Raw genomic sequence first — 55,771 nt, 5'->3', positions numbered from 1 at the left:
ACGATCTTCGTCTCGCAGGATGACAAGGCGCTCGCCGCCTCTCGCTTCATTTCGGGTGATGTGCAGCGGCTTGGGGCGATCAATCCCGCCGAGGAGCCCTACCGCACCCAACTCGAAACGGCCGGCATCAATGTGATCGACCTGACCAAGGTCAAGAGCGGGGATCGTCTCAACCACGGCAAGTTCGCGGAGAGCCCGGAGGTCGTGCAGCTTATTGGCCAGCGCCTGGTCACCGGTCAAACACTGACCGATTCCAACGTATCGCTCGGTCAGGGCATCACTGCGGTTGTCGCCGGAACGGTCGGCACCGTCGGCAAGGTTGCGGCTACGACGGTGGCTGCCCCCTTGACTGTCCTGGAACAACAAGACCGGGCACCGAGGAAACCCAGCAAGCTTGACGCGACCTTGGGAAGCAAGAACACGTCAAGCGAATTGAGTTACTGAGCTGCCCCCGTGGCGAAGGCCCCCAGCGACAATCAGCCGTTTCTAATTGCTCGCGGGGGTCCATTCTATGATCTGCAACTGAAGGCGAAACTGGTCCACACCACGGGCCTCAACCCCCTCGTCCGAGCTGTGACCTTCGTCGCTGTCGCCTGGGGAATTCCTTTTGTCCTGAGCCTCGCCGCCGGGACCGCCTTCGGACCACTCGAGGCTCGCCCCTTTCTGCTTGATCCAGGTGCATGGGCACGATTCTTTCTGGCAATCGGACTGCTTGTCTTGGCTGAAACACAGATCGAGGAGCATTTGCGCGAAGGCGTGCGGCAGCTTTTTGATGGGCGGCTTCTCGCGGCAGGCTCGCTCGCTCCGGCCAGGGCAGCGGTAGCCAAAGCACTCAATCGGCGAAATTCCTCCCTCGCCGAACTGGTCTGTCTCCTGCTGGCGGTTTTTGCGTCATGGTACTTTGTTACGATCATGAGGAGCGATGCCTCGCCGTCTTGGACCGTATCGATCAACGATGCCGGAAATTCCCCGAGCCCCGCAGCGTGGTGGTCGATCATCGTCAGCAATACGCTTTTCTGGTTCCTTGTGGGGCGCGCTCTTTGGCGACACATCATCTGGTCACTTTTGCTGGGAACCCTGTCGAGACTCGAAACACGACTGGTCGCCACCCATCCCGACGGGCATGCTGGACTTGGCTTCGTCGGCAAATACCCGAATGCCTATGTCTTGTTCACGGTTGCGGTGAGCTGTGTCATCTCTGCCGCTGTGACGCACCAGGTCCTGCACGGGACCTTCACCGCATCTGCAATCGGTACGGTCATGGGAATTTGGCTGATACTGATATACGCCTATTTCGGCATTCCGCTGGCCGGCTTCATGCGACTGCTCACCGTTCTGAAAAGACGAACATTGCTCGCCGCTGCCGCGCGCGGGACAGAGTACCAAAGACAGGCGGAGCGAAACACACTCGGCGAGAACGTATTTGCCACTGAAGACAAGGCGTCCGACGATGACATCCCGGATCCCGGCAAATTCTATGAGGCAGCAAAGAAGCTGTCACCAATGCTGGTAACCCGTGCTACCCTCGTTCCGGTTTCGGCGGCCGCGCTATTGCCGTTCGTGGCTGTTGGATTGACCCAGCTTCCCCTCAAAGAGCTCACGCCGATCCTGAAACATCTCTTGGTGCTCTGAGGAGCCTATCCGCCTTTTGCTCCTGCATCGACCGCATCGGCGTGAACCCCAAGCCTCTCGACCAGCATCGTGTAGGCGACATAATATTTGTAGATGTTGCTGACGTACTGCACTGTTTCGCGGCCAACGATCGACGCTGCCGCATTTTCGACATTGCCGAACCAGACATTCGGGTTGAGACCCATGTCCTTGGCCTTCTGGCGAAACTTGTTCAGATTGCCAGGACCCGCATTATATGCCGCGAATGCCAGCAATTGCCTGTCGCGCTCGTTCAGATCCGGCTCGTCGATATACGTGTCCATCAGATAGCGCAAATATTTGGATCCCGCCTCGACATTGCGGTCCTCATCCTTGTCTATGCCATTGATATTGACTGCTTTGTCCTTCGCTGTTGCCGGCAGCAGCTGCATGACGCCGACAGCGCCGCGCGGGCTTCGCATTTTTTGATCGAGCTTGGATTCCTGATAACCCTGCGCCATCAGCATGAGATAATCGAAGGAATAGGTCTTCCCGTGCTTGCGGAAGATTTCCACGAGTTGCTTAAATTTTTCAACATCGTTATCCGAATAAGCGCGTTGCAGTATCTTGTCGCTTTTGAAATATTTGTTGCGCAGGATATTGCCGAATGCAGTTCCAACGCGATGGGCAGCAACGAACGTATTGAGTTCCTTCATCAGCAGGGGGCTGTTCTTGCGGATTGCCCATGCGATCTGGCCATCGGTAGCAATCGCGAACTCGTCATGCACCTTGATGTCGGTAAAGATGGTAGACCAGATCATCGCCTTGTACTTGTCGACGATCGTGTAAGGCAACAGGTCCGCATTGACCATTTCCAGGAGATCTTCATCCTCCAGATTCTCGTCCATGATCAGGAGCTTGATCCCTTCCATCCCGCGTTGCTTGAACTCCCCATTCAGCTCGATCAGATGCTCGTAATAGCTGCTGGTCTCGCGCACGGCGATTTCCTTGCCGGAAAGATCATCCAGATGGAGCACTTTCTCTGAAGAGGGGCCCGTGATGAGGACTTCGCTTGCCTTGTCATAGATGGGGTTGGTAAAATCAGCCTGTTCGAGGCGGGAAGGCGTCACAGTCAGATTTGCCATGACGATATCGCCAAGCCCTTCGTTCAACGCCGAAAGCAATCGATCCCGGGCGGTTGGAAAGAAGGCGACATGAATGTGGTCAATCTCCTTTTTGTTGCCGGCATTCAGGGCTTTCTCCAGCGCCGTTCCGAATTCAACCGCTGTCCCATATTGCCTGCCCTGATCGATGAAATAGATCGTCTTGCTGTAGGGGACCAGTACGCGGACCAGCCGCCGCTGTTTCATACCATCGAGGTCAAGGATATGCGGGGATGCAAATTGCTCTTCCTGAGCAAGCCCCACGCCGCCAGCCAGACGTGAGATTAATGCGAACCCGAGGATGAATGCGCGAAAAACAACGATCTTGTACGACATGATGCCGCCCCCATTCGATGCCTGTTTCAACCTTCCTCTTGCATGAGTGGGCGCAACGCGAACCTCGCAACCGTACTGGGCGTCGGGGGCCCGGGCGAGACCGGAATCATCCGACTTCGCGGTGGGTGCAAGGGAAGCGAATCCGTCAGTTTCAGGTCCCGCCCGGACAGGCAATCGAGGGGGAGGACGCTCCCGGTTGCCCAGCATAAGGCTGATACAAAACAATCGCCGCGTCAAAGATGTTACGGTAACAAATCCCGGTGGTTTACGCCCCTCACGCGGCCCAGCGCCACCTCTTCAATACCAGGCGGTTTCCACAACGTGTCGAAGCCGCGATTGTTACTTGGACGCTGCGGCCACCGGTTCAGGAAAATTGATACCCGCTTTCATGAGCCCGGCGCTGAGCTGGTCAATGAAAGCGGGCGAATAGTGCCGCGCTGCCATGCCTGCACGATATGTGACCCAGAACTGTTCATCGCGCGCATTGAGGCGTTTCATGACTTCGGTCGCAATCGCCCGGTTCCCGGTTTGGCCCGAAGCAGCCAGTTCCAGGATGTTGGCCATGTAGTTGTCTGGACGGCCCATTTGCTGCACGCGAAGCAGCGCCTCCGCGAATTCGCCACGCCGATAGGCGTCGAGAGCAAGGGTAAGACCCGCGTCACTATGAGGGATGTTTTCGATCATGCCCGCCTTGACCGCAAGACCCACTCCCTCCGCCCATCTGCCATTGGCGAAAAGCATTGCCCCCAACCGGGCAGGAATCATGCTGTTGTTCGGATTGAGCGTCATCGCATGGTAGCCGGTGGCGAAGGCCGCTTCTGTTTGTCCGTTGCGGAATTGCGCCAGCATTTGCGCATAACCGGCACGGTCCGATGTTGGTGCGAGCACCACAGCCTTGTTGGCCAGCGCCAGCGCGCGCGACGTCAATTCTGTTGACGCATCCTGTGCATCCAGCTCCAGCTGGATGATCGCGAGCTCGGCGTTGATGTCCGGATCGTTCGGCATCGCCAGCAGCGTTGCATCAAGGCAGGTTCTGACCTCCCACAGCCCGTCCGCATCGGGCCGTTCCGCGGCAACGGCGGAGCGTAGTATGCAGCCATTGCCAAAAGTCGGCGCAGCCAGCTCATGGGCCAGTTCCAAACCAGTGATCACCCCGCGCACTCCGGTAAAACGGGCAGCAAGACGCGTGATCAGTTCACGGCGGACCTCGATGTCGGATGCCTTGTCAACAAAGACGCGTTCCACCCCCGAATATAAGGCCTCGCCCGTTCCTAGGCCGACGATCTGCCACCAGACCGAACGGTCCGTTGCAGACGGGTGGTACTTCAGGACCACTTGGTATGAACGTGCAATCTTGCGCGCCGGCTTGAAGAAAAACAGACCTGCCGCAGACCCCGTAACAGCGGCTGTTGCGGCAACCTCGGATCTTTCTCCCGCCGCAAGTTTGAGTGTCTGGAATTCCGACAGGGCGATCATCAGGTAATCGCGGATCAGGCCGGCTTCGATGTCGGTCTCATCGCCCGCCATTCTCATTTCGACGGCAACGCTTGGCTTTTCAGAAAACACGGGGCCCTGATCCGCGATGAACCAGATGAAGCCGGACAAGGCGGCTGCAAGCAGAACTGCGCCAAGGACGAGCCATCGCTTGTAGATCGCATTTTGTCGTACCGGGGCATTCTCCTTGGTATCAGGGGACTCCGGCGCCTCCGCGTCCTCGACTGCGTCACCTTGCGGCGGCGCTTTCGTGAAAACCGGTATGTATCTTCCGCGCGGCAGCTCTATGCGAACACTTCCCTCTTCGGCGCGGGCCTCATAATATTGGGCGAGCGATGCACGAAGCCTCGTTGCCTCTATACGGACGATCGGATCGGTCGTGGGATCGAAACTGCAGGGACGCCCGAAAACGTCAACGGCAATAGTGTAAGCCTTCACCGCTGCCGCGCGTCCTTCGAACATTTCCCGTGCAACAAATCTCAGGAAATTTCTGTTCCGTTCCGTTGAGTGGAACTGCGGATCGGAAAGGAGCCTATCCAACTCCGTCCGCGCCTCCTCCTCGGTAACCCTCTCCGTTTCCGGTACGTCGACATTCACGTCAACTTCCATGGCAGAACCCCCGGTTTCCAAACCCGGGCTACAATTGAACGGAACGCGCCGGGACGCCATAGGGTAAATACCCTAGGTTGTGATGGAATTGTCCTGAGACAGGATTGTATGATCAAAAAATAGATACAAATCAACTGGTTATACGGCAGCAAATGTCAGGGCAATTTACCACGCGTCGAGATGCAAATATCGATAACCTCCCCCTCGATGTCGGAGCAAAGCATTTCGTATTCGGCAATGAGCTTGAGATCGCTCGTTCCGTTTCGCCGCAACCGGTCGAGAGTGGAACTGGCCTCGTCGAACGCATCGCATAAACTCAACAATGTGGTGTTCCGGGCACTCAGCATTTGCAGCTGCCCGCGCATCGCCGGCAACTTGAGCATCAATTTCCACAGCCCCCTTTGCGTTGACACCGTTGTCATTGAGAACCCGCACCTACCCTGTTGATCGTTAATGGGCATGGTCAGATGGTCGGCGAACCGTCGATCTCCGATACAGCTCAATAATATTGTATAGACGGGTAGCTGCGGGAGTACGTAACGGTAAAATTCATGATGATTTGTTTTCGGCGGCTACTCAAACTCGGGATGAGGATAACCCGCCGGCTTCTGTTACAGTTACGTGCTCATCAGCGGTACCGGGACGTGACCGCACCTATCCTGAATGGCACGTCTTCGCCGGTATCAGTTTCCGGCCCGCTCCCGGCGAATGATGCCGGCTACTTCGTGGTGATCTGGCTGAACGAGATGCCGTCTATCTGACCGTCATTCAATCGGTAGACAAGCGCCTGCAGTGTTGTGAGTCCATTGCTGTCCGGGGCCATCTGGTTCGAATAGCGAACGATGCCGTCATTGACAGATGCTCCGAAGGCATTCTGCAGCGCCCTTTCGTCGTCCTTCAGCCCAGGGACAGGCAGAACCCACTCGGTCAGCGTCTCCGGACCCTGCGAACAACCGGATCGGGCCGTATCGCTTTCTTCGGCAGAGACCATGTTCAGCAGCCGTTTTGAGCCAGCGGCTTGCCCGTTCGAAATGAACCAAAGGTTGGAGGCATGCCCGTCAAGCGCCACCTGATAACACAGCCAGCTCGCGACATCTGCTCCAGCGCCGCGTTTGCGAATTTCACCACCGAACTCTTTCTGTATCTCGTCGAGAGTTGTCTGGCCGAAAATGATGTCGAGCGTGTCGGCCTTGATGAGATTCTTGAACGGCTTCGGAATCGTATAGGATGTCGACTTGGCGGTCCCGCCCGACAGAATGAGCGACGGAAACCCGGAGAGTTTTACGTCGTCGCCGTGGGCCTGCTGGAGCGGCAACAGCGAACTTGCGATGAATGCGATGGCAGCCATGATGCGCATCGGCGAGGTCCCCATTCTAGTCTCCTGTGGACTGGCAATTTTAAATACCCTGCATCTTACCGCAATCGGGGCAACCACAAAGTACTTAACCGTTACAGAAGTCGCTTTGCACTGGGTGCGGGCAAAATCGCGCAGAATCAACATTTCTCTTCAACTTGCTGACAACGCCGGGTCAAACCAGTTCAAACCCGCTCGATTCTCGCATTCTTACCTTCGAAAACCCTCTGAACCGCTGTTTGTTACCGTTACGTACTTCAGTCTGTCGCCCTCCTTCCCGATGCTGGTGCAAAGCGCATACGGAGACGAGACACGATGAGAGCTGTAATACAGCGGGAGAACCTCGCCGGGCCGTCAAGATCAGAAGATGGTCTGGTCTGGATACCGGGAAAGACCTTCATCATGGGATCGGACCGGCATTATCCCGAGGAAGCCCCAGCCCATCCGGTGGAGATCGACGGATTCTGGATCGACGAAACGCCGGTAACAAATCGCCAGTTCGCGGAATTCGTCAAAGCAACCGGATATGTGACCTTCGCTGAAAAAGCGCCCGATGCGAAGGATTACCCCGGTGCGCTGCCGCACATGCTGAAGGCAGGGTCGTTGATGTTCGATCCGCCAATCCGTCCCGTCGCCAGCCCGGACATTTCGCAATGGTGGACATTCAAGTTCGGCGCGAACTGGAAACATCCCTATGGCCGCAGAAGCGACCTCAGAGGCAAACTCGACCACCCCGTCGTTCATGTCGCCTTGTGTGACGCCAGGGCCTATGCCGATTGGGCGGGCAAGGATCTGCCGACGGAGGCCGAGTGGGAACTGGCCGCGCGCGGCGGGCTGGACGAGGCAGAATTTGCATGGGGCGACGAGCTGACCCCCGGTGGCAGACAAATGGCCAACACCTGGCAGGGCATTTTTCCCCATCACAACCTTCGCTCCCAAGGCGATGACCGGACTTCGCCCGTCCGCAGTTTCCCTCCGAACGGTTATAGCGTTTACGACATGATCGGCAATGTGTGGGAGTGGACGGGCGATTTCTGGTCCACCCGCCACCCGGAACCTGCCGCGAAAGCCTGTTGTATCCCTGTCAATCCGCGGGGCCCAATCGAAGCCAGTTACGATCCGATGCAACCCGCCATCCGCATACCGCGGCGCGTCCTCAAGGGCGGATCGCACCTTTGCGCACCGAACTATTGCCGGCGCTACCGTCCAGCGGCCCGCCATGCCGAGCCGGAGGATACGTCCACGAGCCATGTTGGATTCCGCTGCGTCAAGCGGCCGTGATCGACACAATCGCCGATCGTCGACATGACGACAGGCTGGCAGAAAAAATCCCCTCGAAACCAACGCCGTTCGCAGAACGCCAATACACCAAACAACCTACGCACAGTTGCTGGAGGACTTGATGGGCTGGATCCAATACATCTTTCACCAATCCCCTGAAATCGCACTCTTTCTCTCACTGGCCGGCGGCTATGCGATCGGCAAGATCCAGTTCGGCAAGTTCCAGCTGGGTGGCGTCGCGGGCTCGCTTCTGGTCGCGGTCCTGATCAGTCAGGTCGGCGTGACCATAGACAACGGCGTGAAGGCGGTGCTTTTCGCACTGTTCATCTATGCCGTCGGCTTTGAGAGCGGTCCGCAGTTCTTCCGCTCGCTCGGCCGGCAATCGTTGCGCGAGATCGGCATGGCCGTTGTCCTGGCGGTGAGCGGCCTTCTTACGGTTGTTGTGCTGGTGCGGATGTTCGGCCTCGACAAGGGCCTTGCATCTGGTATCGCCGCAGGTGCGCTCACCCAGTCGGCCATCATCGGCACTGCAAGTGCGGCGATCGGCAAGCTTGGGTTGGCAGCCGACGAGGTCCAGAGGCTGCAGGGTAACGTCGCTGTCGGTTACGCTGTCACCTATATCTTCGGATCCTTCGGTGCGATCCTCGTTTGTGTCAACCTCCTCCCAAAATTCATGGGACGCAGCATCCGCGATGACGCAATGAAGGCCGAGGCCGAATTGCTCGCCGGTGCTCAGGTTTACGGGCCGGGTGAACACCCTGCAGCACCCGACCTCGTTGGCCGCATTTATCGCGTCGCAAAGGCAGCCGGCAAGACAGTCGCCGAGATCGAGAAGGCCGCGTCCGAAGCCGCTCCGATGACCATCGAGCGTATCAAACGGGCTGGCACGCTGATCGGCGTCCAGCCCAATCTCAGACTTGAGGCGAATGACGTGATCCTGGTCGTTGGCAGGCGTGCCGGCGTCGTCGCCGCCGCGGGTGGCATCGGACCGGAATTGCAATCCTCCGAAGGCATGGACCTGGTGGTCGTGACCCGTGATGTGACCATCAACAGCCCGGCCTTCACCGGAAAGACCGTTGCCGAAATCAGGGAAGCGACGGCGGAGGATCTGCGTCACGGGATTTACGTGACGGGCATCAAGCGGGCAGACAAACCGCTCCCCCTTCATCCTGACACGAGGATCGAGCCCGGCGACGTGGTCACCCTTTACGGTACCGACCAGGAGCTGCAACGGGTGGTCAAGTCGATCGGTACGGTCATCCTGCCAAGCGACAAGACGGATTTCGTGTTCCACGGCCTTGGTCTCGTCATCGGCTTGCTCATTGGCATCGCCGTGGTGCGCATCGGCTCGATCCCGCTGACGCTCGGGAGCGGCGGCGGCGCCCTCCTGTCCGGCCTGCTGTTCGGGTGGTATCGCAGCCGCAACCTTGCAATCGGCAATATGCCAACGGGCGCATCGACACTTCTGCGCGATCTCGGTCTTGCCGGGTTTGTCGCCGTAGTCGGACTTCAGTCCGGCCTCCAGGCAGTGCAGACCATCGCAACCAGCGGCCTTTCGATCTTTCTCATCGGCGTGGTGGTCACGATCGTGCCGCTACTCATCACGATGCTCTTCGGCCGCTACGTCTTGAAATACGACAACACCGCCATCTTTGCCGGAGCGCTTTCCGGCTCGCGCAGCGCCAATCCTGCCTTCGGCGAAGTCCTCGACAAGGCCGGCAATTCCATACCCACCACGCCGTTCGCGATCACCTATGCGCTCGCCAACGTGTTTTTGACCCTGCTCGGCCCCTTGGTCGTTGCATTCGCTTGAGGAGACAATCGTGCCCCGTACTGACTACAGCCAATATGCCAAGCTGAGCCCGTTCGAACTCAAGGATGCGCTGATACAAGTCGCGTCCAGCAGGGAAAACCGCCTGATCCTCAACGCGGGGCGTGGTAATCCCAATTTCCTTGCTACCCTGCCCCGCCGTGCGTTTTTCCGGCTCGGGCTCTTTGCCGCGGCCGAGGCCGAACTGTCGTTCTCCTACATGGAGAACGGCGTCGGTGGCCTGCCCAAGCTCGCCGGCATCGAAGGACGCTTCGAGCGTTTCGTCTCCGAGCACAGGGACCAGCCGGGCGGCGTTTTCCTCGGGCGGGCGCTCAGCTATGTCCGCGATCAGCTTGGACTGAGCGCATCGGATTTTCTGCACGAAGCGGTCGAGGGCATCCTTGGCAGCAACTATCCCGTGCCGCCGCGCATGCTCCGTGTCAGCGAGGAGATCGTCAAACACTATATCGTCAAGGAGATGATCGGCGGTTACCTGACCTCCAGCGAGATCGACCTTTTCGCGGTGGAGGGCGGGACCGCTGCTATGACCTATATCTTCAACTCGCTGAAGCAGAACAAGCTGATTGCGCCTGGCGACAAGGTTGCCATCGGCATGCCAGCCTTCACGCCCTATATCGAGATACCGGAACTCAACGATTACCGGCTCAAACAGGTTCACATCAATGCCGATCCCGCCGCTGGCTGGCAGTACCCGGATGCGGAACTCGACAAACTCCTCGACAAGGACATTAAGATTTTCTTCTGCATCAATCCGAGCAATCCACCCTCGGTCAAGATGGATGACCGCAGCCTTGAGCGGATCACGAAGATCGTCGCCGAGAAACGGCCGGACCTGATGATCCTCACGGACGATGTCTACGGAACATTCGCCGACGACTTCAAATCGCTGTTCGCGACCTGCCCCGCCAATACGCTTCTTGTCTATTCCTTCTCCAAATATTTTGGAGCGACCGGCTGGCGTCTCGGTGTGATTGCCGCTCAACGCGAAAACGTCTTCGACGCGAAGCTGAAGGATTTGTCCAAGTCCGACAGGAAGGAACTGGACGAACGCTATTCGACGCTTGTTCCCGATGTATCCAAACTCAAGTTTCTCGATCGGCTTGTGGCGGACAGCCGCACGGTTGCGCTGAATCACACGGCGGGTCTCTCCACGCCCCAGCAAGTGCAGATGGTGCTCTTCTCGCTCTTCGCGCTGATGGACGAGGCCGACGGCTACAAGGCAGAGCTGAAAAAGCTTATCCGCCGGCGCGAAGCTGCACTTTTCCGGGAACTCGGCCTGCCGCCGCAAAACGATACCAACGAAGTCGATTACTATACGTTGCTCGACCTCGAAGCTATTTCGCGCAGGCTTTACGGCGACGCCTTTGCCGATTGGGTCAAGAAGAACGTCGCGCCAACCGAGCTTTTGTTCCGGATAGCCAATGATACCGGGATCGTCATGCTTCCGGGCAGCGGCTTTGGCACATTGCAGCCGGCTGGCCGTGTATCACTGGCCAACCTCAACGAGTTTGAATACGCCAATATCGGCCGCTCATTGCGTACGATGGCCGACCAAGTCTATGCGGATTTCAAGAAGAAGAAGGGCTAGGGTCAGGACCCATTAATATGAGCGAAATGGCGCCTGAAGCAGCAAGAAGATGCGAAGGGCGGAGTCTTCCCCCGCCGAGCAGCTCAACACTGCAGCTTGCAGCCGTTTCGGCGTCCGGAGCATATCGTCTTTTCGCCCGGCTTCATTGTCGCAAAGGCTCGAAAACGGATGAACATTTCCATCGCCTCCACTCCTCGTATCCGAAGGAAAGCCTCACACCATTTCGACCAGATTGGTGGGTCCTGGCCCTAACTCCGAACCTTCACGGATATCGTCGTGCCGGTCTTGCCGGTGGAAATATGGAGCGTGCCGTCAAGCGGACGCAGGCGCGCCTCCATGCCAGAAAGGCCGACACCGACGCGCCGGCGCCGGCGCCATTCTATGCCGACGCCATCGTCCCTCACGGTCAGTGAAAGCACCGAGTTTGGCTCGTGTCCCTGTCGGACCAGCCTGATCGTTGCCTTGCGGGCATGGGAATGGCGATAAATATTGGTGAGAGCTTCCTGGACGATGCGGAAAATGGCGAGTTCAACGTCGGCGCGCGGTCTCTTCGTACCAAGATCCGGGTCTACCCTCAGTTCGATGTCGAAACCGCTCCGTTCCTCGAAACCAACCACAAGCAGCTCCAGCGCATTTGGCAGTCCCGATTCGTCCAACATTGGTGGATGCAGCAAATAGGAGAGCGTCCGCAGTTCCTCGTTGCTCCGGGAGATCAGATCCGCAGTACGCTTCAACGACAGCGATGTTTCCTTGTCGACGAGGGGCATCCGCGATTTCACGTTCTCCAGTTCCATCGCCGCACCAACCAGGTGCTGCGCGGTCGAATCATGCAAATCCCTGGCAATCGAGCGGCGCTGCTCGTCCTGCGAAACAAGAAGCCGCTCGCTCACTTCCCGCAGGGACTCGTTCGAGTGCGTTAGCGCAATGGAACGGCGGCGCGCCAGAAATGCGGCCGCGGTGCAGGCCGCCAGTGCAATGGCCAGGACGGTGCCGTAAACCCGCACAGATTGCCGCCAGCCTGTCAGCAGTATCCGCTCGTCTATTCCATATGCCACGTAGAACGGAAATTCTCCGACCTTCCGATAGGCGATCAGCCGGTCGACGCCTTCCGGCATCGACCGGTAGCTGACAACACCCGTTTTCGGATTCTCTGCAACCGCCGTGGCGAACCACTCAGGCAGCGGCGCACGGCCATCCCGGTAAGGCACATTCACGACGACCTTTCCATCCTCGCGCAAGAACTGCGCCACATCGGTCGGCGAGGCGGCCCCATTGAACAGATCCAGGAAATAGTCGATCGGCATGGTGATGAGGATCAAGCCGTCAAATCCACCATCTTGCCGGCGTAGGGCCTTGCTCATGGTCAGGGAAGGCTTGCCGTAAACGCGGCCGTTGATGGGTTCACCGATGAAGGTCACATCCGAGGGGTGGTCGCGATGGAAGCGAAAATAATCGCGGTCAGTCACGCCGAATGAATTGGCGGGAAACCCTTCGCTGTAAGAGACCAGCGAGCCTTCCGGGTTCACCAGGGCGATCACGCCCGAATGTTTCAGGTATTGCTTCTGGGTAGCCAGTAATTTCCACACGCCCTCCGAGGCGATTTCCGGCCACGACATCGGGTCAATCTCGGAAGCAATGTCCTTGAGCACCATGTCATTCGCCTCGAGGATCTTGCTGACATAGGCCTCCAGCAGAGCGGTTTTCTGGCGGAGTTGAATCTTTGATTGCGTGACCATGCGGTCGCGGCTTTCAAGAACGCCGACGACAAACACCGATACGATGGCGGCAAGACTGAGGGCCAGGAAGAAGCCGTACAGTACCGACGTCCATGCGCTGCCCTTCCCAGTCATGTCAGCGCGAACGGCCTTTCCGCCTGGAAATAGCAGCCCGATACGCCGGAGAAGCGCCGGGAACGCTGCAAAGTTCCAGAAGTCATTGTATCTGCGCAGAATTTTCAATGAACGCTCCCCGTACCGCGCATGATTGTTTCCATAAATTATTAATTGATCGCAACAACAATGATCGGCCAGGAATAGGCGCGGCGTGTCCCCCTCGATGACACACTCCTAGCATATCAGATTGTTCAGGAAAGGCTCTACAATCCTTGGTTACCTGCCAGCAGTAATCTCGATGATACGCCGGATAAAAATCTCGACTTATGGCTGCCCCGCGGCCGGCAATACGATGTGTTTCTAATAAAAACGATTGACAAGCCGAAGCAAAAATCCAAATCTATTACATTAAAAGGGGATATATTCCATAATATTGGAATTCGACTTGAGGAGAGTCGCTTGGCTGATCTGCTTGTTAGTCTGTACACCGACAGGCTGTCCGATCTGGAAGAACAGGCTCGCCGCGCCGAAGTGCTGATTCGGCCGGTTCTCCCCCCGGAAATGCACCTTGTCGCGGATTGGGTTCGCGAAAATTTCAGCACCAACTGGGCAAGTGAAGTCTCCGTCGCCATCTCGCGGCAGCCTTCCGCGTGTCTTATCGCCATCGATAGCGGAAATCTCGTCGGTTTCGCCTGCTACGATACAACCGCTCGCGGGTTTTTTGGACCAACGGGTGTTCATCCGGACAGCCGTGGCAAGGGTGTGGGCATCGCTCTCCTCTCTGCTTCGCTGCAAGCAATGAAATCGCTTGGCTATGCCTACGCGATTATCGGCGACGCCGGACCTGTCGATTTCTACGTCAACGCCGTCGGCGCCATGCCGATACCTGCCGATAACAAGGGAATTTATCAAGGCATGCTGCGCGTCAAGAGAACCTGAGCCCCTACCAAACACACAATCCTTATGGAGTGAAATCGTGCCCAGCCAGTCACCTCTCGCCCTGTTTGTCGGTATTCCGAACCCGACATTGTCACCGGATGAGATCGCGTTGCTCCGGGAAACTAATCCGCTTGGCCTTTTCGTCGGGCGGCGCAATCTGCGCACGCCAGACCAGGCGAAAGCATTGATCGCAAGCTTCCGCGAAGCGGTCGGCCGCGAGGATGCACCTGTCTTCACCGATCAGGAGGGCGGCCGCGTCCAGCATCTCGATGCAGGCCCCTGGCCCTTGTTCCGCAGCTTTGGCCAGTTCGCCGAACTGGCGCGTCATGACCTCGATCTTGCCAGGAAAGCACTACGTCTTTCATCGCAAGCCATGGGAACGATGATGAGCCAACTCGGCCTCACCAGCGGCTGCTCGCCGGTGCTGGATCTGGTCTTTCCCACGACGAGCGCCGTCATTGGTGCGCGGTCATTCGGTGCCGATCCCGAACTCATTGCCGTGCTTGGCCGCGAGGTTGTCGAAGGCCTGCTCGAGACCGGCAACATGGCGATCATGAAGCACATTCCGGGTCATGGCAGGGCAACACTCGACTCTCACAAGGAGCGCCCCGTCGTCGATGCGAGTCGGGAAACGCTGCTCGCCACGGATTTCAAGCCTTTCATCGACCTGAAGGACACGCCCTGGGCCATGGTCGCCCACGTGGTCTATTCGGCCTATGACAAGGAACTTCCCGCCTCCGTCTCGCCCGTCATGCATGACGTGATCCGCAACGATCTTGGCTATGAGGGCGTCCTGATCTCCGACTGCATCTTCATGAACGCGCTCGAGGGCACACTGCCGGAACGCGTCAAGCAGGTACTCGACGCCGGCTACGACATCGCCCTGCATAGCCACGGCGATGTTGCCGACAGCGAGGCCGCCGCAAAGGCCGCCCGTCCGCTAAGCAAGGAAGCCATGCAGCGGATCGATGCGGCAAAGACCCGTCTCGGATCGCAAAGCGTCGACGTGGTCGGTGCCCACGCCGAAGTCGAAGACATGTTTACCAGTGCACTCGTCAGCTAACCAACAAGCCAGGGGAATAAATATGTTCAAGAACCGTTTGCTTGCTGCCGCATCCGCCTTCGTCCTGCTTTCAAGCCCAGCCTTGGCGCAGACCATCCTTACTGCCAATATCGAGCCCGCAACGACCTGGGTCAGAAACTTCAATCCGTTCAGTCAGACATCGGCTCGCCAGAGCACGCTCGATTTCATTTATGAGCCGCTTGTCGTCTTCAACCGCTTCGATAACAACAAGCCCAATTTTCGCCTGGCCGAAAGCTTCAAGCTCGCCGACGATTTGAAGAGCATCGAATTCAAGCTCCGGCCGGATCTCAAATGGTCCGACGGCAAGCCGCTGACTTCGGCCGACGTCAAATTCACCTATGATTATCTCAAGAAGTTCCCTGCCCTCGACTTCGTCAGCATCTGGAAATTCATCGACGGCGTCGAGGCTGTTGACGCACAAACCGTGCGCTTCACACTCGTCAATCCAAGCTCGCTTGCCGCGGACCAGCTGGTCCAGGTGCCGATTGTCCCGGAACACATCTGGAAAGACGTTCCAGACCCCGTCACCTTTGCCAATGAAACCCCGGTCGGGAGCGGTCCGCTGACCGAAATTCCGCGTTTTACCGGCCAGACCTATGACCAGTGCCGTAACCCCAATTACTGGGACGCCGCCGAACTCAAGATCGATTGCCTGCGCTTCCCCCAGCTTGCCGACAACAACCAGTTATTGACAGCGACCGCTGACGGCACACTCGACTGGGGCGTCTCCTTTATTCCCGACGTCGAGAACACCTATGTCGCCAAGGACAAGGAGCATTACCACTACTGGTACACGCCAAGCAGCATGGTGGCGTTCCTGTTCAACCTGGAAACGGCCAACGAGGCCAACCGCAAGGCGTTCAACGATATCAAATTCCGCCAGGCCGTCAGCATGTCGCTCGATCGCAAGGCCATGGTCGACGTGGCCGGCTACGGTTATCCCACGTTGAACGAAGACCCCTCCGGCATGGGTGAACTCTACAAATCCTGGTCCGACCCGTCAGTGATCGAGGCGTTCGGCAAGTTCGGCAAGCATGATGCCGAGGCGGCCAAGGAACTGCTCGACGAGGCCGGCTATGTCGACAAGGATGGCGATGGTTTCCGCGACAATCCCGATGGCAGCAAGATATCGTTCTCGGTGATCGTGCCCAATGCGTGGACCGACTGGATCGATACGGTGCAGATCGCCATCGAGGGCATGCAGGAAGCCGGTCTCGACGCCAAGATAGCAACGCCGGAAGAGGCGGTCTGGACGGGCAACCTGATCAACGGCACCTTCGACATGGCCATCAACAGCCTGCCCGCCGCGGCGTCACCCTACTATCCCTATCAGCGAGCGTTCAACGAGACCGACAAGGGCAAGACCCGCTTCACTGCGCAGCGCTGGTTCAATGCCGATCTTGCCAAGCTGCTTGTTGACTTTACGCGAACTCCCGATCCCGCCGCGCGCAAGGATGTAATGAACAAAGCCCAGCGCATCGTTGCTGAAAACCTTCCGCTGATGCCCGTCTACAATAACCCCAACTGGTATCAGTACAATACGAAGCGCTTCACCGGCTGGTCGACTCCTGACAGTCCCTTTGTCAACCCGTCGATCTCGCGCACCAATCCGGCGCGCTTGCTGCACCTCCTGGCATTGAAGCCGGTTAACTAACCGCCGGGCGCAAGAGCGTTCGTTCATCGCTCTTGCGCCATGATGGGAGACGCCTATGGTTTTCTTGCTACGCCGCCTCGGATTCTATCTGGCAGCCTTTATCGCGGCTGCCACGATCAATTTCTTCCTGCCGCGCCTGATGCCGGGCGATCCGATCGAGATCATGTTTTCCAGTGCCGGCGCGGAACTGTCGATAGAAAACCTGGCAGCGTTGAAACTGACCTTTGGCTTCGTTGATGGTCCGCTCTGGCAGCAATATCTGACCTATCTGCAAAGCATCTTCACGGGTGACCTTGGCCGCTCGATCAAATATTTCCCGCTTCCCGTCACCTCGGTCCTCGGCCACGCTCTGATCTGGACGGTCGGCCTGATGGGGACCGCGACGATCGTCAGTTTCACGCTCGGAACATTCCTTGGCATTCTCGCCGCCTGGCGGCGCGGCAGTATTTTCGACGTCGTCGTTTCCGTCGGCGCGATCTTTGCAACGTCCGTTCCGGCCGTTGTCACCTCGCTGATTGTCCTGTTCTTCTTCGGCTTCACCCTTGGCTGGTTCCCAACCGGCTATGCGGCCGATCCGGCACTCGATCCTTCATTCTCGCTGACCTATATTGGCAGCCTGCTTTACCACGGCATCTTGCCGATGCTGACCCTTTGCACCGTGCTCACGGGCGGTTTCGCCGTCACCATGCGCAACAACATGATCAATCTTCTCGGCGAGGACTATATCGTCATGGCACGCGCCAAGGGTCTCTCTGATAGTCGCGTCATGCTCTGGTACGCAGCGCGCAATGCCCTGTTGCCGACCGTCAGCAGTCTCGCCATCGCAATCGGCACCGTCCTCGGCGGCTCTCTCGTTACCGAAGTCGTCTATAACTATCCTGGTCTCGGCAATATCCTTTATCAGGCCATCCTCGCCCGCGACTATCCTGTCATCCAGGGCCAGCTCCTCATCATGACGGTCGCAATGCTTGTCGCCAATTTCATCGTGGATGTCAGCTATGTGCTGCTCGATCCGCGCTTGCGAGGAGCATGACCATGGGCCCGCTTGTCCGCAGTCTCATACGCAATCGCAAGGCCGTCGTCGGCTTGATCATCATCGCGCTCATCGTCCTGATCGCGCTGGCCGCGCCGCTTCTGACCGAATACAACCCGGCCTCTCGCGTTGGCCGCCCGCACCAGCCGCCATCGGCGGACCACTGGCTCGGCACCACCCGCATCGGCCAGGACGTATTCTCGCGCCTCATCCATGGCGCGCGCACATCACTTGCGGTTGGTTTCGGCGCCGGACTTTTGATTACAGTGCTGGGAACGGCACTTGGCATCATTGCCGGTTACCGCGGCGGCAAGACCGATGAAGTGATCAGCTTTTTCACCAATATGGTTCTGGTCGTCCCGAACCTGCCGCTGCTTCTCGTCCTTGCCGCTTTCATCGGACAGGCCAGCCCGCTGGTCATCGCCATCATCCTCGGCTTCACCTCATGGGCCTGGGGTGCGCGCGTCACCCGGGCCGAGACACTTTCGGTCAAGCACAAGGATTTCATAAAATCCGCCGAAATGATGGGCGAGCCGCGCTGGCGGATCATGACCTTCGAGATCTTTCCCAATCTCATTTCCATCGTCGGCATCAATTTCATCGGCAGCGTGATCTTCGCCATCATTACCGAAGCCACGCTGGAATTTCTCGGCCTCGGCGACCCGAAGACCGTATCCTGGGGCATGATGCTCTACAATGCGCAGAAGGCGTCTGCCCTGTCGGTTGGCGCATGGTGGGACATTCTCACCCCCTGCTTTGCCCTCGCCATTCTGGGCATCGGCCTCTCGCTGTTGAACTTCGCCGTCGATGAAATCGCTAATCCGCGCCTGCGAACCGGCAACCGCCTAAGCCGCTGGACCGCACTGATCCGTTCGGGAGAGGGCCGCCTGTGACCAAGCCACTGCTTTCCATCAAAAACCTGACGATCGATTATATCGGCGAAACTGCCGATTTTCGCGCGGTCGACGATGTGAGTTTCGATGTCGCCCATGGCGAGGTCTTCGGCCTTGCCGGCGAGTCCGGATGCGGCAAGAGCACGATCGCCTTTGCCATCAGCCGCCTGCACAAGCCGCCGGCGCTGATCCGGAACGGGCAGATCCTGCTGGAAGGCCGCGATGTGCTGGGCCTCGATCCACGGGAATTGCGCAGCTTCCGCTGGCGCGAAGTCGCCATGGTCTTCCAGAGCGCGATGAATTCGCTCAATCCCGTGCTGCGCGTCGAGGCCCAGTTCTACGATGTGCTGCGCACCCATCAGGGCATGAATCGTTCTCAGGCGCGGGAGCGGACAGCGGAAATGCTCCGCCTCGTCGACATTCCGCCCGATCGCATGCGCGACTATCCGCACCAGTTTTCGGGCGGCATGCGCCAGCGCATCGTGATTGCGATCTGCCTCGCCCTCAATCCAAAGATCGTTGTCATGGACGAACCGACCACCGCGCTCGACGTCGTCGTCCAGCGCGAAATCCTCCAGCGCATCAACGAACTGCGCAAGACATTCGGCTTCTCGGTTCTGTTCATCACCCACGACCTCGGCCTGATGGTCCAGTTCTGTGACCGCATCGGCATCATGCTTGCGGGAAAACTCGTCGAACAGAACAGCGCCGGGAATATCTACACCAAACCGCAACACGACTACACCAGGAAGCTGTGGGCGTCGTTCCCGTCATTGCACGGAGCAAGGTTGATGGAGGTTGCAGCGTCATGACCAAAGCCGGCAATGCCATCCTGTCGCTTGATCGCGTATCGAAAACCTTTGGCCGCGCGCCCTACATGGTCAAGGCCGCGCAGTCCGTTTCGTTTGACCTGCACGCCGGACGTACGTTGGCTCTGGTCGGCGAATCCGGCAGCGGCAAGACCACGTGCGCCCGTCTTGTCATGCAGGAATATACGCCAAGCGAGGGCCGGCTGCTGTTCAAGGGCAAACCCGTGGAGGCCCGTGACGCCAAGGCCCTTGCCGCATACCGGCGCTCGGTGCAGATGATTTTCCAGGATCCGTTCTCATCGCTCAACCCCGCCCATACGATCGCCTATCATCTGCGCCGCCCGCTGCAACTGCACCGGCGCGATCTGAAGAGGAGCCAGATCAACGATGCCGTCGATGAGCTCCTTCAACGAGTTCGGCTTGATCCAGGGATCGTCGCCTCCAAACGCCCGCACGAACTGTCGGGAGGGCAGCGCCAGCGCGTCAATATCGCGCGGACCCTTGCAGTCGGGGCGGAGGTGATTGTGGCGGATGAGCCGACATCGATGCTCGACGTATCGGTACGGCTCGGCGTCCTCAATCTTCTCAACGAGATGAAACGCGATATGAAGCTGGCGCTCCTTTATATCACCCATGACATTGCCACTGCCCGCTATGTCGCTGAGGATATTATCGTCATGTATGCCGGCCAGATCGTCGAGTGGGGCAATGTCAACAAGGTGATCGACAATCCCCAGCATCCCTATACGCGCCTGCTGCTGTCCGCCGTGCCGGACCCGGACGTACGCTTCGACGACCCGAAAGCCCATTTGAAGACCGCCGATGTCGAAGAGGTTCGCCGTCTCTCGGCCATCCCCCAGGAAAGTGTTGTGGCGATCGAATCCGATCATTTTGTGCGCCAGATCGCCGCCTAGCCGTTTCGTGCGGCGATGATCCAGTCGGCCGCTGCGGCAATATCGTCGACCGTGACCGTCGGACCCGGTCTGAAACGGTCCTCGTCGCCGGCGCGGTACTTCCCCGTGCGCACCAGCAGGGCGCTGGCCAGTCCGGCCCGCAAGGCTCCAGCTACATCGGTTTCCGCGTCGTCGCCCACCATCACGGCTTCCGCCTCCGGGCAGTTCATGCTGGCGAGTGCCGACAGAAAGAATGCCGATGACGGCTTGCCGAGGACGAGGGCCTGCTTCTGGCTGGCAAATTCCAGCGCAGTCACGAACGGCCCGGCATCGAGGCTGAGCTTTCCATCCGCATCCTTGAACGTCCGGTTCGGCGCCAGCGCCAGGAGTTCTGCACCCTCCACCAGCACGCGAAACGCATCGTTCAGAGCTGAGTATGTGAAGGCCTCACCCGCATCGCCGACAATGACCACTTTCCCGGCCCGATCTCCCGGATCACCAAAATCCGCCACCAGATCGGGGTGAATCAGAAGATGCGGCGATCGATTATGCTGACTAAGCCATTCGCGCGCTGCCTGCGCGGGCGTGAACAGCTCATCGCTCCTGACGGAAAGGCCGAGCCTGGCGAGTTGGTCGAGGACGGCTTGCTTGGTCGAACGTGTCGTATTGCTCACGAAACGCAAGGGAAGTCCGGCATCGCGCAAGCGGACAACCGCCTCCGCTCCGCCCGGTATGGGCACTTCGCCATCATAGAGGACGCCGGCAAGGTCGAGCAGCACACCACTGATCATCGGATTAGAATGACACGGAACTGCGCCGCGTCAATTTCCTTTGGATCATTTGCCGCCGATCCGCGTTGATAGTGTGTTAGCCACACCATTCACGGGGAACGATCATGAACACTGCCAATCTTCAGCTTGAGGGCCTTTGCCTCGCCATAGCCGCCATCAACCGGTCACTCGTCGTGAAAGGACTGCTGACCGGTGCAGAGATCGACACCGCACTGCGCAAGGCCGAAGCGGTGGCGGTCGGCGATGACCGGGCAGTCGAACAGCTTTCGCCCGCCAATCGTGATGCCGTTTGCTTCCCGATCCGCCTGCTGCAGCTTGCGAACAGTTCGGGCGCCGACACGCCGTGGTCATTCTCCCACCTTGCAAAAATGGTTGGCGAGACCAAACGTCCCTATAACGATCAGCTCTAGGTTCGGCGCGATCACTCGGCCTTCAGGCCTGCCTTGCACAGGTCGTCACGGAGCTGTTGGACGAGGCACGGGTCCTTGTAGAACTCCGTCGCAACAAATCGCTGGATGGTAAAGTCGGGGTCTATGATCCGAAGGGCGTTCTTGGCGTTATCCAGCCCGCCCGGATCATCCAGGTGGGTATAGGCTGCCACCCGATACACGGCAGCTATTCGTGTAACGCGCGACAATTGCGCGACGACGGCGACGGTGTCGGCGTATTGGCCAAGGAGATAATATGCAACAGCCTCCAGTTCCCGGCAGTAGGCCGGAAGAAAGGGATCCAGCTGCCTTGCCCGCAACTGATACTTCAGTGCGGTCTGACCATCGCCGAGGAAGTTATAGAGTTCGCCCATGCGCCCTACCACATAGGCATGATTCGGATTGAGGTCGAGCGCACGTCGGTAGTGGTATTCGGCCTGGTCGTAGTTTCTGGTCTGGAGGGCAATGGCACCAGCGATCCGGTGGCACTCGGCATCGCTGTCGTCAAGCTCGAGACCGCGGCGCGAACTGGCGATCATCTCATCCCAGACATTCTCTCCGGTCCAGTCGGCGAGGGTCGCAATCGCGCAGGCGCGCCATGCATAGGCGCGAGCGAAATCAGGATCTTTCTCGATGGCGAGGTCGAACCAGTGGAGGGCCTTCTCTGCGGTCTCACGCGTAACGCCCCCGAGGCGGTGATGCACCAGCCCCCGCAACAGGCAGTCATGGGCGAGCATGTCGGCAGGCTTCTTGCGTTTCGCCGCAACGCGGCCCTGATGTTCGATCCGGCCGGCGACCATGGAGACGATGGCGGCCGCAAGTTCGTCTTGAACGTCGTACAATTCTCCAAGTTGGCAATCGTACTTCTCGGCCCAGACGTGCTCTCCCGTCTGGGTATCGGTCAGCTGGCACGTGATGCGTATGCGCGATCCAAGTTTGCGCACACTGCCTTCCAGGCAATAGGCAACGCCAAGTTGCTTGCCGATCTGCTGCCAGCCACGATTGCGCCCTTTGAGGGCAAAGCTCGCATTGCGGGAAATAAGAAAGATCTGATGGAAGCGGGCGAGTTCGGTAATCAGGTCCTCAGAAAACCCGTCCGAAAAATATTCCTGCTCCGGATCGCCACTGAGGTTGGCGAACGGCACAAGCGCCAGTGAATGCGGGTTTGTGCGTTTGAGGTCCCGGCCGCCATTGCCCTGAAGAGGGGATGGAGCGCCCGTTATATAGCTGTGATTTTCGAGATCGCCGACAACGCGGTAGAGCCGGATCGGCTCGGAAATATTCTTGAGGGATCGTTCCCCCAAATCCTCGAAGCGAAGCTTGGCCGCGCGTTTGACCTGGTCGAAAACGTTCTGGGTGATGAGGACGGTACCCGGCTCGCCGAGACCTTCCACTCTGGCTGCAATATTGACCCCCTCGCCGAGCAGATCCTGACCGTCGACGATGGCATCCGCCAGATGAATTCCGATGCGCAGCTGGAAAGGATTGCCACTGCTCTGGTCCGAGGCAAGGAGAATTCGCTGGATTTCAAACCCGGACTGGACGGCCATGACCGGACTTGGGAATTCCGAAAGGAAACCGTCACCCGCTCTTGAAAACACCCTGCCATTATGCCGGGAGACCTGTTCGCCGATCATCTGTGTCAGCGCGGAAAGCTGCCGGATCGTCTCGCTCTCTGACAGCTCCATCCGGGCAGAATAACCAACCACATCGGCGGCCATAATGGTAACGAGACGTCGTTCCATGCGGGTTTCCCTCAATCCCGAATGCTACCACGACGATATTGGAGATGCTACGCCGACAAGAATCGTCGCGCGTCATGTCAGGCTGAGGGAGGGCACTCCAGCGGAATGCCCCCTGCCGTGCGAGGTCGCTGGTCAGACCATTCCGAGCGCGTTCATATAGAGCTCGAGGATCGCTTCCTCTTCCTTGCGCTCGTTGGCGTCCTTCTTGCGCAGGCGGACGATTGTGCGGATGATCTTGGTGTCGTAGCCACGGCCCTTGGCCTCGGCCATCACTTCCTTGATGTCGTCCTGGAGCGTGGTCTTCTCTTCCTCAAGGCGTTCGATACGTTCGATGAACTGCCGCAATTCCGCAGCTGCCACGCCCTCGACACCGCCCTGCGCCGCCAAATCATCCATGCTCTTAACTCCGCTCTCTCAAAAAAATCCGTTGTGCGACTCGGATAGGCCGCGCGAACGGTTTCGATGCCTGACCAGCGCATCAGGAGTCAAGACAAGAGTCTTAGCGAAACAACACTACGCTCAATGTGACGGCTTGTTAGCCTCGAACGCTGCCTTCTGGGCGTCGCTGGCTTCGCGCTGATGCTTGGCCTGCCAGTCCGCATAGGGCTCGCCATAGATGATTTCCCGCGATGCTTCCTTTGAGAGCGCTATACCGGAACCCTCTGCCGCCTCGCGATACCAGTTCGACAGGCAGTTGCGGCAGAAGCCCGCCAAATTCATCAGGTCGATGTTCTGCACGTCGCTGCGTTCTCGCAAATGCTCCACCAGCCTGCGGAAGGCGGCGGCTTCAAGCGCGGTGCGCTGCTCATTGGTAAGGTCGTTCACAGTCATTTTCCTCCGATAGGGCCCGTTCTGGAGCCGAACTGTCTGGCCTCATGCATATCGGGATCGGCATTGATCGCTTCAAGGATGGGCGCAAGGCGATCCGCCCAATGGGCGATCCCGGTCTCTTCGGCAATCAGGTCCTGCCTTACCTCGACCAGCGCATGGGCGAGCCCCGGGACGATGCAGTGGCGGAACATGGTGTCGTTGCGCAGAGCGCCGTCATAGGGCTCGTTGTCCCCGACAACCAACTGAGCGTCGGCGCGCAACCCAGCGAGTAGCGGCACAACGGCGCGCGGGTCCTTGTCCCACAAAATACCCGCATGCCAGGGACGCGGCGTGGTCTTCCAGAACGCGGTGAAGGAATGGATCGAGATGACCAGCGGCGCCTTGCCGCTCGCATTGGTTACCGCTTCGATGGTCTTGTCGACCGCCCCATGGTAGGGCCGGTAGAATTCATTGAGGCGTTTATCGCGCTCTTCGGCCGGCATCGGATTGTTGCCCGGGATAATCGCCCCGTCGGAAAGCCGCATGATCAGCGTCGGATCGTCCTCGCCGCGGTTGGGATCGATCAACAGCCGCGAGAAGCCGCCGAGAACGGCCGGAGCACCGAGCATCGCCGCCAGCTTGCGTGTCAATTTCTCGACGCCGATATCATAGGCGATATGCCGTTCGAATTCGGCAGATGGCAGCCCGAGCGAGCCATATTCTTCCGGCAAATCGCGGCGCGCATGGTCGGCAAGGAGCACGAGACCGCGCGCATGATCGCCATTGACGAGATGAAAGGGGGAGAATGGCATTCAACGAAGCTCTTTCAAGATGAATCGGGCTTGTTTTTTGTGTTCCATGCCTTTGCCTGCAACGCAACCATCATTCTTTTGTCGCACTCATGCAGGAACTTCGCATTCAAACGATTAGCGCGTTGACAATGCATGTGAAACTACCGAAAAGGAATGCAAAGACGGACGGAGGCAATATTGCGCAGGGGCATCGAATTCCGCGCTGAACAGCATCAGCGGACGCGATTGGGCAGCTTTCTAGAGCAATTCCAGGAAAAGTGGGAAGCGGTTTTCCGTCCGGAATTGCGTAACAATAAAAAACTGGAGCATTTCCGCAATTCGAACAAAAGCGGAAAGGTTCTGGCGGCTTTTTTATTCATATTTGCAGCGGGCAGTTTTTTGGCCCCCGAAAAGGCCCACGCTGATTTTCGCGTGTGCAACACCACGCAAAATCTTGTCGGCGTCGCGCTCGGCTACCGGGCGAAGACCGGCTGGATTACTGAGGGCTGGTGGCATGTGAACCCCTCGTCCTGCACGACGCTGGTCGTCGGGCCGCTGACCTCGCGCTATTACTATCTCTATGCCGAAGACGCGCAAAGCGGCGGCCGCTGGGATGGCAAGGTCAACATGTGCGTGGCTGAAAACCAGTTCAAGATTACCGGCATCAACGACTGTTTCGCGCGCGGATTTCAGCGCTCCGGCTTTCAGGAGTATGATACCGGCGAGCAGACAAGCTGGATGGTCCAGCTGACGGAAGAAACTCCTCCCTCATCTCCAATTGTAACGGATACCCCTCCTCAATGAGACGCCGCCGTAAGGTCAAAATTCTAGCCACCCTGGGTCCTGCTTCCTCCGACGAAGCGATGATCCGCAAGCTGTTCGAAGCCGGCGCCGATGTGTTCCGCATCAATATGAGCCATGCCAGCCATGACCTGATGCGCGAGCTCGTGCGCCGCATCCGCACGGTCGAAAAGAGCCTCGGCCGGCCTATCGGCATTCTCGCCGATCTGCAGGGGCCGAAGCTGCGCGTGGGCAAATTCGAGGGAGGCAAGGTCGACCTTGTTCCGGGCCAGACCTTCACGCTCGACAACAACGATACGCCGGGTGACAAGGACCGCGTATTCCTGCCGCATCCGGAAATCCTTGAAGCCGTCGAGCCCGGTCATCGCCTGTTGATCGATGACGGCAAGCTGGCGCTGGTCGCCGAAGCCTCCGACGGCAAGTCCATCCGCTGCCGCGTCGTTTCCGGCACGAAGATTTCCGACAAGAAGGGCGTCAGCCTGCCCGACACGACGCTCGGCGTCGGCGCCCTGACTGAAAAGGACCGGCGCGACCTCGATGCCGTCCTGCAGGAGGAGATCGACTGGGTGGCGCTGTCCTTTATCCAGCGACCGGAGGATCTTGCGGAAGTGCGCAAGATCTCGCGTGGCCGCGTTGCCCTCCTGTCGAAGATCGAAAAACCCCAGGCTGTCGCGCGCCTCGATGAAATCATCGAACTCTCCGACGCCCTCATGGTCGCTCGCGGCGATCTCGGCGTCGAGATGCCGCTGGAATCGGTTCCTGGCATCCAGAAGCAGATCATCCGCGCCTGCCGGCGCGCCGGCAAGCCGGTAGTCGTCGCGACGCAGATGCTCGAATCGATGATCACCGCCCCCGTCCCGACCCGCGCCGAAGTATCGGACGTCGCGACAGCCGTGTTCGAAGGCGCCGATGCGGTCATGCTCTCGGCCGAATCCGCCGCCGGTGAATATCCGGTCGAGGCGGTGTCGACGATGGTCCGCGTGGCCGAAGAGGTCGAGCGCGATCCAAACTATCCTGGCATTATCCATGCCCAGCGCCCTGAACCCAACGCGACCGGCGCCGATGCCATTTCACTCGCCGCCCGCCAGATCGCCGAAACGCTCAACCTTTCGGCCATCGTGACCTACACCGCCTCGGGCACAACCGGCCTGCGCGCTGCACGCGAACGGCCGCTCCTGCCGATCATCGCCTTGTCGCCGGTGGTCGAAACGGCACGCAAGCTTTCGCTCGTCTGGGGATTGCACTGCGTTGTAACGGAAGATGCCAGCGACCTCGATGACATGGTCGATCGCGCCTGCCACATCGCCTATCAGGAAGAGTTCGGCAATCCGGGTGACCGCATCATCATCTCGGCCGGTGTACCGCTGCGCACGCCCGGTTCGACCAACATGCTCCGCATCGCCTATATCGGTTCGGACGGGTTGACCGGGATTTAACTCTTTTCGACCAGGCTAATTCCGTTCCGGCAAGCAAATGGAACGGAATGATCCGGTTTTCATACGAGAACTACCGATTCCTGCACAGGAAATCGCGATTCCGGTACAGGATTCTCCACTTAGGCGGGAAAATTGGTTGTGGCTACGTGCGCTGGCCGGTGAGTTCGTCGGCGAGCTCACCCGCTTGCGTCTGCGCCGCGCGCAGCATCGGATAAACCGCCAGCACCCGCTCGAATGCCTCGAGGGCAGCCTCTTTGCGCCCCGTATCCTTCAGGATCGCGGCCATCCCCGAAAGGGCCCCGAAGTGACGCGGCTCAAGCGACAGGGTCCGCTGGATGTCGGCCATGGAGCGTCCGTAATCATTCATCATGAAATGTAACGTAGCCCGCCGGTTCCAGCCTTCGGCATAGTCCGGCTTCATCACAACGACCTGGTCGAGAAAATCCAGCGCCACGGAATATTTCTTGTCTTCCATGGCCTTGGCGGCCCAGCTCATCATCAGATCGACGGTTGCGCTGCCGGAATTCTGCCATTGGCCCTGAATGAGGGAGGCGATGCGCGCCGCCTTGACCTCATTGCTTTCGCGTTTGAGCGAGTCAAACAATTCATTTAGCCGTGCAGCGCGTTTCTCGGCCAATGTCTGGTTCGGAAGTGCGGCCTGCTGCTGCACCGGTTCCTGTGCCTGTGCCATGGCCAAGGCCGGCGAAATCGCCAGCAAACTCCCGATCGAAAATACAAAAACGCTCCGCATGATACGGATGGTAGTCCGTATCAGCGAAACGTCAAATGCAAATAACCGTGAGACGGTAAAGATCAGCCCTGGCGTGCTTTGAAGCGCGGGGCGGTCTTGTTGATGATGTAAATCCGGCCCTTGCGGCGGACCAGCTGGTTGTCACGATGACGGCCCTTGAGAGCCTTGAGGGAGTTCTTGATCTTCATTTCAGCACCGGTATCTTTACGCCCGAAACCGGGCACCAATAAAAAGCGCGCCTGTAAAGCGCGCCGGAAACACGTTGCGGGGAAATAGCCAAGGATTGCCTCTATTGTCAACACCCGGCTCACGATTCATATGGCGATTCCGAGCGAAATCACGCATTTATTTATCGTCGACCGTCTGTCAGTGGCGTTTGGTGATCCGCGTCACATGCCCCATCTTGCGGCCAGGACGAGCTTCGGTCTTGCCGTAGAGATGCACGACGGCACCGCTTTCCTGCAACAATTCAGGTACCCTGTCGATATCATCGCCGATCAGATTTTCCATGACGCAATCGGAGTGTCGCCTGGTATCGCCGAGCGGCAGGCCAGCAATCGCCCTGACATGCTGCTCGAACTGCGATACCGCACAGGCAGCCTCGGTCCAATGCCCGGAATTGTGGACGCGCGGCGCAAATTCATTGGCAAGCAATGTGCCGTTGGCGAGCACGAAGAACTCCATGCCAACGACGCCGACATAATTCAGCCCTTCGAGCAATTTGCGTGCCGCATCGGCGGCAAGACCGGCGATCGTCGAGGAAACTGATACAGGCACGGTCGAGGTCGCCAGAATGCCGTCCTTGTGAACATTCTCGGCAATATCGTAGACCTTGATGTTTCCCGCCGCGTCGCGCGCGGCGATTACCGAAATCTCATGGGTGAAATCAACAAAGGCCTCAAGGATCGAAGGAACGCTGCCGATTGCGGCAAAGCCCGACTTCGCGTTCTCACCTTTTGTACCGCTGAACTTGATCTGCCCCTTGCCGTCATACCCGAAACGACGCGTTTTCAGGATACCCTTGCCGTCGAATGCCAGCAACGCGGCCTTCAGGTCCCCTTCATTTTCGACGATGCGCCATTGTGCAGTCTGGATACCGGCCTTGTTGAGAAAGCGCTTCTCAGCAACCCGATCCTGGGAGACCTTCAAAGCCTCGGGTGGAGGGAAGACTGCCTTGTTTTCATTGAGGAATTCGGCTGAATCCACCGGCACGTTCTCGAATTCGTAAGTGATGACATCGCTGAGCTCAGCAAGTTGCTCCAGCGCGTTCGGATCATCGTAGGAAGCGACGATATGCTCGTTCGCCACCTGGGCTGCGGGGCAGTCACCCTGCGGTTCGAGGATAACGGTCCTGTAGCCGAGACGCGCCGCCGCCATCGCCAGCATTCGCCCAAGCTGACCACCGCCGATAATTCCGATCGTCGATCCTGCAGAAATCATCATGACGCCTCGTCAGAAGGTCTCATCGCGACCTTGTCGCTTTGCGCCTGCCGGAAATCGTCGAGCCGCTTCGCCAGGGCATCATCATGGAGCGCGAGAACAGCCGCAGCCAGCAAGGCTGCGTTGACTGCTCCCGCCCGGCCTATCGCCAGAGTGCCGACAGGGATGCCGGCGGGCATCTGGACGATGGAGAGAAGGGAATCCTGTCCGGAGAGTGCTTTGGACTCAACTGGGACTCCGAAAACCGGCAGTGGCGTCATCGAAGCTGCCATGCCCGGCAGATGTGCCGCACCGCCAGCGCCCGCGATGATAACCTTGAAGCCCGCCTTGCGCGCGCCTTTGGCAAAGTCCACCAGCCTGTCGGGAGTTCTGTGTGCGGAAACGATACGATCGTCGTGGGCAATGCCAAGACTATCCAATGTCTCAGCGGCGTGGCGCATGGTCGCCCAATCAGACTGGCTTCCCATGATGATTGCGACGTCAGCGCGTTTGTCTGCCATTGAGCATCCTGTGGTCTGTCGAGATAGGAGGCATAGAGCCGTTTGCAGCCATATCGAAGCGCTCTAAAGGAAAAGCGCAGGCGCCGCAAGTTGACTTGCGGAGCCACGGTGACCCCTTTGGGATATCAGGCGATTATGTCGGGCGTAATCTTGTCTTCGAGCTCGATCAGCTTGTCCTTGATGATGAGCTTCTTCTTCTTCATTCGCTGGATGCGAAGCTGGTCACAGCCCACCTGGATCATTGCTTGTATGGCGGCATCAAAATCCAGATGCTCTTGTTTCAATCTTGCGACTGCCAATCGAATGTCAGCCTGATCCTGGTCGGACATGCAGTGATTCCCGGTATTTGCTGTGGACGAATCCAGTCACTGGCCTGGAGCAATGCAGCACCTTGCCAGAACGTCGCCATATCATATTTCAAGAAACAATAAAATCCTACGAAACAAATTCGACAATTGGTTAAAGTGGTGGCAGAGTGTCACGGCTCTGTCATAAACTTGCCTCTTGGCAGGCAGAGCATGCACGAGCAAGGAACCAACCAAGGGAGAAGCCGGATGGCCATTGAGTCTCATCTTGAAACGCTTGAACGTAAGCATGGAGCGCTCGAAAAGGAAATTTCCGACGCACTGTTAAGTCCCGCCTCCGACGACCTGAAGATCAGCGATATGAAACGACGCAAGCTCATGCTCAAGGAGCAGATCGTAAAGCTGAAGGCAGCCGTCACCCATCATTGAAACGGCATAAGGACAATACCGCGAAATTCCACTCGATAGCTTGAAATGGCATCGTGCTGGCAGTTACAAAAAGCCCGGCCCTCGCACAGACGCAGGGTCGGGTTTTTGTTTTCCCCTGTGGACTTTGCAATACCAGCTCCGATGAACTGTCAGGGTTACTCGCTCCAGAACTGGTCCAGCCATAAATTCAAGTGAAAGAAGCCACTGTCGTCGACCGCGTAGATGCGGCGTGTTCCTTCGGCCTTGACCTTAACCAGCCGTGCATCGAGGAGCGCCTTGAGGTGCTGGGAGACGGCCGGGCGCGAGATCGGCAGTCCAAGCGCCAGTTCGTTCACGGTTTTTGGTCCGCGTCGAAGCTCCTCAAGGAGATAACGGCGGTTCGGATCAGAAATTGCAGCAAAGGCATCCGTTTCTACCATAGGGGATAGTCGTTTTAAACCGGCTGGAATGTCAACGGATTTCGTATCGGAGCCGAATCGAACCAATCAATCCGGTAAATTCTCTGCGCGAGGATCGAGTCTGACACCTTCGGGAGTAACGCGCTCCGCGCCAACCGTTTGAAAGTTATCCCTAAGTTCTATTGGCACGGGCGGGCGCATACGGGAGCGGATGATGGCATGGGTCATGATTGAGGCATGAGCCAGAGCCGTGACCGCAAACAACCCTTCCGGTGTAATGCTCTCCATGGCCCAGGCGCCCAGAACCGGCCCGACCATCGTACCGAAGCCGTAAAGCAAGAGAAGCCCGCTCGTGACTTTGACGAAGCTTTGCTGATCGGAGAAATCGTTCGCGTGGGCAACAGCCACTGGGTAGAGCGTATAGGCCAAGCCGCCATAGATCGCAGTCATCGCCAGAATGACATAGGCGTGGCGCGGTGCGATCAGGAATATCAAAAGGCCTATCGCTGCCGCAGCGCCGCCGACTATGGCAACAACGTAGCGCCGGTCGGTACGGTCCGACATGCGACCGACCGGTATCTGCATCAAGGCACCGCCCATGACCGAGGCGCTCATCATCAACGCGATTTCCGTCGTGGAAATGCCGGTTGCCGCGCCATAAACGGCGCCCAGTGTGCCGAACGCACCATTGGCAACGCCGATCAGTATACAGCCGAGGAAGGAGACGGGTGAGTTGCGATAGAGCGCTTTCAGATCCAGCTGCACTTCCGTCAGCGGCTTCGGACTGCTGGCAGTGGAAACGGCCGTCGGGATCAGGGCCAGACAGAACAGGATGCCCGACATCATGAAGAACATATCCGTGCGCACATCACCAAAGCCGATCATCATTTGCCCGACAGTGATCGAACCGAAATTCACCACCATGTAGAGACCGAAAATCTGCCCGCGATTGGCATTTGTCGCGCGCTCGTTGAGCCAGCTCTCGATCACCATGTAGGAACCGGCCATAGCAAAACCGGTCAGGGCACGCAGCACGATCCAGGCGGTCGATTCAACCAACATACCGGTCATGAGCGCAACGATCGCTGCTATCGACGCGAACGCGCTGAAGGCACGCACATGGCCGACGCGCCGGACCAGACGTGGCGCTAGCAGGCAAGAGGCAATGAAACCACCTGCCCAAGCGGTGCCGAGCAATCCGAGCGATGTGGTCGAGAACCCTTCCGCTCCACCGCGCAGGGGCAGGAGCAGGCCATGCAAACCTGACGCCATGACGAGAAAGGAAGTGCCGCAGAGGAGTGCGAAAACCTGGATGAACGAACGGAACACGGCGTATCCTTCAAGCGAATCGAAAGTGGACCAGCACAGGATCGCGCCGGAGGAGATCGTGTCATGCAGCAATGCGGAAACTTGATGACATCCGCATTACTCAAGCAATTCCAGGAAAAAGTGGGAACCGGTTTTCCGTTCGGAATTACGTCAAAGCAAAGAGTTAGAGCATTCCCATGACTCTCGTTTAAAATGGAAATGCTCGCCTCAGCGGAAAAGCGCTTCGGCGGCAACCTTGCTGTCACCTTTACGAGACCGTTCCTCTTCGAGCCGTGTGATTTCAGTCCGCAGCAGTGCAATCCGCTCGTCGAGCTCCGCGACCGACAACAGCGACAGGTCCTGCCCAATATCGTGAATGATCTTGCGCCTTGGCTCTTCATCGAAAAGTGACATTATTTCCTCCACTTGTCGCTCTAGTGTAACAGGATACAGTCCAACTGCTTGGAATTGCAAATCATTCTGGCGAATCAATGTTGAGGAAGATCCCATGGCCGAAAAAATTCCGACAACGATGACGGCGATCGAGATCACGCGGCCAGGCGGACCATTGGTGCTGAAGCCGGGTAAACGAGGCGTTCCCGAATCAAAATCGGGCGAGCTTCTTGTCCAGGTCCGAGCCGCCGGAGTCAATCGTCCGGACGTGCTGCAGCGGCAGGGACTTTATCCGCCGCCGGCGGGTAGCTCCGATATTCCCGGCCTCGAGATCGCCGGCGATATCGTTGCCGTTGGTCAGGGCGTGACGCGGTTTCGCGTTGGCGAACGCGTCACGGCGTTGGTTCCGGGTGGCGGCTATGCGCAATATTGCACCGTGCATGAAAGCAATGCGCTGCCGATCCCCGCGGGTTACGGCTACATAGAGGCGGCAGCGATTCCCGAGACCTACTTCACCGTCTGGCACAATGTATTCGAGCGCGGGGGATTGCAGAAAGGCGAGACCTTCCTCGTCCACGGGGGCTCCTCCGGCATTGGCACCACCGCCATCCAGCTTGCGAACGCGTTTGGAGCCTATGTGATCACAACGGCAGGCTCGGAAGAGAAATGCGAAGCCTGCATCAAGCTGGGAGCAGACCGCGCCATCAACTATCGCAACGAAGATTTCGTCGAAGCGGTAAAGGAAGCAACCAGCGGCAAGGGCGTGAACCTGACCCTCGACATGGTCGGTGGCGACTATATCGAGCGCAACTACGAGGCGGCGGCGGTTGATGGCCGTATCGTCCAGATTGCGTTCCTCAACGGCGCCAAGGCGAATACCGACATCTCGAAACTGATGGTCAAGCGCCTCACCCACACCGGCTCAACCCTTCGCAACAGACCGGTTGATTTCAAGGCAGGGATTGCACGCGAGCTTGAGCTTAAGGTCTGGCCGCTGCTGGTGGAACGCCGCGTTGCTCCGGTCATCGACATGGTCTACCCCCTGCATGAAGCATGGCGGGCACATGAACGCATGGAAGACGGTCAGAATATCGGCAAGATTGTGCTCGACGTAAGCTAGAAAAACCAAAGGCCGCGTCCAGGACGCGGCCTTTGCTCTCAGGTAAAAATATCAGTTTGTCGCCTGAACCTTGCCAATGCCGAAGAACAGGGTCTCTCCCGAAGAATCGTCGACACCGTCATTGTCCGTCACCGCATAGCCATTGCCGTCGGCATCGACTGTGAAGCCTTCAAGCTTCTCGGGAACATATCCATTGGCAGATTTGAGGTCGCCGATGAAATCGTGAGCAACCGTCTTCTGGACCACCGGGAGCTTTTCGCCGATCTTGGCAGGCTTCAGACCGTCGAGCGCTACGCGGTACAGGCGCTTGTTGACAGCTTTTTCGGCGATCTGGTTGTCGCGTTCGATAATGTAGAGCTGACCATCGTGAGCTGTGATTTCCGACAGGCCAACCCAGCCATCCTCGGTCTTGTCCAGCGGATAGGAAACGGCGCCCCAGGTCTTGTCCTTGATGTTGTAGTTCAGAAGTTTGACGAAACTTTTTTCATCATCCTTCCATTCGCGCTGGATCGCCATCCACAACGTTGCGTCATCGCCCTCTCCGACACGGGTGATGCCCTCCAGCCCATAACGGATCTGGCTTGGCAACAGGTCGTCGGGAAGCGCGATCTCTTTCTTGATTTCGCCCTTGTCATTCACGTTAAAGATCGCATGCGGGACGAGCTTGGCCTGATCGCCCTCATTGGCGAGCCAGAAGCCGCCGTCACCGTCTGTCGTGATGCCTTCAAGATCGAGCTTCTGCGCCGCCTGGCCGCCGCGCTTGACCACCAGCGCACTACTGATCTTCGCCGGCGTCTGCTTGGCGTCGATCGTGTAGATCGTCGGGGACGAGTAGTAAATGGAGTCGGATACGCCATAAAGCTTGCCGGCTTCCTTCGGATCCCCAACCAGTCCGGAAAGGGCGCCCCAGCCAATTGGAGTACCGTCATCTTTCATGGTCGAAACCATCTGCGGATAGTTCGCCTTCTGATCCTTCAGTTCATAGATCATGACATGGGACCGGACACCGCCATCCTTGACGAGATCGACTTCATTGGCCGTCACCAGAAGATTGCGCGACGGAATGGCCAGGACGCCTTCCGGCGCGATACCGGAGGGCAGCAACTGCACGAATTCGGGATCAGCGCCCGTATCCTTGTAAACGCCGACGAGAGAGGCGCGCTCGCTTGCGACGAACAGATAGTTCGTGTCTCCGAACTTGCCAACTTCCGCACCTTCCAGCTCGACGCCCTTCTTGTTGCGTTTGTCGGGATAATGTCCGGCCTCGGCCATCTTGAGTTCGAGTGACGGGCCGGATTCATAGAGAACCTTGCCGTCCTTGGAGAAGATGGTGAAGCTGCGCGAACCGCCTTCGTAGTCGCCTTCGTTGGCGATAACGAAGCGGTCATTGTCCAGCCATTTGATGGTGTCCGGCTCGCGCAGAACGCCCTTCATGCTGCCGTCGAACTTCAACGCGCCATCGTTCTTGACATCGATCTTGTCGAGATCGACCTCACCTGCGGAAAAATGCGATACGATCTTGCCGCTGGCCGCATCGATAATCGCGATGTGGTTGTTTTCCTGTAGGGTCACAGCAATCTGGTTGTTCTTGTTGATCGAGACGAATTCCGGCTCGGCGTCTTCTGGGGCAATTTCGGAAATGCCCGTCAGCTCGACTGTCTTCATGGTTGCGCAATCCGGCACACCATCCTTCAGGGCAAGGATCTTGAGGTTGCCCGAGGGAAGCTGCGGTATTTCACCATCATTCACCTCTTCATCGCGTTCATTCTCGATCGCAATCGTTGCGAAGGTCCTGTCGGGCGAGATCGCAACTGAATCCGGCTGGCCGCCAAGATCGCATGTGGAGTCGACCTTGCGTGTTGCAAGATCGATGACATCGAGTCGGCCGGAAGGATTGGCTTTGTCTTTCGAGGTGTTGACCGCAGCGAGAACCTTGCCGTCTGCAACAGCCACAGATGTCGGTTCGCCGTCGACCTTGAGCAAGCCACCTGGCTGCGGCTTGGCCGCATCGCTGATGTCGATGAAGCCGATCGCGCCATAGGGGCTGTCGGAGTAGATCAGCGTCTTGCCGTCTTCCGAAGCGGTGATGATTTCCGAGGACGTCGGCTTCGACTTGTCCGCATCTATCGGCAGGTTGTCGGCCACCGGGAAACTTGCGATACGGTTGAAGACCGGTTCCGCAGCGGCAGGGAATGCAACGGATGCAGCCAGGGCAGTCCAGAGACCGAGATAGAGGGATTTGCGCGACATTATTTAAACCTCCGATTGTTATCCGGAGATCGTTCGCGCAGGTGCATTGCAGTGCAATGACACTTTCATGACAGTTCGATGAAACGCTTGATCACATCGAATCGCACACTCAAAAAGCGATTCTTGCTCATCCATAAAAATGGCGCTATATAACGCCTCGAATTCCCGGAAATTGTGGTTGAACCCACGTCCCGCGCCACCGGAGCGGACGAACGAGAGGACTATATCTATGGCCACCCAGCTTCTTATGCCAAAGGCAACGGCCGTCTGGCTTGTCGACAATACCGCCCTGTCATTCGATCAGATCGCTGCATTCTGCAAGCTGCATCCGCTCGAAGTGAAGGCGATTGCTGACGGCGAATCCGCCCAGGGCATCAAGGGCCTTGACCCGCTGATCACCGGCCAGTTGTCGCGTGAGGAAATTGCCAAAGGCGAGGCTGACATCAACCATAAGTTGAAAATTTCCGACCCGAAGGTTCGTGTGCCGGAGACCAAGCGCAAGGGCCCGCGTTACACGCCATTGTCCAAGCGTCAGGACCGCCCCAATGCAATCCTCTGGCTGGTGCGCAATCATCCGGAGCTGAAGGATGCACAGATTTCACGCCTGATCGGCACGACGAAGTCGACCATCGAACAGATCCGCAATCGCACCCATTGGAACTCCATCAATCTCCAGCCGATGGACCCGGTGACACTCGGCCTGTGCTCGCAGATCGATCTGGATATCGAGGTTGAACGTTCGTCCCGCGGCCGGCCGGTTCAGCCGGGCGAAAGTGGCGATACACTGCTCCCGGCTTCCGCAACGGAAAACCTCGACATTCAGCCGACTGTTCGCGAAGAAGACGAAGAGCTCGATGCAGACAAGGTCTTCGCCAAACTGTCGTCCCTCAAGGGCCGTAACCAGGATGAAGACGAAGAATAATCGTCTGAACTATAATCAAGCAAAAGCCCGGCATTTGCCGGGCTTTTTTCATGACGCCCTGGCCGCCTTGTTGTCCGGTGTCTCGCTGAGTTCCACCCGGCGGTAGAAGTCTGCCAATGTCTTGCCTCGCTCCTGACGGAAAATCCGGTCGGCTTTCTCGACCTTGGCGATGCGATCGATGCGGAACGTACGAAAATCATTGCGCAGCTCGCACCAGCTGATCAACGTCCACACTTTGCCCCAGAACCAGAGACCGAGCGGACGGATATCCCGGGAGCTCTCATTGCCATCAAGATCCGTATAAACAATCGACAGAACCCGGCACTGCTCGGCCGCATTCTCCGCCAGATCGATCAATGCCCGGTCATTGTCGCTTATATTGTAACTGGTTGAGTGAACATGCGTATTGGTGATGCGCGGCCGATCCTCTTTCGGCAGGACTGCACCGATCTTGATGATCGCCTCTTCGGCTGCACGCGCCATGGACGCGCCGCCCCAGGCGGTGATCAGACGGGCACCGGCCACCAGCGCCACCACCTCATCGCGCGTGAACATCAAGGGGGGCAGGTCGAAGCCCTCGCGCAGGATGTAACCGACCCCGGCTTCACCATCGATGGGCACGCCTGTCGACTGCAGATCGGCAATGTCGCGATAGATCGTGCGCTCGGAAACCTCGAGTCTGTCGGCGAGCTGACGCGCGGTGACGAGTCGCCCGCCCCGCAGCTTCTGCACGATCTGAAAAAGACGATCTGCTCTACGCATGATTATTCCTTCAAGCCTTCTCGTTGGCGCTGCTCTGTCACGAAGGCCGTACCGAAGGACAGTTTGGATATTGTCGGCGTCTGTGCGTTCAGTACGCGCCAGAAGGGCGTGATCGCATTCACATCGCCGGTTTGCTGATACGTTTCATAGGCGGCTTCGGCGACGGTTCGCAGGTGAAACCCGGTCGTAATCGGACATGTCACTTCAGCACCATACTGTCTTGCCATGGCGTGCCAGAGGGTTTTCACGTCCATTTGCTTGCCCTTGTTTAGGGTCCGGATGAAATCGTCGACTTGACGGGCGGTAGGAACCAGCATGATCTCACCTGCCTTCATGCCGGCGATGCTGGTCGGCGCAGGCTTGACTTGATGCGGTCCGCCGGAATTCAACTTGTCAGTACAGCTCTTCATGTCATGAACCTCACTGGCCCACCCGATCAGGCGGCCTGATATTCCCGCCTGATGAACTCCCGCATCTCGGCAACCTGTCCCGCCTTTTCGGGGAAAAGCGCCTCGAGGAAATTGGTTGTAAATGTGCCGGGTGCCGACCCGGCAGCGCTGATGATATGCGCATCGCGCACCGCATGCGGCACATCCTGATAGAGGGACGAACCGGCGTAGTCGCCGATATGCGACTGCATCCAGCCGGCGCCATTGCTCGTATGTTTACGCCCTTCGAAAAGTCCTGCACGGGCCAATGCCAGCGTGCCGCCGCAGATGCCGCCAACGATGCCTCCACGTTGCAAAGTGGCATTCAAGAGCGGCGCAATGTCAGGAGCGTCTTCGCCTGGCCAGGTTTCAGCGCCGATGACCGCGACCGCATCGAGATCGCTGTTTTCTTCGGCGCCGACACCGCGATCCGGAACCAGCTTCAGGCCCCCAATCGAACGAATCGGGCCCGCCAGCGGCGATAGCGCGACAGCACGCGCAGCAAACCAGTCAGTGGCGGCGCCCGAAAGCAAACCAAACTCCCAATCGGCGAACTTGTCGATGAATACGAACCCGATCGTCTTTTTCTGCTCCACGTCCGTCGCTCCCATATTTGTCAAATCTTCAGTATTGTACCCGGAAAGAGCCTGAAAAGCCTGTCTTTCTTGCCCGCCCGGGCTTTGGCAATTCGACATGCCATGGAGCGAGATCGGCGCTGGCACCTTCCGTGCCAGCCTCTGTTCGTTTCATCGAACCCCGACGCGCCAGCCGTTCTGCATAGACATCAGGCCAGCCGATGTCCTTCAACACATGTTCGGGGAGTGAGTTTAGATGCCGCTCCGTACGCAGTTCTTCGCGATACGCTGCGAAGTCCGTGAGCAGGCGCTTTACCGTATGAACAATGCCAAAATCTACGTAAGTCATAACCCTGTCTCCTTGTGACTACGGAGACACTATCGCACACCCCTCCTGACAACCTACTGTCAGGAGGATGTCAAGAAGTCTGCAAATCAACGAAGCCAGTGATCAAGTGAGAATCGTCCCGCTCCCCAAGCCATAATTCCGAGGGCCATTGCGGCCCACGTGACATGGAGGGGCCAACCATCGGGCACGGTTAGCTGAACGACGAGTGTCATCATCAGCAAACCGAGGGCGGCGAACCGGGTCGCAAGTCCGAAGACAAGGAGAATCGGCAGAACGATCTCCGCCGCAGCCGCAGCAAAAGCAAAAGCGGCCGGTGCTGGAAAAGGATAGGGACCGCCAGGTAAGTGCAGTTTGAACTCCGAGCTGAATAAAAGCACGGCAACATCGTTCAGCTGCAGGAAACCGTCCCACTTGTTGATGCCAGACCTCCAGAAGGGCACCGCAAGTCCGAACCGCAATGCGAGTTGGGTCAAGGACGGCGTGGCGATGGCCGCAACGAGGCGGTTCGCTCGCTCGAACAATCCACCTATTCTGCTTGAGCCGGTATTGCCAAGATCTTTTTGCACGCTCATTCCCTCATACCCCCCCTTTCGATCGCGGTAAAGGCTCCCGCCTGGAGCATCCCGGCAATGCTGACTGACAGATCGAATTCCGGACATTCTCCCATCGCGACCGCAACGGCCGTTCCCAGTGTTTCACCCTTGATGAGGCAGTCGAGGAATGCGAAGCCTCCTGGCGGCAGGATATGTACAGCGACATCCAGCACCGGCCGCGTCACAAGGGCTGCCTCTGCTCCGGTTGCCTCGATGCGTCCTACTGGGTCGTGACTGCGGTTTGCCACAAAAACGCTGACAGCCGGGTAACGCGAGAAAACGATACGCGTTGCGGGGTGTGGAACAAGAACGATCCCTCCAAGCTCGTCAGAGCGAATCGAAGCCAAGGCTTGCGGTGGCAGCGGTGGAACGTCGTCCGAGTGATAGGAATCGAGCCACGCGCGCTCGATGCGCGCCACATCCACTAACCATGGCATCGACTGCGCGTACTCATACCGTTCGATGAATGCGGGAAAGTCGCGGCCGTATTCGAACAGCAGTGGAGAGGTCGGCGGGTTGGCGCGGACGTGGGCGCGTGCCATTGCCCGAAAAAACGCCTCACCCGTTATGCGCAGCGTCGCGGGAAACGTTGCGGCCAGCGCATTGATAAGGCTTACAGTCACATTATTGCGGTAGATGTTGTAGCGTCTCGTCGCTGCCTTGCCGTTGGGGGCGCAGATCAACGGAGGTGTTGAACGGGCAGGTTCCAGCAGTGCGGAAACAAACTCCGTGGCGTAGGTTGACGTTTGGCCAAACGAAAGGACAGAGCGGTCAACTGATGGCATTGGCGTTCCCAGAGCCAGGCGTCGTGGCGTGGCGATCCAGTATTCGTTGAGCAGCCGTGGCCTCAGCCTTCAGGACGGCCCAGGCCGGGATCGCGCTATCCCATTCCACGAGAGTAGGCATTGGACCCGTACTGGCAAGCACGACATCAAAGAGCTTCCAGACCGCGTCGGCAACCGGCCCGTCATGACTGTCAATGAGGAGGACACTACCCTCGTCGTCTTGCTGCTCGACATGTCCTGCCAAGTGGATTTCACCGACATATTGAATAGGATAGTCGGCTAAATACTCCAGAGCTGAGAAACCCAGATTGGCCGCAGAAACGAACACGTTGTTGATGTCGAGCAGAAGACCACAGCCTGTCCGCTTTACAAGGGCCCTGATGAACTCTGTCTCGCACATGGTCGACTCCCTGAAGACAAGGTAGGTCGACGGATTTTCAAGCAGTATCGAGCGTCCGATTGCCTCCTGCACCTCATCAATATGATCGGCCACACGCGCAAGTGACGCTTCGGTATATGGCAGCGGCAGCAAATCGTTGAAGTAGGTCGTGTCGTGCGTCGACCACGCGAGATGCTCCGACACGAGTGATGGCTCGTAGCGCTCGATCAATCCCTTGAATCGTGCAAGGTGCGCCCTGTCGAGCGGCTGCGGCCCTCCGATTGACATGCACACGCCATGCAGTGAAAGAGGATAATCACTGCGGATACGGGCAAGTGCATGATGCGGTGGACCGCCGGCCCCCATATAATTCTCTGCATGGACTTCGAAGAAGCCTGCATAGGCACTGTCCGCCAGTATCGCCGTCAGGTGCTCGTGCTTGAAGCTTGTACCCACTCGCGCCGCAATGGGATGTTCCGGAAAGCGGGCGGCGTGTGACTCGCGAAATTCCGGCTGTACTGCCAATCTACCCATATCAACCTCCCGCTTTCCGGTGCATCGCTTGTTAGGATGGAACGTCGCGTGTCAGCGCCTCGGACGATCCTTTGCGATCCCCGGGAAGTTGCATGGTGGTGCAGGTTCCGCCATCAACGAATTTCCAGGCATTACCCTGATAGTCGACTGTGGACGTGCCCTGGCAGGTGGTACCTGGGCCTGCCGCACAATCATTCTGGCCCTTCAGTGCCACTCCAAAGCATTTCTCCTTGCCAGCATCCATCGCTGCCTTCGCTTGTTCCGGGGTCAGCGGTGCTGCCATCACAAATGAGGAAAGCGCGATTGATACCGCGCTCGCCAATGCGGCTGCGCCTACGGTTGATCGTGTTGACATGGTATGGTCTCCCTTGGGGTTTGCGTGCGCTGTTTCATCATGCGCACACAAAGCAATTCGGTCGGGAGGGCAGAAGGTTACGTATTCACGAAGTCGTGAAGCTATAATCAGCTGTTGCCATTCCCAATCCCTCGCGCGCGGAGCACGGCCTCGATCTCATCGAGAATGGCGGGATCATCTATGGTCGCCGGCATTTTCCAAGGCTCCCTGTCGGCAATCTTCTGCATCGTCCCGCGCAGGATCTTGCCGGACCGGGTTTTTGGCAGGCGTTTTGCCGTGAGGGCCAATTTGAAGGCGGCCACGGGGCCAATCTTCTCGCGAATCAGCGCCACGCAATCCTGCTCGATATCCGCCTCTGCCCGGGTCACGCCGGACTTGAGCACGATAAAGCCGCAAGGCACCTGCCCTTTCAAATAGTCGGCAATACCGATGACCGCGCATTCCGCTACGTCAGGATGGCTTGCGAGTACTTCCTCCATGGACCCGGTCGACAGCCGGTGTCCTGCGACGTTGATGATGTCGTCGGTGCGGCTCATGATGTAGATATAGCCATCCTCGTCGATGATCCCGGCATCGGCCGTCTTGTAGTACCCCGGAAACTCCGTGACGTAGGCGTCGCGAAACCGCTGATCGGCGTTCCACAAGGTCGGCAGGCAAGCGGGCGGTAATGGTAGCTTCACCACGATATTGCCGAGCTCACCGCGCTTCACCGGATGGCCGGCATCGTCAAGGACCTGCACGTCGTAGCCCGGCATCGGTACCGTCGGCGAACCATATTTGACCGGCAGTATGCCCAATCCCGCCGGATTGGCAGCCATGGGCCAGCCGCTCTCGGTCTGCCACCAGTGATCGATGACTGGTACACCAAGTTTCTCCTCGGCCCATTTGATCGTGTCGCTGTCCGCACGCTCTCCGGCAAGGAACAGGTACTTCAATGAGGAGAGATCGTATCTGCCGATGAACTCGCCTTTCGGATCTTCCTTCTTGATCGCCCGGAATGCCGTCGGCGCGGTAAAGAGCACTTTGACCTTATGCTCGGAAATGACCCGCCAGAAGGTGCCCGCATCCGGCGTTCCGACCGGCTTCCCCTCATAGAGAATGCTCGTCGCACCGATGAATAGCGGCGCATAGGCGATGTAGGAATGCCCCACCGCCCAACCGATGTCAGACGCAGCCCAGAATACATCACCCGGACGCGTATCGTAGATGGCACCCATTGACCATGCGAGCGCCACCAGATGCCCGCCATTGTCGCGCACGACGCCCTTGGGCTGCCCGGTCGTACCGGACGTGTAGAGGATATAAAGCGGATCCGTCGCCTTCACAGTGGCGCAGGCAACCTTGCGTCCTGCAGCTGCGGCAACTGCCTCCGCATAATCGACATCGCGACCCTCAACCAATTCGTGCGGCTGTTGCGGACGCACAAGGATGAGGCAGGTCTCTACCTTGTGCACGGCCTGCTCGATCGCCTTGTCGAGCATGGGTTTGTAGGCGACCACCCGCCCCGGCTCGATACCGCAGGACGTGGCTATGATCATCACGGGTTTTGCATCGTTGATGCGCGTTGCGAGCTCGTGCGCGGCGAAACCGCCAAAGACCACCGAATGGACGGCGCCGATACGTGCGCAGGCAAGCATCGCGACAACGGCCTCCGGTACCATCGCCATATAAATGATGACACGATCGCCCTTCTTCACGCCCTTGTCCGTGAGCACCGCGGCCAGCGCGTTGATGTCATCGAGAAGCTGCGCATAGGTGATCTTGCGCTGCGTACCCGTGACTGCGCTGTCATGAATGAGTGCAAGCTGGTCGGCCCGTCCGTGTTCCACATGGCGGTCGACGGCGTTGTAGCAGGTGTTGCACTCGGCGCCGGCATACCAGCGTCCATAGGGTCCCTCGCTGGCATCGAACACCTTATGCCAGGGCTTGACCCAATCGATGGCCACAGCCGCGTGCGCCCAGAACGCCTCCGGATTGGACTGCCAGTCCTGATAGACCTCTTTATATTGCGATGTCATGAATGTCCTCCCAAGCTAGAACATCCCCAATACCGGTCGCAGAGTCAAAGCCGGAATTGACAATCCTCTGTGGAACGACCAACTGTCGATTCTCCGATCATCCCGTGCAGGCAAAACCATACCGATGACCAAGATTCTGCCGTTCGCACTGATTTTGATGATGGTGCTGCATCTCATCAAGCCACTCGGTTGGCCAGGCCTGAAGAAACGCGGCGATTTCTGGAAGATCGCGGCAGGCGCCATCCTTGCGATGCTTGTGGTGGTGCTCGTCGGCCACGCCGGCTAGGGCTGCGTATGTCCGTTTCCAGTGTCCGGAAGATTGAGGACATAGGGCACGAGGTGCTTGGCCCAGGCGTCATAGCCAACCGCCGAAGCGTGAAAGCCATCGCCGGAGAAACCCTCCGGCCCTTCCACCGGCAAGCGCGAGGCGGGGACCGCCATGCGCTCGCGGCACAATCTTTCACCCATCTTGTTGATTGCGTTGGCCCGCCCCTCCAGTATGCGGCCGAGCAGTCCCGGCATCGCCGGCACATCGCGAAAATCGATGACTTTCGACCAGACGATATGCGCCTCCGGCCACCGCGCCTTGAGCGCATAGAGCAGGCCGCCGAATTCCTGTTTGAAGCGCAGCGTGGAGTGAAAATTCTTGGTATCGTTGGTGCCGGTCGTCAGGACAATGTGGGTCCAGAGACCGCGTTCGAGGTTGGGTACCACATGATCGCGCAATTGGCCGGACGTTGCTGAATTGAAGCCTGCCGCCCGCCAGATGACCTTGCGGCCGGTGCGTCCCTGCAAATGCACGGCCAGCCGCACGCACAGACCCTGCCAGGCGTCCGAGACGCCGACTCCGGCCGAGGAAGAATCGCCAAGGACAAGCAGCCTGATCGCCGGGTCCTTGCCGGCGATTTCACCGACGGGAAGTCCCGCTGGCGGCAACATGCGCTCGGTCTTCAAGCGCACGCCTATCCCCTGCCAGGCATACACGGGATAGAGCAGCCAGCTAACCAGCGGATGGAAGGGCTTGGACCGGTTTGCAGTCATATTGAATCGTTCATTAACCTGAAAAAGCTCCCGTAAAAAAACCCGGACTGATTCCAGCCCGGGTTCCATGAGATACACTTTTGGATAAAAAACGCTTAAGCCGCCTTTTCCAGGTCTTTTTTCCATCCGCCGGTTGCGGCGAGGCCGTTCATCTTGGCACGGTGCGTGAAGGCACGCTGTCCCGCGGCAACGTTCTCGGGCTTGCCGTTCCAGGCGTTGATTGCAGCCGCCTGTAGTGCCCGGCCATAGGAGAAAGTAAGCTTCCAGGGTGTCGTAAAGTTGGCGTTCATGGCCGAGAGATGTGCTGTCGCTTCTTCGTCGGACTGGCCGCCCGAAAGGAAGGCGATACCCGCAACGGCTGCCGGCACAGTGGATTTCAACACGCGCACAGTCTGTTCGGCGACCTGCTCGACAGAAGCCTTGCGGGCATTCTTGCCGTCAATGACCATATTCGGCTTCAGGATCATGCCTTCGAGCTTAACCCGTGCATCGTAGAGTTCGTCGAAAACTGTCTTCAGCACCCATTCGGTGACTTCGTAGCAGCGTTCGATCGAGTGGGTGGCCGGCTTGCCGTCCATCAGCACTTCCGGCTCGACGATCGGAACGATTCCGGCCTCCTGGCACAGCGCCGCATAGCGGGCTAGCGCCTGGGCATTCTGCTTCACCGCACCCCAGGTCGGAATGCCCTCGGCGATACCAATTACACCACGCCATTTGGCGAAGCGGGCACCGAGCCCGTAATACTCCTGGAGGCGCTCACGCAGGCCGTCCAGGCCCTCGGTGATGGTCTCTCCCGGATAGCCTGCAAGCGGCTTTGCACCCGCATCGACCTTGATGCCAGGAATGCAGCCAGCAGCCTTCATGATCTGAACGAAAGGCGTTCCATCGTTTGCGCTCTGACGAATGGTCTCGTCATAAAGAATGACGCCAGAAATGTTGTTCTTCATCGCCTCGTCGGAGCGGAACAGCATCTCGCGATAGTCCCGCCGGCTGTCGGCGGTCGATTCCAGACCGATCGTATCGAACCGCTTCTTGATCGTTGCGGTGCTCTCATCTGCAGCAAGGAGACCCTTGCCGTTGGCAACCATTGCAATCGCGATGTCTTCCAGGCGTTCGCTCATAGACTAATTCACTCCGTTTCGCATGTTGCGGGCAATATCAGAAGCCTATGACAAACGGAATGGCGAACCAAGATATTGAAACGATTGAAATTTTTTCAACCGATTTAACAGGATAACATTTTCTGTTCGTCGTTAATCGGCGCGCCGAAATGACCGCGATTACTGCGGGCTCGGTGTCATTTGAGAATTCATCCTGACGAGGCAGATGGTGTGGGTTCCGCGTACCGGAGCGCAATGGACTTTTGGGTCCATGAGCACCGGAAGCGGAGAAAACTGCATCAGATGCCCGTCACGGTGGATTAATCAAATGATCTCATCGCTTGAGAACGTCCACGCCGGGAAGGGGCTTGCCTTCCATCCATTCAAGGAACGCTCCGCCCGCTGTCGACACGTAACTGAAATCATCAGCAACGCCCGCATGATTGAGCGCAGCGACCGTGTCACCACCGCCGGCAACCGAAACCAGACGGCCGGCTTTCGACCGCGCCGCCACGTGTCGGGCAGCTGCGACCGTCGCCTGATCGAATGGATGCAGTTCAAAAGCGCCAAGCGGTCCGTTCCAGACCAGCGTCGAGGCATCGTCGATCGCCGCCTTGATCCGTTCAATCGATTGCGGACCGACATCGAGGATCATGCCATCATCGGGTATGGCGTCGAGACCATAGGCGCGGTGCGGTGCATTCGCCTCGAAATGCCAGGCGACGATCGCGTCCACGGGCAGGATGATGGTGCAGTTCGCGGCGTTTGCCTTGGCCATGATTTCACGTGCCGTTGCTGCGAGATCATGTTCGCAGAGCGATTTGCCCACCTTGACGCCCTGCGCGGCCAGAAAGGTGTTGGCCATGCCACCACCTATCACCAGCGCATCGACCTTCTGGACGAGGTTACCGAGCAGATCGAGCTTGGAGGAGACCTTGGCACCGCCAACGATGGCGACGACGGGACGCTCCGGATTTCCGAGTCCCTTTTCAAGAGCGTCGAGTTCCGCCTGCATGGTGCGGCCGGCATGGGCAGGCAGCACGCGAGCCAGTCCCTCGGTGGAGGCATGGGCGCGATGGGCGGCAGAGAAGGCATCATTGACATAGATGTCACCATTGGCGGCCAGGGCCGCCACATAGGTTGGATCGTTCTTCTCCTCACCCTTGTAGAAGCGCGTGTTTTCCAGGAGGAGGATGTCGCCGTTATTCAGCTTTGCAACCGCTGCCGCGGCCTTGTCACCGATGCTGTCTTCGGCGAAATGCACGTTCCGTTCGATCACTTTTGACAGCGCATGGGCAATAGGTTTCAAGGAAAATTCCGGCGTCGGACCATCCTTGGGCCGGCCGAAATGCGCCAGCAGGATCACCTTCGCGCCCTTGTCTGACAATTCAAGGATGGTCGGCGCCACACGCTCGATGCGGGTCGCGTCGGTCACGGCGCCATCGGCAACGGGAACATTCAGGTCAACGCGTAGCAGAACGCGTTTTCCCGCAACATCGACATCATCAAGCGTCTGGAAAGCTGGCATCGTCATCACCCTCATTTGAAATGGCTAGCACAAACAGTGCCGCGCTTATCTCCCCCTTGTGGGGAAGAGGGGATTTCCGAAGAACGTTCAGTATCCCCTCACTTGCGATTTGTAGCAATTAGCAAGAGCTAAGATGCTGAATCGCTTTCTCTCCCACAAGGGGAGAGATAATCGGCATCAGCAGCTGATGCCGATTAGATGACCTTGCCGAAGGCCACGGCCGTATCACCCATGCGGTTCGAGAAGCCCCATTCATTGTCGTACCACGACAGAACGCGCACGAACGTGCCCTCCATGACCTTGGTCTGGCTGATATGGAAAACGGAAGAATGCGGATCGTGGTTGAAGTCGATCGAAACATTCGGCTCGTCCGTATAGCCGAGAATGCCTTTCAGCTTGCCATTGGCCGCCGATTTGATGGCGTCATTGATCTCGGCAACCGTTGTCGACTTCTTGGCGATGAATTTGAAATCCACGACCGAAACATTCGGAGTCGGAACGCGGATTGAAGTCCCGTCCAGCTTGCCGTTGAGCTCCGGCAGAACAAGGCCGACAGCCTTGGCAGCGCCAGTCGAGGTCGGGATCATCGACAGGGCCGCAGCGCGGCCGCGGTAGAGATCCTTGTGCATCGTATCCAGCGTCGGCTGATCACCGGTGTAGCTGTGGATCGTGGTCATGAAGCCGTGATCGATGCCGACTGCATCGTTCAATACGTAGGCAACTGGTGCAAGGCAGTTCGTGGTGCAGGAAGCATTGGAAATGACCATATGCTCCTTCGTCAGCTTGTGATCGTTGACGCCGAAAACAACCGTGAGATCAGCGCCTTCGGCAGGTGCCGAAACGATCACGCGCTTGGCGCCCGCTTCAAGGTGAGCCGCCGCCTTGTCGCGTGCCGTAAAAATGCCGGTGCATTCAAGCGCGATGTCGACGTTCAATTCTTTCCACGGCAATTCAACAGGATTGCGCACCGCAGTGACCTTGATCGGACCACGGCCGACATCGATCGTATCGCCGGAAACCGTCACTGTTCCCGGGAAACGGCCGTGAACACTGTCATAACGCATCAGATGCGCATTGGTCTCGACCGGACCGAGATCGTTGATCGCTACGACCTCAATGTCGGTGCGGCCGGATTCCACGATGGCGCGAAGAACATTGCGGCCGATACGGCCAAATCCGTTGATTGCAACGCGAACTGTCATTTCTGTCTCTCCCTTGGGGATCTTGGAGCCCTTGGTTGGATTATGCTGGAATGTTGGAGGTTATTTCAACTTGCCTTCTGCCGCTGCGACAATTGCGTCCGCAGTGATGCCGAAATGCTTGTACAGGGCCTCAATCGGGCCGCTGGCGCCAAAACCGGTCATGCCGATAAAGATACCGTCGAGGCCGATGAAGCGGTCCCAGCCAAGGCGAATGGCGGCTTCGACTGCAACCTTGACCGGCGCATCGCCGATAAGTGCACGCTTGTATTCCTCGCTCTGCTGTTCGAAGAGCTCAAAGCACGGAACCGAAACGACGCTGGCCGGATGGCCATTTGCTTCAAGCTGTGTCCGGGCATTCAGAGCGATCTCGACCTCCGAGCCAGTCGCGAAGATCGTGACTTCCGCCTTGCCGCTTGCGGCTGCGAGTTCGTAAGCACCATAGGCGCACTTGTTCTCGTCGGTATGCTCCGCCCGGACTGTTGGCAGGTTCTGGCGTGTCAGCGCAATCGTCGATGGCGTCTTGCGCGACTTGAGCGCCAGTTCCCAGCACTCGGCCGTCTCGACAACGTCGGCCGGGCGGAACACATAATTGTTCGGGATAGCACGCAATGCCGCCAGATGCTCGACCGGCTGATGCGTCGGGCCGTCTTCGCCAAGACCGATCGAGTCATGGGTCATCACATAAATCACCCGGATACCCATCAGGCTCGTAAGACGCATCGCGCCGCGCGCATAGTCCGAGAAGGTCAAGAACGTGCCCGAATAGGGGATCAGGCCACCATGCAGCGCCATGCCGTTCATCGCTGCAGCCATGCCATGTTCGCGAATGCCATAATGAACATAACGCTGACCATAGTCCTCAGGCGTGATGTTCTGGGTCTGGCTGGTCTTCGTATTGTTGGAGCCAGTCAGGTCAGCGGAACCGCCGATCGTCTCGGCTAAAACGCCATTGATGACCTCGAGCGCCATCTCGGAGGCCTTGCGTGTAGCCACTTTCGGCTTGTCCTCGGAGAGCTTTTTCTTGTAGGCGATGATCGCCTCTTCAAAATTGCCGGGCAGATCACCGCGAATACGGCGTACGAACTCCGAACGGGTATTGATATCCTTGGCTTCAAGACGCTGCGTCCATGCTGCATGATCCCCTGCGGAACGCTGACCCGCACTGCGCCAGGCGTCGAGAATGTCTGCCGGAACGACGAAGGGTTCCGATGTCCAGCCAAGCGCCTTGCGAGCGCCGGCGAGTTCCTCTGCCCCGAGCGGCGAACCGTGTACCTTGTTCGTGCCAGCCTTGGTCGGTGCACCGAAACCGATTGTTGTCTTGCAGGCGATCAGCGTCGGCTTGTCGGATTTGTGCGCCGTCTCGATTGCAGCAGCAATCGCATCCTGGTCATGGCCGTCAACGCGCTGCGAATTCCAGCCCGAAGCCTCGACGCGTGCGCACTGGTCCGTATTGTCGGAAAGTGAAACCGGACCATCGATGGAGATGTGATTGTCATCCCAGAAAACGATGAGCTTGTTCAGCTTGAGATGACCGGCCAGCGCGATCGCTTCCTGACTTATACCTTCCATCAGGCAGCCATCGCCGGCGATGACATAGGTGTAATGATTGACGAGGTCATCACCGAAATGCGCATTCATGATGCGCTCGGACAGCGCCATACCCACGGAGTTGGCAAGCCCCTGGCCCAGCGGACCCGTCGTCGTTTCGATACCGGAGGCGTGGCCATATTCCGGGTGACCGGCCGTCCGCGAGCCAAGCTGGCGGAAATTCTTGATTTCTTCGATGGTCATGTCTTCGTAGCCGGTGAGATACAGCAACGAATAGAGCAGCATCGAGCCATGACCGGCGGAGAGCACGAAACGATCGCGGTCCGGCCAGTGAGGGGCCTTGGGATCGAATTTGAGGAAGCGGGTAAAGAGCACGGTCGCAATGTCAGCTGCGCCCATCGGAAGACCCGGGTGTCCGGAATTGGCTTTCTCCACTGCTTCCGCCGACAAGAAGCGGATTGCATTGGCCATTTGGTTGGATTTTTCAGAATTGGTCATGGTTACCGTCTTTCGAGGGATGAGGAGATGCCGTTTCTGGAAGCCGGTCAGACAAAATCCAAAAGGCACGCGACACATAGCAGGTGTCATCAGGGAGTCAACAAAACCTAGGCAAAACCTAGGCCAATTTGGGACCGGCGGAAAAACCCTTCTTTCGTCGCACAGGATTATTATCGGTGCATGACTGAACGATGACAATGCTGATTGATTGACGCAACGTTGATGCAACCTCTAGACTTCCGGCCATAAGCTGTTCTTCTTTTTGCGATTCGCTTAAAAGAGAGACACATAGGGGAAACGTTGAAAATGGCATCGGAAGCCACCCTCAAACAGGTTCTTGAAAGATTGGGAAAAGCACTGGCCCTCCTTGAGGATGCGGTTGAAATGCGCCTGGAACACGAGGGCGATTTTGCCGAAGCCGAGGAAGAGGTCCAGCGCATGAATATGGACCGGCGCAAGCTGGCCCAGGAACTCGATGCGTCGGAAGGACGGGCAGAACGCCTGGAAGCCGCAAACAAGGAAGTCTCGCGCCGTCTTGTGGCCGCGATGGAATCCATCCGTACGGTGCTTGATCGGTAAGCATTGCCAGTATGAAGCGGTTTTCCATCAGGGAATGCGACAAAACAAAGAGCTAGACTGGAAAGAGACAAGCCATGGCCACTGTAACCGTTACCATTGATGGCAAAGCCTACAGAATGGCCTGCGACGAAGGCCAGGAACAGCATCTGACCGGCCTCGCCGAGCGCTTCGACCGCTATGTGACGCATCTCAAATCATCGTTTGGCGAGATCGGCGATCTGCGCATCACGGTCATGGCGGGCATCATGGTCATGGACGAGCTCAACGAACTGCAGATGCGGCTGAAGGGTCTCGAAAACGAAGCGGATGCGCTGCGCAAGAGCCGCGACGAGGCCTTGGCCAAGGCAGACAAGAACGACGCCGCGGTCACCGGCGTCCTCTCCGAGGTGACGACCCGTATTGAAACGCTTGCAACCAGGCTCGCGCCAAAGACGAACTAGCCTTCGATTTCCTCGCGCAGCATTTCCAGCTCGAGCCATTCATGCTCAAACGTCTCGAGGCTGTGCCGCTTCTTGCCGATTTCCTCGACCGTCTTGTTGAACAGCGCGGCGTTCTTAGTAAAGAATTCCGGGTCGGCGAGCTTTGTCTCAAGCGCAGCAATCTCTGCGTGCAAGATCTCGATTTTTGCCGGCAGGGTTTCAAGTGCGAATTTCTGCTTGTAGGAAAGCTTGCGTTTTTCCTCACGCTGCGCCGCGGTTTTCTCCGCTTGAGCACCGGCAGCTGTCTGTGGCTTGGCGGCCTTCAAATCCTTGCGCGTTGTCAGCGCCTCTTTGCGCTGCGCCAGCATGTCCGTATAGCCACCGGCGTACTCCAGCCAGCGCCCATCGCCTTCCGGCGCTATGACTGATGTCACCGTCCGGTCAAGAAAATCGCGGTCATGGCTGACGAGGAGAACTGTGCCGGCGAAACCTGCTACCAGTTCCTGCAGAAGGTCGAGTGTCTCCATGTCGAGGTCGTTGGTCGGCTCGTCGAGGACGAGGAGATTGGCCGGGCGTGCCAGAACCCGCGCCAGCATCAGCCGGGCCCTTTCACCGCCGGAGAGTTCACGGATGGGCGTGCGCAACTGCTCCGGCTGGAACAGGAAGTCCTTCATATAGGAGGCGACGTGACGCTGTTCGCCATTGACGATCACGTTCTCGCCGCGTCCATCCGTCAGATAATCCGACAATGTTTGCTCCGGATTGAGGCTGTCGCGCCTCTGGTCGAGGATGGCGATCTCGAGATTGGTGCCGAGCTTGACGAAACCACTGTCCGGCGCAAGCAGCCCGGTCAGCATCGACAGGAGCGTTGTCTTTCCGGCACCGTTCGGACCGACAAATCCGACACAGTTGCCGCGCTGGATCCGCGCGGAGAAATCGTTGACCAGCACCCGGCCGTCATAGGCTTTGACGAGGTGTTCGGCTTCGATCACCAGCTTGCCGGACTCCTTCGCGTCGCTGGCCTTCAGCACGGCCTTACCCTGTGCTCCGCGATGATTGCGGAACTCACTGCGCATCGACTGCAACTCGCCGAGCCGGCGCATATTGCGCTTGCGTCGCGCCGTCACACCATAGCGCAGCCAATGTTCCTCGCGCACGATCTGGCGGCCAAGCTTGTGCAGGTCGCGCTCTTCCTCTTCAAGGACCTTGTCGCGCCATTCCTCAAAAGCGCCAAATCCCTGGTCGAGGCGTTTGGTGACACCGCGGTCGAGCCATATCGTCGAGCGGCTGACATTCTCAAGAAACCGCCGGTCATGCGAGATCACCGCGATGGCAGAGCGGATCTGGCGTAGCTCACCCTCCAGCCACTCGATTGTGGTCAGGTCCAGATGGTTTGTCGGTTCGTCGAGCAGCAGAATGTCGGGCTGGGGCGCGAGAACCTTGGCCAGTGCAGCACGGCGCGTCTCGCCACCAGAAAGACTGTCGGGTTTTTCCTCGCCGGTCAGGCCGAGATGTTCGAGCAGATAGCTGACCCGATAGAGGTCGTCGGCGGGCCCCAGCCCTGCTTCAACATACTCACGGACATTGGCAAAGCCGTCCATGTCGGGTGCCTGGGCGAGGTAGCGCACCGTTACCCCGGGATGTTTGAAAACTTCGCCGTCGGTCACCGTCACGAAACCGGCCGCAATTTTCAAAAGCGTGGATTTGCCTGACCCATTGCGACCGACGAGCGCAATGCGGTCGCCCTCGCTGACGGAAATGGCGGCATCGCTCAAGAGCGGCGTACCGCCAAATGTCAAGGCAATCTGGTCGAGGCGGAGAAGAGGTGGAGCCATGGAAATATACAGTTCTGGACGTAAGAGCAACGATCGGGAGGGGCACCGAATGCGGCCTTGTCGGCGAGAATATCGCCGCTGTCAAATGAAACAGGCCGGAAACTCCGGCCTGTTCGAAATTAACTCTGTGAAGCCGCGGTCAGTAACCGCCGCCGTAGCCGCCACCACTGCTATAGCCACCGTTACCATAGGCGCCACCGCCATCGCCTTCGCACGGGGCCGTATAGATCGAGCCATCCCGGCGCTGATAGCGGCACAGATTTTGACCTTGGCCACTCCGCGGCGTCGTCGCTGTGCCGACGGCAGCACCCAGCAGCGCACCACCAGCAGCACCGACAATCGTGCTCTTTGTATCGCGGCCGAGCGCCTGCCCGGCCAGCGCACCAACGCCGCCGCCAATCAAAGCGCCCGTCCCGGCACGTTGATTCTGCTCACTTGTTGCACAACCGGCAACCGATACTGCCAGAAGCGCTGAAACCGCTACGGCGGTAAGACGAAATCTCATAATAAATCCTCTCAATCATAATGGTGCGGCGCAATCCTGCTTACCTAATGCGGCAGAAGAAAGATCGTTCCGGTTCCACAAATTACTCAAACAAACAGGCCGGAAATTCCGGCCTGTCTCTCATGCTCTTGATTTTGAATGTTAATACCGGCAAGGAGCCCTGTAACGCTCGCCATAGCGATTTTGATAAGTGCAATAGCCGCTGCTGGGGCGAGGATTGGTTGCGGCACCAACGAGCGCACCACCAGCACCACCGATTGCGGCGCCCGCCAGGGCGCCTTTGCCTCCGTCAATAGCACCGCCGGCCAATGCGCCCAATGCGGCACCACCGATGCCATAACCAGCAACGCGCTGATCGCTGGTTGTGCAACCGGCCACCGAGAAAGCTAAAAGCCCCGCAACTGCTATCGTGGACAAACTTTTCAACATGGAACACCTCTCCGTTTCAAAACTAAACTCACCAGCTTGCGTCCCCAATGCTGTACCGCAACATTGCACTTCCAGTCATGTTTTACAAGCGCTGGACCATTTGCGGGGCAGCAATCAGGATCGCTTTACCCGAATGGAGCGATACGTGGAGATTTCCACACACGGCATTCGATACTGTAAGTGATGAGCCGAAAGAAAGTTCCATATTTTCCAGCGGCCAGCGAGCACCTTCGATAAAAAGCCCGGACAATTGCGAAAAAGCAACAATGCTGAAAAGCGTGCCCTCGGCAAAATCGAAGTCATAGGTGCCCGCGACCAGCGGGTGCGCCTCCTCGGTGCCGCTGGACAGAATAAGCTTTCGACCTTTCGCCGCGTAGGCCGTCGCCATTGTCAGGTGCAGCAGCGTGTGATCGGTGCGAGCACCCCCGAAAGCCCCGCACAGGACAACCTCGGTCGCCCCAAGCCGGTAAGCCTCATTCAGCGCGAGTTCACCATCGGTCATGTCTTTAGCGGCCGGAAAAACCGAACGCGGCACATCAGCGTATTTTTCGTCGAGTTCGGGCGAGCTCGAGTCGAAATCGCCAAGCCAGAGTTCGGGCATGAGGCCCAGCGCTTCGGCGTGCGCGATCCCTCCATCGGCCGCAAGAACCCGCGCCCCGGCGACAAGTTGCCGGAGGCGATTTGTGACGTGAACGGTTCCACCGAGAAGAATAACGAACTTGCTCATAATGCGCCCATAGCATGGGCATGCTCAGCCGCATAGCTTTGAGGCCCGATTGCGGTTATCCCAGCATTCCGAGGGTCATGACGGCAATACCGGCGGCCGCAACGCCCATGGCAAGAACAAGACTTGGATAAATTGCCGCAAGCAGCCTCTGTTTCCTGCCACGCAGCAAGACCGGGGTCTGTTTCGATGGCTTCAATGAAGCATCTGCTTGGACCCTGACAGTGGAATACTGAAAACCCCGACCACGAAACATTATTGATCCTTTCGCATGGAATCCAGTTCAAAACTGGATGATTGCGGTCGTCAAAATAGCGGCATTGAAATCAGCGTTCGAGTTGGCAGACGGTGCCAAGGCATAAGGATATTATAGCCTTTCATCGGCTAATCATCGTACAAATCAAGAATATCCACAGCCACTTATCCACGTCTCGAAAACCTCGTTTATTCTATGGCTGTCCTTCCCGTGTTGGGGTGGACGGCTCCCAACGGCATCAAATGTGCCAGAATGAGTTCGTTGAAAGCTCAATCGAAGGAGACCGTCCGTGGACCAGATTATCCGAATTGGTATGGATACGTCAAAG

At 58.1% G+C, this 55,771-nt stretch carries 59 protein-coding genes (1 of these 59 cut by a window edge); 21 read left to right on the top strand and 38 right to left on the bottom strand.

The window, feature by feature from the left end; translation table 11 throughout:
• Positions 1 to 444 carry the end of an alpha/beta hydrolase gene (locus tag CU102_RS09460; RefSeq protein WP_106710857.1) on the top strand. 810 nt of this gene lie to the left of the window's left edge, so 444 of the gene's 1,254 nt are visible here — the last part of the coding sequence; its start codon lies off the left edge, out of view; it ends in the stop codon at positions 442 to 444.
• A gap of 9 nt (positions 445 to 453) precedes the next feature.
• Entirely contained in the window at positions 454 to 1,632 is a 1,179-nt protein-coding gene (locus tag CU102_RS09455; RefSeq protein ID WP_106710856.1) for a hypothetical protein, read from the top strand.
• A 5-nt stretch (positions 1,633 to 1,637) separates the two neighbouring features.
• On the opposite strand, the gene CU102_RS09450 is transcribed toward CU102_RS09455, so the two are convergent.
• The 4 genes from CU102_RS09450 to CU102_RS09435 all read right to left on the bottom strand — a co-directional run bounded on the left by CU102_RS09450 (position 1,638) and on the right by CU102_RS09435 (position 6,564).
• On the bottom strand, positions 1,638 to 3,089 hold the full coding sequence (locus CU102_RS09450) for an MltF family protein (RefSeq protein WP_106710855.1): 1,452 nt from the start codon (positions 3,087 to 3,089) through the stop codon (positions 1,638 to 1,640).
• A gap of 339 nt (positions 3,090 to 3,428) precedes the next feature.
• A complete protein-coding gene (locus tag CU102_RS09445) occupies positions 3,429 to 5,192 on the bottom strand; it encodes a tetratricopeptide repeat protein (protein WP_106710854.1) in 1,764 nt (587 codons plus the stop codon).
• 155 nt (positions 5,193 to 5,347) lie between these two features.
• Positions 5,348 to 5,614 carry a hypothetical protein gene (locus tag CU102_RS09440; protein ID WP_106711051.1) on the bottom strand — a complete coding sequence of 89 codons (267 nt, stop codon included), beginning with the start codon at positions 5,612 to 5,614 and terminating at the stop codon, positions 5,348 to 5,350.
• A gap of 296 nt (positions 5,615 to 5,910) precedes the next feature.
• A complete protein-coding gene (locus tag CU102_RS09435) occupies positions 5,911 to 6,564 on the bottom strand; it encodes a hypothetical protein (protein ID WP_106710853.1) in 654 nt (217 codons plus the stop codon).
• A gap of 297 nt (positions 6,565 to 6,861) precedes the next feature.
• Between CU102_RS09435 and CU102_RS09430 the strand changes: the two genes are divergently transcribed.
• From CU102_RS09430 to CU102_RS09420, 3 genes are all read left to right on the top strand, one after another.
• On the top strand, positions 6,862 to 7,827 hold the full coding sequence (locus CU102_RS09430) for a formylglycine-generating enzyme family protein (protein ID WP_106710852.1): 966 nt from the start codon (positions 6,862 to 6,864) through the stop codon (positions 7,825 to 7,827).
• 121 nt (positions 7,828 to 7,948) lie between these two features.
• Complete coding sequence (gene aspT / locus CU102_RS09425) at positions 7,949 to 9,640, top strand: aspartate-alanine antiporter (RefSeq protein WP_106710851.1); 1,692 nt, start codon at positions 7,949 to 7,951, stop codon at positions 9,638 to 9,640.
• Positions 9,641 to 9,650: 10 nt separating this feature from the next.
• Positions 9,651 to 11,246 (top strand): bifunctional aspartate transaminase/aspartate 4-decarboxylase, encoded by a 1,596-nt coding sequence (locus tag CU102_RS09420; protein ID WP_106711050.1) that lies wholly within the window; start codon positions 9,651 to 9,653, stop codon positions 11,244 to 11,246.
• A gap of 248 nt (positions 11,247 to 11,494) precedes the next feature.
• Here the strand turns inward: CU102_RS09420 and CU102_RS09415 are convergent, their stop codons facing one another.
• A complete protein-coding gene (locus CU102_RS09415; protein ID WP_106710850.1) occupies positions 11,495 to 13,204 on the bottom strand; it encodes a cache domain-containing sensor histidine kinase in 1,710 nt (569 codons plus the stop codon).
• A 333-nt stretch (positions 13,205 to 13,537) separates the two neighbouring features.
• Between CU102_RS09415 and CU102_RS09410 the strand changes: the two genes are divergently transcribed.
• Genes CU102_RS09410 through CU102_RS09380 form a run of 7 tightly spaced genes read left to right on the top strand, consistent with a single transcriptional unit; the run spans position 13,538 to position 20,404 of the window.
• On the top strand, positions 13,538 to 14,017 hold the full coding sequence (locus tag CU102_RS09410; protein WP_106710849.1) for a GNAT family N-acetyltransferase: 480 nt from the start codon (positions 13,538 to 13,540) through the stop codon (positions 14,015 to 14,017).
• Positions 14,018 to 14,054: 37 nt separating this feature from the next.
• Positions 14,055 to 15,080 carry a glycoside hydrolase family 3 N-terminal domain-containing protein gene (locus tag CU102_RS09405; RefSeq protein WP_106710848.1) on the top strand — a complete coding sequence of 342 codons (1,026 nt, stop codon included), beginning with the start codon at positions 14,055 to 14,057 and terminating at the stop codon, positions 15,078 to 15,080.
• Between the two features lie 22 nt (positions 15,081 to 15,102).
• Positions 15,103 to 16,755: an ABC transporter substrate-binding protein gene (locus CU102_RS09400; RefSeq protein ID WP_106710847.1), complete on the top strand. Its 1,653-nt coding sequence runs from the start codon at positions 15,103 to 15,105 to the stop codon at positions 16,753 to 16,755.
• Positions 16,756 to 16,810: 55 nt separating this feature from the next.
• Entirely contained in the window at positions 16,811 to 17,788 is a 978-nt protein-coding gene (locus CU102_RS09395) for an ABC transporter permease (RefSeq protein WP_106710846.1), read from the top strand.
• Between the two features lie 2 nt (positions 17,789 to 17,790).
• Complete coding sequence (locus CU102_RS09390; RefSeq protein ID WP_106710845.1) at positions 17,791 to 18,681, top strand: ABC transporter permease; 891 nt, start codon at positions 17,791 to 17,793, stop codon at positions 18,679 to 18,681.
• Complete coding sequence (locus CU102_RS09385) at positions 18,678 to 19,493, top strand: ABC transporter ATP-binding protein (protein WP_106710844.1); 816 nt, start codon at positions 18,678 to 18,680, stop codon at positions 19,491 to 19,493. Before CU102_RS09390 ends, CU102_RS09385 begins: the two co-directional genes overlap by 4 nt.
• Positions 19,490 to 20,404, top strand: a complete 915-nt coding sequence (locus CU102_RS09380; RefSeq protein ID WP_106710843.1) for an ABC transporter ATP-binding protein — start codon at positions 19,490 to 19,492, stop codon at positions 20,402 to 20,404. Before CU102_RS09385 ends, CU102_RS09380 begins: the two co-directional genes overlap by 4 nt.
• On the opposite strand, the gene CU102_RS09375 is transcribed toward CU102_RS09380, so the two are convergent.
• Positions 20,401 to 21,174, bottom strand: a complete 774-nt coding sequence (locus tag CU102_RS09375) for a TIGR01458 family HAD-type hydrolase (protein WP_106710842.1) — start codon at positions 21,172 to 21,174, stop codon at positions 20,401 to 20,403. The genes CU102_RS09380 and CU102_RS09375 overlap by 4 nt on opposite strands.
• A gap of 104 nt (positions 21,175 to 21,278) precedes the next feature.
• Here CU102_RS09375 and CU102_RS09370 point away from each other — a divergent pair, with 104 nt between their 5' ends.
• On the top strand, positions 21,279 to 21,584 hold the full coding sequence (locus CU102_RS09370) for a hypothetical protein (protein WP_106710841.1): 306 nt from the start codon (positions 21,279 to 21,281) through the stop codon (positions 21,582 to 21,584).
• 11 nt (positions 21,585 to 21,595) lie between these two features.
• On the opposite strand, the gene CU102_RS09365 is transcribed toward CU102_RS09370, so the two are convergent.
• The 4 genes from CU102_RS09365 to CU102_RS09350 all read right to left on the bottom strand — a co-directional run bounded on the left by CU102_RS09365 (position 21,596) and on the right by CU102_RS09350 (position 24,969).
• Complete coding sequence (locus CU102_RS09365; RefSeq protein ID WP_106710840.1) at positions 21,596 to 23,347, bottom strand: adenylate/guanylate cyclase domain-containing protein; 1,752 nt, start codon at positions 23,345 to 23,347, stop codon at positions 21,596 to 21,598.
• A 132-nt stretch (positions 23,348 to 23,479) separates the two neighbouring features.
• Positions 23,480 to 23,743: a DUF2312 domain-containing protein gene (locus tag CU102_RS09360; RefSeq protein ID WP_106710839.1), complete on the bottom strand. Its 264-nt coding sequence runs from the start codon at positions 23,741 to 23,743 to the stop codon at positions 23,480 to 23,482.
• Between the two features lie 123 nt (positions 23,744 to 23,866).
• On the bottom strand, positions 23,867 to 24,178 hold the full coding sequence (locus CU102_RS09355) for a DUF1244 domain-containing protein (RefSeq protein WP_425351537.1): 312 nt from the start codon (positions 24,176 to 24,178) through the stop codon (positions 23,867 to 23,869).
• Positions 24,175 to 24,969 (bottom strand): N-formylglutamate amidohydrolase, encoded by a 795-nt coding sequence (locus CU102_RS09350; RefSeq protein ID WP_106710838.1) that lies wholly within the window; start codon positions 24,967 to 24,969, stop codon positions 24,175 to 24,177. Before CU102_RS09350 ends, CU102_RS09355 begins: the two co-directional genes overlap by 4 nt.
• 339 nt (positions 24,970 to 25,308) lie before the next feature.
• Between CU102_RS09350 and CU102_RS09345 the strand changes: the two genes are divergently transcribed.
• Both CU102_RS09345 and pyk read left to right on the top strand, forming a co-directional pair.
• Positions 25,309 to 25,752 carry a DUF1036 domain-containing protein gene (locus CU102_RS09345; protein ID WP_245425284.1) on the top strand — a complete coding sequence of 148 codons (444 nt, stop codon included), beginning with the start codon at positions 25,309 to 25,311 and terminating at the stop codon, positions 25,750 to 25,752.
• Entirely contained in the window at positions 25,749 to 27,185 is a 1,437-nt protein-coding gene (gene pyk / locus CU102_RS09340; protein ID WP_106710837.1) for a pyruvate kinase, read from the top strand. Before CU102_RS09345 ends, pyk begins: the two co-directional genes overlap by 4 nt.
• Positions 27,186 to 27,327: 142 nt before the next feature.
• On the opposite strand, the gene CU102_RS09335 is transcribed toward pyk, so the two are convergent.
• The 5 genes from CU102_RS09335 to CU102_RS09315 all read right to left on the bottom strand — a co-directional run bounded on the left by CU102_RS09335 (position 27,328) and on the right by CU102_RS09315 (position 30,205).
• Complete coding sequence (locus CU102_RS09335) at positions 27,328 to 27,936, bottom strand: tetratricopeptide repeat protein (RefSeq protein ID WP_106710836.1); 609 nt, start codon at positions 27,934 to 27,936, stop codon at positions 27,328 to 27,330.
• A 62-nt stretch (positions 27,937 to 27,998) separates the two neighbouring features.
• Entirely contained in the window at positions 27,999 to 28,124 is a 126-nt protein-coding gene (ykgO, locus tag CU102_RS09330; protein WP_091880250.1) for a type B 50S ribosomal protein L36, read from the bottom strand.
• 178 nt (positions 28,125 to 28,302) lie between these two features.
• Positions 28,303 to 29,376, bottom strand: a complete 1,074-nt coding sequence (locus CU102_RS09325) for a 5-(carboxyamino)imidazole ribonucleotide synthase (protein ID WP_106711047.1) — start codon at positions 29,374 to 29,376, stop codon at positions 28,303 to 28,305.
• Positions 29,376 to 29,876, bottom strand: coding sequence for a 5-(carboxyamino)imidazole ribonucleotide mutase (gene purE, locus CU102_RS09320; RefSeq protein WP_106710835.1), 501 nt, complete (start codon positions 29,874 to 29,876; stop codon positions 29,376 to 29,378). Before purE ends, CU102_RS09325 begins: the two co-directional genes overlap by 1 nt.
• Before the next feature lie 125 nt (positions 29,877 to 30,001).
• The gene (locus tag CU102_RS09315; RefSeq protein ID WP_099997693.1) at positions 30,002 to 30,205 is read right to left on the bottom strand and encodes a YdcH family protein; all 204 of its coding nucleotides are present in this window, start codon (positions 30,203 to 30,205) and stop codon (positions 30,002 to 30,004) included.
• 225 nt (positions 30,206 to 30,430) lie between these two features.
• On the opposite strand from CU102_RS09315, the gene CU102_RS09310 reads away from it, so the two are divergent.
• The gene (locus CU102_RS09310) at positions 30,431 to 30,610 is read left to right on the top strand and encodes a YdcH family protein (protein ID WP_106710834.1); all 180 of its coding nucleotides are present in this window, start codon (positions 30,431 to 30,433) and stop codon (positions 30,608 to 30,610) included.
• 155 nt (positions 30,611 to 30,765) lie between these two features.
• Here CU102_RS09310 and CU102_RS09305 read toward each other — a convergent pair whose 3' ends face one another.
• The 3 genes from CU102_RS09305 to CU102_RS09295 form a co-directional block, all read right to left on the bottom strand.
• Positions 30,766 to 31,029: an ArsR/SmtB family transcription factor gene (locus tag CU102_RS09305; protein ID WP_106710833.1), complete on the bottom strand. Its 264-nt coding sequence runs from the start codon at positions 31,027 to 31,029 to the stop codon at positions 30,766 to 30,768.
• Positions 31,030 to 31,095: 66 nt separating this feature from the next.
• Positions 31,096 to 32,337, bottom strand: coding sequence for an MFS transporter (locus tag CU102_RS09300; protein ID WP_342588747.1), 1,242 nt, complete (start codon positions 32,335 to 32,337; stop codon positions 31,096 to 31,098).
• A gap of 207 nt (positions 32,338 to 32,544) precedes the next feature.
• Complete coding sequence (locus CU102_RS09295) at positions 32,545 to 32,730, bottom strand: DUF1192 domain-containing protein (RefSeq protein ID WP_106710832.1); 186 nt, start codon at positions 32,728 to 32,730, stop codon at positions 32,545 to 32,547.
• A 94-nt stretch (positions 32,731 to 32,824) separates the two neighbouring features.
• Here CU102_RS09295 and CU102_RS09290 point away from each other — a divergent pair, with 94 nt between their 5' ends.
• Positions 32,825 to 33,829: an NAD(P)H-quinone oxidoreductase gene (locus CU102_RS09290; protein ID WP_106710831.1), complete on the top strand. Its 1,005-nt coding sequence runs from the start codon at positions 32,825 to 32,827 to the stop codon at positions 33,827 to 33,829.
• A 51-nt stretch (positions 33,830 to 33,880) separates the two neighbouring features.
• Here the strand turns inward: CU102_RS09290 and CU102_RS09285 are convergent, their stop codons facing one another.
• Positions 33,881 to 36,079 carry an esterase-like activity of phytase family protein gene (locus CU102_RS09285; protein WP_106710830.1) on the bottom strand — a complete coding sequence of 733 codons (2,199 nt, stop codon included), beginning with the start codon at positions 36,077 to 36,079 and terminating at the stop codon, positions 33,881 to 33,883.
• Positions 36,080 to 36,308: 229 nt separating this feature from the next.
• Here CU102_RS09285 and CU102_RS09280 point away from each other — a divergent pair, with 229 nt between their 5' ends.
• Positions 36,309 to 37,001, top strand: a complete 693-nt coding sequence (locus CU102_RS09280) for a DUF1013 domain-containing protein (protein WP_106710829.1) — start codon at positions 36,309 to 36,311, stop codon at positions 36,999 to 37,001.
• Positions 37,002 to 37,049: 48 nt separating this feature from the next.
• Here CU102_RS09280 and CU102_RS09275 read toward each other — a convergent pair whose 3' ends face one another.
• The 9 genes from CU102_RS09275 to CU102_RS09235 form a co-directional block, all read right to left on the bottom strand.
• Entirely contained in the window at positions 37,050 to 37,763 is a 714-nt protein-coding gene (locus CU102_RS09275) for a helix-turn-helix transcriptional regulator (RefSeq protein WP_106710828.1), read from the bottom strand.
• A 2-nt stretch (positions 37,764 to 37,765) separates the two neighbouring features.
• The gene (locus CU102_RS09270) at positions 37,766 to 38,173 is read right to left on the bottom strand and encodes a hypothetical protein (RefSeq protein ID WP_106710827.1); all 408 of its coding nucleotides are present in this window, start codon (positions 38,171 to 38,173) and stop codon (positions 37,766 to 37,768) included.
• A gap of 26 nt (positions 38,174 to 38,199) precedes the next feature.
• Positions 38,200 to 38,787, bottom strand: a complete 588-nt coding sequence (locus tag CU102_RS09265) for a DJ-1/PfpI family protein (RefSeq protein ID WP_106711045.1) — start codon at positions 38,785 to 38,787, stop codon at positions 38,200 to 38,202.
• A gap of 28 nt (positions 38,788 to 38,815) precedes the next feature.
• Positions 38,816 to 39,115 (bottom strand): DUF1127 domain-containing protein, encoded by a 300-nt coding sequence (locus CU102_RS30320; protein WP_106710826.1) that lies wholly within the window; start codon positions 39,113 to 39,115, stop codon positions 38,816 to 38,818.
• Between the two features lie 86 nt (positions 39,116 to 39,201).
• Positions 39,202 to 39,687: a DoxX family protein gene (locus CU102_RS09255; protein ID WP_106710825.1), complete on the bottom strand. Its 486-nt coding sequence runs from the start codon at positions 39,685 to 39,687 to the stop codon at positions 39,202 to 39,204.
• Entirely contained in the window at positions 39,684 to 40,493 is an 810-nt protein-coding gene (locus CU102_RS09250; RefSeq protein ID WP_106710824.1) for an HvfC/BufC N-terminal domain-containing protein, read from the bottom strand. Before CU102_RS09250 ends, CU102_RS09255 begins: the two co-directional genes overlap by 4 nt.
• The gene (bufB, locus tag CU102_RS09245) at positions 40,480 to 41,406 is read right to left on the bottom strand and encodes an MNIO family bufferin maturase (RefSeq protein WP_106710823.1); all 927 of its coding nucleotides are present in this window, start codon (positions 41,404 to 41,406) and stop codon (positions 40,480 to 40,482) included. Before bufB ends, CU102_RS09250 begins: the two co-directional genes overlap by 14 nt.
• 31 nt (positions 41,407 to 41,437) lie before the next feature.
• On the bottom strand, positions 41,438 to 41,761 hold the full coding sequence (locus tag CU102_RS09240; RefSeq protein WP_106710822.1) for a BufA1 family periplasmic bufferin-type metallophore: 324 nt from the start codon (positions 41,759 to 41,761) through the stop codon (positions 41,438 to 41,440).
• Positions 41,762 to 41,868: 107 nt separating this feature from the next.
• Positions 41,869 to 43,779, bottom strand: coding sequence for a propionyl-CoA synthetase (locus CU102_RS09235; protein ID WP_106710821.1), 1,911 nt, complete (start codon positions 43,777 to 43,779; stop codon positions 41,869 to 41,871).
• 124 nt (positions 43,780 to 43,903) lie between these two features.
• Between CU102_RS09235 and CU102_RS29775 the strand changes: the two genes are divergently transcribed.
• On the top strand, positions 43,904 to 44,065 hold the full coding sequence (locus tag CU102_RS29775; RefSeq protein WP_166648489.1) for a hypothetical protein: 162 nt from the start codon (positions 43,904 to 43,906) through the stop codon (positions 44,063 to 44,065).
• Here the strand turns inward: CU102_RS29775 and CU102_RS09230 are convergent.
• From CU102_RS09230 to tkt, 5 genes are all read right to left on the bottom strand, one after another.
• Positions 44,062 to 44,820, bottom strand: coding sequence for an SGNH/GDSL hydrolase family protein (locus tag CU102_RS09230; protein ID WP_106710820.1), 759 nt, complete (start codon positions 44,818 to 44,820; stop codon positions 44,062 to 44,064). The two genes, CU102_RS29775 and CU102_RS09230, sit on opposite strands and share 4 nt — an antisense overlap.
• Before the next feature lie 95 nt (positions 44,821 to 44,915).
• Positions 44,916 to 45,941, bottom strand: a complete 1,026-nt coding sequence (locus CU102_RS09225; RefSeq protein ID WP_106710819.1) for a class I fructose-bisphosphate aldolase — start codon at positions 45,939 to 45,941, stop codon at positions 44,916 to 44,918.
• A gap of 313 nt (positions 45,942 to 46,254) precedes the next feature.
• Positions 46,255 to 47,448, bottom strand: a complete 1,194-nt coding sequence (locus CU102_RS09220; protein ID WP_106711044.1) for a phosphoglycerate kinase — start codon at positions 47,446 to 47,448, stop codon at positions 46,255 to 46,257.
• 194 nt (positions 47,449 to 47,642) lie between these two features.
• On the bottom strand, positions 47,643 to 48,650 hold the full coding sequence (gene gap, locus CU102_RS09215; RefSeq protein WP_106710818.1) for a type I glyceraldehyde-3-phosphate dehydrogenase: 1,008 nt from the start codon (positions 48,648 to 48,650) through the stop codon (positions 47,643 to 47,645).
• Between the two features lie 60 nt (positions 48,651 to 48,710).
• Positions 48,711 to 50,696, bottom strand: a complete 1,986-nt coding sequence (gene tkt, locus CU102_RS09210) for a transketolase (protein WP_106711043.1) — start codon at positions 50,694 to 50,696, stop codon at positions 48,711 to 48,713.
• A gap of 306 nt (positions 50,697 to 51,002) precedes the next feature.
• Between tkt and CU102_RS09205 the strand changes: the two genes are divergently transcribed.
• A complete protein-coding gene (locus tag CU102_RS09205) occupies positions 51,003 to 51,275 on the top strand; it encodes a DUF4164 domain-containing protein (protein ID WP_106710817.1) in 273 nt (90 codons plus the stop codon).
• 74 nt (positions 51,276 to 51,349) lie between these two features.
• Positions 51,350 to 51,715 carry a cell division protein ZapA gene (locus tag CU102_RS09200; RefSeq protein ID WP_106710816.1) on the top strand — a complete coding sequence of 122 codons (366 nt, stop codon included), beginning with the start codon at positions 51,350 to 51,352 and terminating at the stop codon, positions 51,713 to 51,715.
• Here CU102_RS09200 and CU102_RS09195 read toward each other — a convergent pair.
• From CU102_RS09195 to CU102_RS29770, 5 genes are all read right to left on the bottom strand, one after another.
• The gene (locus tag CU102_RS09195; RefSeq protein WP_106710815.1) at positions 51,712 to 53,529 is read right to left on the bottom strand and encodes an ABC-F family ATP-binding cassette domain-containing protein; all 1,818 of its coding nucleotides are present in this window, start codon (positions 53,527 to 53,529) and stop codon (positions 51,712 to 51,714) included. The genes CU102_RS09200 and CU102_RS09195 overlap by 4 nt on opposite strands.
• Positions 53,530 to 53,668: 139 nt before the next feature.
• Positions 53,669 to 54,034, bottom strand: coding sequence for a YMGG-like glycine zipper-containing protein (locus CU102_RS09190; RefSeq protein WP_133624600.1), 366 nt, complete (start codon positions 54,032 to 54,034; stop codon positions 53,669 to 53,671).
• 141 nt (positions 54,035 to 54,175) lie between these two features.
• On the bottom strand, positions 54,176 to 54,463 hold the full coding sequence (locus CU102_RS09185; RefSeq protein WP_106710814.1) for a hypothetical protein: 288 nt from the start codon (positions 54,461 to 54,463) through the stop codon (positions 54,176 to 54,178).
• 82 nt (positions 54,464 to 54,545) lie between these two features.
• Positions 54,546 to 55,190, bottom strand: a complete 645-nt coding sequence (locus tag CU102_RS09180) for a thiamine diphosphokinase (RefSeq protein WP_106710813.1) — start codon at positions 55,188 to 55,190, stop codon at positions 54,546 to 54,548.
• A gap of 55 nt (positions 55,191 to 55,245) precedes the next feature.
• A complete protein-coding gene (locus CU102_RS29770) occupies positions 55,246 to 55,386 on the bottom strand; it encodes a hypothetical protein (RefSeq protein ID WP_166648488.1) in 141 nt (46 codons plus the stop codon).
• Positions 55,387 to 55,771: the final 385 nt, after the last annotated feature.

Source organism: Phyllobacterium brassicacearum (genome assembly GCF_003010955.1).
GTDB classification, from domain to species: domain Bacteria; phylum Pseudomonadota; class Alphaproteobacteria; order Rhizobiales; family Rhizobiaceae; genus Phyllobacterium; species Phyllobacterium brassicacearum.
The sequence above is the reverse complement of the archived record's forward strand: the minus strand, read 5'-3'. Positions and strand labels throughout refer to the sequence as shown.

Bases quoted from the DNA above. Each gene is read 5' to 3' on its own strand.
- CU102_RS09295 (WP_106710832.1), bottom strand. From the start codon at position 32,730: ATGTCACTTTTCGATGAAGAGCCAAGGCGCAAGATCATTCACGATATT.
- CU102_RS09310 (WP_106710834.1), top strand. From the start codon at position 30,431: ATGGCCATTGAGTCTCATCTTGAAACGCTTGAACGTAAGCATGGAGCG.
- CU102_RS09390 (WP_106710845.1), top strand. From the start codon at position 17,791: ATGGGCCCGCTTGTCCGCAGTCTCATACGCAATCGCAAGGCCGTCGTC.
- CU102_RS09355 (WP_425351537.1), bottom strand. From the start codon at position 24,178: ATGACTGTGAACGACCTTACCAATGAGCAGCGCACCGCGCTTGAAGCC.
- CU102_RS09450 (WP_106710855.1), bottom strand. From the start codon at position 3,089: ATGTCGTACAAGATCGTTGTTTTTCGCGCATTCATCCTCGGGTTCGCA.
- CU102_RS29775 (WP_166648489.1), top strand. From the start codon at position 43,904: ATGACCAAGATTCTGCCGTTCGCACTGATTTTGATGATGGTGCTGCAT.
- CU102_RS09325 (WP_106711047.1), bottom strand. From the start codon at position 29,376: ATGATTTCTGCAGGATCGACGATCGGAATTATCGGCGGTGGTCAGCTT.
- CU102_RS30320 (WP_106710826.1), bottom strand. From the start codon at position 39,115: ATGACTTACGTAGATTTTGGCATTGTTCATACGGTAAAGCGCCTGCTC.
- CU102_RS09395 (WP_106710846.1), top strand. From the start codon at position 16,811: ATGGTTTTCTTGCTACGCCGCCTCGGATTCTATCTGGCAGCCTTTATC.
- gap (WP_106710818.1), bottom strand. From the start codon at position 48,650: ATGACAGTTCGCGTTGCAATCAACGGATTTGGCCGTATCGGCCGCAAT.
- CU102_RS09370 (WP_106710841.1), top strand. From the start codon at position 21,279: ATGAACACTGCCAATCTTCAGCTTGAGGGCCTTTGCCTCGCCATAGCC.
- CU102_RS09375 (WP_106710842.1), bottom strand. From the start codon at position 21,174: ATGATCAGTGGTGTGCTGCTCGACCTTGCCGGCGTCCTCTATGATGGC.
- CU102_RS09335 (WP_106710836.1), bottom strand. From the start codon at position 27,936: ATGCGGAGCGTTTTTGTATTTTCGATCGGGAGTTTGCTGGCGATTTCG.
- CU102_RS09365 (WP_106710840.1), bottom strand. From the start codon at position 23,347: ATGGAACGACGTCTCGTTACCATTATGGCCGCCGATGTGGTTGGTTAT.
- CU102_RS09250 (WP_106710824.1), bottom strand. From the start codon at position 40,493: ATGCCATCAGTTGACCGCTCTGTCCTTTCGTTTGGCCAAACGTCAACC.
- CU102_RS09190 (WP_133624600.1), bottom strand. From the start codon at position 54,034: ATGAGATTTCGTCTTACCGCCGTAGCGGTTTCAGCGCTTCTGGCAGTA.
- CU102_RS09195 (WP_106710815.1), bottom strand. From the start codon at position 53,529: ATGGCTCCACCTCTTCTCCGCCTCGACCAGATTGCCTTGACATTTGGC.
- tkt (WP_106711043.1), bottom strand. From the start codon at position 50,696: ATGACCAATTCTGAAAAATCCAACCAAATGGCCAATGCAATCCGCTTC.
- CU102_RS09225 (WP_106710819.1), bottom strand. From the start codon at position 45,941: ATGAGCGAACGCCTGGAAGACATCGCGATTGCAATGGTTGCCAACGGC.
- CU102_RS09290 (WP_106710831.1), top strand. From the start codon at position 32,825: ATGGCCGAAAAAATTCCGACAACGATGACGGCGATCGAGATCACGCGG.
- CU102_RS09430 (WP_106710852.1), top strand. From the start codon at position 6,862: ATGAGAGCTGTAATACAGCGGGAGAACCTCGCCGGGCCGTCAAGATCA.
- CU102_RS09280 (WP_106710829.1), top strand. From the start codon at position 36,309: ATGGCCACCCAGCTTCTTATGCCAAAGGCAACGGCCGTCTGGCTTGTC.
- CU102_RS09235 (WP_106710821.1), bottom strand. From the start codon at position 43,779: ATGACATCGCAATATAAAGAGGTCTATCAGGACTGGCAGTCCAATCCG.
- CU102_RS09285 (WP_106710830.1), bottom strand. From the start codon at position 36,079: ATGTCGCGCAAATCCCTCTATCTCGGTCTCTGGACTGCCCTGGCTGCA.
- CU102_RS09445 (WP_106710854.1), bottom strand. From the start codon at position 5,192: ATGGAAGTTGACGTGAATGTCGACGTACCGGAAACGGAGAGGGTTACC.
- CU102_RS09200 (WP_106710816.1), top strand. From the start codon at position 51,350: ATGGCCACTGTAACCGTTACCATTGATGGCAAAGCCTACAGAATGGCC.
- CU102_RS09255 (WP_106710825.1), bottom strand. From the start codon at position 39,687: ATGAGCGTGCAAAAAGATCTTGGCAATACCGGCTCAAGCAGAATAGGT.
- bufB (WP_106710823.1), bottom strand. From the start codon at position 41,406: ATGGGTAGATTGGCAGTACAGCCGGAATTTCGCGAGTCACACGCCGCC.
- CU102_RS09185 (WP_106710814.1), bottom strand. From the start codon at position 54,463: ATGTTGAAAAGTTTGTCCACGATAGCAGTTGCGGGGCTTTTAGCTTTC.
- CU102_RS09435 (WP_106710853.1), bottom strand. From the start codon at position 6,564: ATGGGGACCTCGCCGATGCGCATCATGGCTGCCATCGCATTCATCGCA.
- aspT (WP_106710851.1), top strand. From the start codon at position 7,949: ATGGGCTGGATCCAATACATCTTTCACCAATCCCCTGAAATCGCACTC.
- CU102_RS09380 (WP_106710843.1), top strand. From the start codon at position 19,490: ATGACCAAAGCCGGCAATGCCATCCTGTCGCTTGATCGCGTATCGAAA.
- CU102_RS09240 (WP_106710822.1), bottom strand. From the start codon at position 41,761: ATGTCAACACGATCAACCGTAGGCGCAGCCGCATTGGCGAGCGCGGTA.
- CU102_RS09205 (WP_106710817.1), top strand. From the start codon at position 51,003: ATGGCATCGGAAGCCACCCTCAAACAGGTTCTTGAAAGATTGGGAAAA.
- CU102_RS09220 (WP_106711044.1), bottom strand. From the start codon at position 47,448: ATGCCAGCTTTCCAGACGCTTGATGATGTCGATGTTGCGGGAAAACGC.
- CU102_RS09360 (WP_106710839.1), bottom strand. From the start codon at position 23,743: ATGGATGATTTGGCGGCGCAGGGCGGTGTCGAGGGCGTGGCAGCTGCG.
- CU102_RS09305 (WP_106710833.1), bottom strand. From the start codon at position 31,029: ATGGTAGAAACGGATGCCTTTGCTGCAATTTCTGATCCGAACCGCCGT.
- CU102_RS09180 (WP_106710813.1), bottom strand. From the start codon at position 55,190: ATGAGCAAGTTCGTTATTCTTCTCGGTGGAACCGTTCACGTCACAAAT.
- CU102_RS09275 (WP_106710828.1), bottom strand. From the start codon at position 37,763: ATGCGTAGAGCAGATCGTCTTTTTCAGATCGTGCAGAAGCTGCGGGGC.
- purE (WP_106710835.1), bottom strand. From the start codon at position 29,876: ATGGCAGACAAACGCGCTGACGTCGCAATCATCATGGGAAGCCAGTCT.
- CU102_RS09230 (WP_106710820.1), bottom strand. From the start codon at position 44,820: ATGACTGCAAACCGGTCCAAGCCCTTCCATCCGCTGGTTAGCTGGCTG.
- CU102_RS09440 (WP_106711051.1), bottom strand. From the start codon at position 5,614: ATGACAACGGTGTCAACGCAAAGGGGGCTGTGGAAATTGATGCTCAAG.
- CU102_RS09315 (WP_099997693.1), bottom strand. From the start codon at position 30,205: ATGTCCGACCAGGATCAGGCTGACATTCGATTGGCAGTCGCAAGATTG.
- CU102_RS09270 (WP_106710827.1), bottom strand. From the start codon at position 38,173: ATGAAGAGCTGTACTGACAAGTTGAATTCCGGCGGACCGCATCAAGTC.
- ykgO (WP_091880250.1), bottom strand. From the start codon at position 28,124: ATGAAGATCAAGAACTCCCTCAAGGCTCTCAAGGGCCGTCATCGTGAC.
- pyk (WP_106710837.1), top strand. From the start codon at position 25,749: ATGAGACGCCGCCGTAAGGTCAAAATTCTAGCCACCCTGGGTCCTGCT.
- CU102_RS09400 (WP_106710847.1), top strand. From the start codon at position 15,103: ATGTTCAAGAACCGTTTGCTTGCTGCCGCATCCGCCTTCGTCCTGCTT.
- CU102_RS09350 (WP_106710838.1), bottom strand. From the start codon at position 24,969: ATGCCATTCTCCCCCTTTCATCTCGTCAATGGCGATCATGCGCGCGGT.